Annotated in this window: 51 protein-coding genes and 2 tRNA genes (1 of these 53 running past the window's edge); 18 read left to right on the top strand and 35 right to left on the bottom strand. The window is 70.0% G+C overall.

What is annotated here, in order from left to right; all coding sequences use genetic code 11:
• The coding region (locus tag AB0K34_RS15605) for an NAD(P)/FAD-dependent oxidoreductase (protein ID WP_364549073.1) at positions 1 to 1,129 on the top strand (1,129 nt) is incomplete at its 5' end.
• Positions 1,130 to 1,403: 274 nt separating this feature from the next.
• Here the strand turns inward: AB0K34_RS15605 and AB0K34_RS15600 are convergent.
• Positions 1,404 to 1,476: transfer RNA gene (locus AB0K34_RS15600), tRNA-Arg, on the bottom strand.
• A 191-nt stretch (positions 1,477 to 1,667) separates the two neighbouring features.
• Between AB0K34_RS15600 and AB0K34_RS15595 the strand changes: the two genes are divergently transcribed.
• The 3 genes from AB0K34_RS15595 to AB0K34_RS15585 all read left to right on the top strand — a co-directional run bounded on the left by AB0K34_RS15595 (position 1,668) and on the right by AB0K34_RS15585 (position 4,976).
• Positions 1,668 to 2,099 carry a hypothetical protein gene (locus AB0K34_RS15595; RefSeq protein ID WP_138633226.1) on the top strand — a complete coding sequence of 144 codons (432 nt, stop codon included), beginning with the start codon at positions 1,668 to 1,670 and terminating at the stop codon, positions 2,097 to 2,099.
• Between the two features lie 142 nt (positions 2,100 to 2,241).
• A tRNA-Ser gene (locus tag AB0K34_RS15590) sits at positions 2,242 to 2,333 on the top strand.
• A gap of 555 nt (positions 2,334 to 2,888) precedes the next feature.
• Positions 2,889 to 4,976, top strand: coding sequence for a hypothetical protein (locus tag AB0K34_RS15585; RefSeq protein WP_364549070.1), 2,088 nt, complete (start codon positions 2,889 to 2,891; stop codon positions 4,974 to 4,976).
• A gap of 186 nt (positions 4,977 to 5,162) precedes the next feature.
• Here AB0K34_RS15585 and AB0K34_RS15580 read toward each other — a convergent pair whose 3' ends face one another.
• The gene (locus AB0K34_RS15580; RefSeq protein ID WP_138633229.1) at positions 5,163 to 5,702 is read right to left on the bottom strand and encodes a hypothetical protein; all 540 of its coding nucleotides are present in this window, start codon (positions 5,700 to 5,702) and stop codon (positions 5,163 to 5,165) included.
• A gap of 490 nt (positions 5,703 to 6,192) precedes the next feature.
• Between AB0K34_RS15580 and AB0K34_RS15575 the strand changes: the two genes are divergently transcribed.
• Together AB0K34_RS15575 and AB0K34_RS15570 are read left to right on the top strand one after the other, a co-directional pair.
• On the top strand, positions 6,193 to 7,173 hold the full coding sequence (locus tag AB0K34_RS15575) for a pyridoxal-phosphate dependent enzyme (protein ID WP_364549067.1): 981 nt from the start codon (positions 6,193 to 6,195) through the stop codon (positions 7,171 to 7,173).
• 124 nt (positions 7,174 to 7,297) lie between these two features.
• Positions 7,298 to 7,744, top strand: a complete 447-nt coding sequence (locus AB0K34_RS15570) for a hypothetical protein (protein WP_364549064.1) — start codon at positions 7,298 to 7,300, stop codon at positions 7,742 to 7,744.
• A gap of 152 nt (positions 7,745 to 7,896) precedes the next feature.
• Here AB0K34_RS15570 and AB0K34_RS15565 read toward each other — a convergent pair whose 3' ends face one another.
• Positions 7,897 to 9,354, bottom strand: coding sequence for a carotenoid oxygenase family protein (locus AB0K34_RS15565; protein WP_364549061.1), 1,458 nt, complete (start codon positions 9,352 to 9,354; stop codon positions 7,897 to 7,899).
• Between the two features lie 474 nt (positions 9,355 to 9,828).
• Between AB0K34_RS15565 and AB0K34_RS15560 the strand changes: the two genes are divergently transcribed.
• Positions 9,829 to 10,338 carry an Lrp/AsnC family transcriptional regulator gene (locus tag AB0K34_RS15560; RefSeq protein ID WP_138633241.1) on the top strand — a complete coding sequence of 170 codons (510 nt, stop codon included), beginning with the start codon at positions 9,829 to 9,831 and terminating at the stop codon, positions 10,336 to 10,338.
• On the opposite strand, the gene AB0K34_RS15555 is transcribed toward AB0K34_RS15560, so the two are convergent.
• From AB0K34_RS15555 to AB0K34_RS15535, 5 genes are all read right to left on the bottom strand, one after another.
• Positions 10,317 to 11,048 (bottom strand): gamma-glutamyl-gamma-aminobutyrate hydrolase family protein, encoded by a 732-nt coding sequence (locus AB0K34_RS15555; RefSeq protein ID WP_364549058.1) that lies wholly within the window; start codon positions 11,046 to 11,048, stop codon positions 10,317 to 10,319. The genes AB0K34_RS15560 and AB0K34_RS15555 overlap by 22 nt on opposite strands.
• Before the next feature lie 38 nt (positions 11,049 to 11,086).
• The gene (locus AB0K34_RS15550) at positions 11,087 to 12,559 is read right to left on the bottom strand and encodes an APC family permease (RefSeq protein ID WP_138633247.1); all 1,473 of its coding nucleotides are present in this window, start codon (positions 12,557 to 12,559) and stop codon (positions 11,087 to 11,089) included.
• Between the two features lie 25 nt (positions 12,560 to 12,584).
• The gene (locus AB0K34_RS15545) at positions 12,585 to 13,889 is read right to left on the bottom strand and encodes a DUF1116 domain-containing protein (protein ID WP_364549055.1); all 1,305 of its coding nucleotides are present in this window, start codon (positions 13,887 to 13,889) and stop codon (positions 12,585 to 12,587) included.
• Between the two features lie 10 nt (positions 13,890 to 13,899).
• Positions 13,900 to 15,243: a hypothetical protein gene (locus AB0K34_RS15540; protein ID WP_301173689.1), complete on the bottom strand. Its 1,344-nt coding sequence runs from the start codon at positions 15,241 to 15,243 to the stop codon at positions 13,900 to 13,902.
• 260 nt (positions 15,244 to 15,503) lie between these two features.
• On the bottom strand, positions 15,504 to 16,931 hold the full coding sequence (locus AB0K34_RS15535) for a non-reducing end alpha-L-arabinofuranosidase family hydrolase (protein WP_240807128.1): 1,428 nt from the start codon (positions 16,929 to 16,931) through the stop codon (positions 15,504 to 15,506).
• A 382-nt stretch (positions 16,932 to 17,313) separates the two neighbouring features.
• On the opposite strand from AB0K34_RS15535, the gene AB0K34_RS15530 reads away from it, so the two are divergent.
• Positions 17,314 to 18,732 (top strand): endo-1,4-beta-xylanase, encoded by a 1,419-nt coding sequence (locus tag AB0K34_RS15530; protein ID WP_301176410.1) that lies wholly within the window; start codon positions 17,314 to 17,316, stop codon positions 18,730 to 18,732.
• A gap of 16 nt (positions 18,733 to 18,748) precedes the next feature.
• Complete coding sequence (locus AB0K34_RS15525; RefSeq protein ID WP_364549051.1) at positions 18,749 to 20,122, top strand: RICIN domain-containing protein; 1,374 nt, start codon at positions 18,749 to 18,751, stop codon at positions 20,120 to 20,122.
• A 176-nt stretch (positions 20,123 to 20,298) separates the two neighbouring features.
• On the opposite strand, the gene AB0K34_RS15520 is transcribed toward AB0K34_RS15525, so the two are convergent.
• The 3 genes from AB0K34_RS15520 to AB0K34_RS15510 all read right to left on the bottom strand — a co-directional run bounded on the left by AB0K34_RS15520 (position 20,299) and on the right by AB0K34_RS15510 (position 22,401).
• Positions 20,299 to 20,706, bottom strand: coding sequence for a VOC family protein (locus AB0K34_RS15520; protein ID WP_138633264.1), 408 nt, complete (start codon positions 20,704 to 20,706; stop codon positions 20,299 to 20,301).
• Positions 20,707 to 20,975: 269 nt separating this feature from the next.
• Positions 20,976 to 21,899, bottom strand: a complete 924-nt coding sequence (locus AB0K34_RS15515) for an NADP-dependent oxidoreductase (protein WP_364549047.1) — start codon at positions 21,897 to 21,899, stop codon at positions 20,976 to 20,978.
• 106 nt (positions 21,900 to 22,005) lie between these two features.
• On the bottom strand, positions 22,006 to 22,401 hold the full coding sequence (locus AB0K34_RS15510; RefSeq protein WP_364549045.1) for a MerR family transcriptional regulator: 396 nt from the start codon (positions 22,399 to 22,401) through the stop codon (positions 22,006 to 22,008).
• 241 nt (positions 22,402 to 22,642) lie between these two features.
• On the opposite strand from AB0K34_RS15510, the gene AB0K34_RS15505 reads away from it, so the two are divergent.
• The 4 genes from AB0K34_RS15505 (at position 22,643) to AB0K34_RS15490 (ending at position 27,109) form a co-directional block, all read left to right on the top strand.
• Positions 22,643 to 23,326: a hypothetical protein gene (locus tag AB0K34_RS15505; RefSeq protein WP_205719070.1), complete on the top strand. Its 684-nt coding sequence runs from the start codon at positions 22,643 to 22,645 to the stop codon at positions 23,324 to 23,326.
• Positions 23,327 to 23,328: 2 nt separating this feature from the next.
• Positions 23,329 to 24,030, top strand: a complete 702-nt coding sequence (locus AB0K34_RS15500; protein ID WP_364549041.1) for a hypothetical protein — start codon at positions 23,329 to 23,331, stop codon at positions 24,028 to 24,030.
• Positions 24,031 to 24,156: 126 nt separating this feature from the next.
• On the top strand, positions 24,157 to 26,283 hold the full coding sequence (locus AB0K34_RS15495) for a hypothetical protein (protein ID WP_364549039.1): 2,127 nt from the start codon (positions 24,157 to 24,159) through the stop codon (positions 26,281 to 26,283).
• 403 nt (positions 26,284 to 26,686) lie between these two features.
• Positions 26,687 to 27,109: a VOC family protein gene (locus tag AB0K34_RS15490; RefSeq protein WP_138633362.1), complete on the top strand. Its 423-nt coding sequence runs from the start codon at positions 26,687 to 26,689 to the stop codon at positions 27,107 to 27,109.
• 17 nt (positions 27,110 to 27,126) lie between these two features.
• Here the strand turns inward: AB0K34_RS15490 and AB0K34_RS15485 are convergent, their stop codons facing one another.
• The 18 genes from AB0K34_RS15485 to AB0K34_RS15400 form a co-directional block, all read right to left on the bottom strand.
• Positions 27,127 to 28,050 carry a 2-dehydropantoate 2-reductase gene (locus AB0K34_RS15485; RefSeq protein WP_364549036.1) on the bottom strand — a complete coding sequence of 308 codons (924 nt, stop codon included), beginning with the start codon at positions 28,048 to 28,050 and terminating at the stop codon, positions 27,127 to 27,129.
• A 17-nt stretch (positions 28,051 to 28,067) separates the two neighbouring features.
• Positions 28,068 to 29,210, bottom strand: a complete 1,143-nt coding sequence (locus AB0K34_RS15480) for an enolase C-terminal domain-like protein (protein WP_138633279.1) — start codon at positions 29,208 to 29,210, stop codon at positions 28,068 to 28,070.
• Positions 29,211 to 29,316: 106 nt separating this feature from the next.
• Positions 29,317 to 30,873 (bottom strand): AMP-binding protein, encoded by a 1,557-nt coding sequence (locus AB0K34_RS15475; protein WP_364549033.1) that lies wholly within the window; start codon positions 30,871 to 30,873, stop codon positions 29,317 to 29,319.
• Positions 30,874 to 31,000: 127 nt separating this feature from the next.
• Positions 31,001 to 32,101 carry a phosphotransferase family protein gene (locus AB0K34_RS15470; RefSeq protein ID WP_138633285.1) on the bottom strand — a complete coding sequence of 367 codons (1,101 nt, stop codon included), beginning with the start codon at positions 32,099 to 32,101 and terminating at the stop codon, positions 31,001 to 31,003.
• Positions 32,102 to 32,129: 28 nt separating this feature from the next.
• Entirely contained in the window at positions 32,130 to 33,338 is a 1,209-nt protein-coding gene (locus AB0K34_RS15465; protein ID WP_364549029.1) for an acyl-CoA dehydrogenase family protein, read from the bottom strand.
• A 9-nt stretch (positions 33,339 to 33,347) separates the two neighbouring features.
• Entirely contained in the window at positions 33,348 to 33,872 is a 525-nt protein-coding gene (locus tag AB0K34_RS15460) for a VOC family protein (RefSeq protein WP_138633291.1), read from the bottom strand.
• A 93-nt stretch (positions 33,873 to 33,965) separates the two neighbouring features.
• Positions 33,966 to 34,799, bottom strand: a complete 834-nt coding sequence (locus tag AB0K34_RS15455) for an enoyl-CoA hydratase/isomerase family protein (protein ID WP_364549026.1) — start codon at positions 34,797 to 34,799, stop codon at positions 33,966 to 33,968.
• 11 nt (positions 34,800 to 34,810) lie between these two features.
• On the bottom strand, positions 34,811 to 35,584 hold the full coding sequence (locus AB0K34_RS15450; protein ID WP_364549023.1) for a glucose 1-dehydrogenase: 774 nt from the start codon (positions 35,582 to 35,584) through the stop codon (positions 34,811 to 34,813).
• A gap of 35 nt (positions 35,585 to 35,619) precedes the next feature.
• Positions 35,620 to 36,414, bottom strand: coding sequence for an ABC transporter ATP-binding protein (locus AB0K34_RS15445; protein WP_364549021.1), 795 nt, complete (start codon positions 36,412 to 36,414; stop codon positions 35,620 to 35,622).
• A complete protein-coding gene (locus AB0K34_RS15440; protein ID WP_364549018.1) occupies positions 36,411 to 37,211 on the bottom strand; it encodes an ABC transporter ATP-binding protein in 801 nt (266 codons plus the stop codon). Before AB0K34_RS15440 ends, AB0K34_RS15445 begins: the two co-directional genes overlap by 4 nt.
• Entirely contained in the window at positions 37,204 to 38,316 is a 1,113-nt protein-coding gene (locus tag AB0K34_RS15435) for a branched-chain amino acid ABC transporter permease (protein ID WP_364549015.1), read from the bottom strand. Before AB0K34_RS15435 ends, AB0K34_RS15440 begins: the two co-directional genes overlap by 8 nt.
• On the bottom strand, positions 38,316 to 39,191 hold the full coding sequence (locus tag AB0K34_RS15430) for a branched-chain amino acid ABC transporter permease (RefSeq protein WP_138633309.1): 876 nt from the start codon (positions 39,189 to 39,191) through the stop codon (positions 38,316 to 38,318). The genes AB0K34_RS15435 and AB0K34_RS15430 overlap by 1 nt, the downstream gene beginning before the upstream one ends.
• 18 nt (positions 39,192 to 39,209) lie before the next feature.
• On the bottom strand, positions 39,210 to 40,466 hold the full coding sequence (locus AB0K34_RS15425) for an ABC transporter substrate-binding protein (protein ID WP_364549012.1): 1,257 nt from the start codon (positions 40,464 to 40,466) through the stop codon (positions 39,210 to 39,212).
• 107 nt (positions 40,467 to 40,573) lie between these two features.
• The gene (locus AB0K34_RS15420; protein ID WP_364549009.1) at positions 40,574 to 41,107 is read right to left on the bottom strand and encodes a DoxX family protein; all 534 of its coding nucleotides are present in this window, start codon (positions 41,105 to 41,107) and stop codon (positions 40,574 to 40,576) included.
• Positions 41,104 to 42,225, bottom strand: coding sequence for an alpha/beta hydrolase (locus tag AB0K34_RS15415; protein ID WP_364549006.1), 1,122 nt, complete (start codon positions 42,223 to 42,225; stop codon positions 41,104 to 41,106). Before AB0K34_RS15415 ends, AB0K34_RS15420 begins: the two co-directional genes overlap by 4 nt.
• A gap of 88 nt (positions 42,226 to 42,313) precedes the next feature.
• Positions 42,314 to 42,913, bottom strand: a complete 600-nt coding sequence (gene leuD / locus AB0K34_RS15410) for a 3-isopropylmalate dehydratase small subunit (RefSeq protein WP_364549003.1) — start codon at positions 42,911 to 42,913, stop codon at positions 42,314 to 42,316.
• The gene (gene leuC, locus AB0K34_RS15405) at positions 42,913 to 44,316 is read right to left on the bottom strand and encodes a 3-isopropylmalate dehydratase large subunit (RefSeq protein ID WP_364549000.1); all 1,404 of its coding nucleotides are present in this window, start codon (positions 44,314 to 44,316) and stop codon (positions 42,913 to 42,915) included. The genes leuD and leuC overlap by 1 nt, the downstream gene beginning before the upstream one ends.
• A gap of 48 nt (positions 44,317 to 44,364) precedes the next feature.
• The gene (locus AB0K34_RS15400) at positions 44,365 to 44,991 is read right to left on the bottom strand and encodes a TetR/AcrR family transcriptional regulator (RefSeq protein ID WP_364548997.1); all 627 of its coding nucleotides are present in this window, start codon (positions 44,989 to 44,991) and stop codon (positions 44,365 to 44,367) included.
• A 158-nt stretch (positions 44,992 to 45,149) separates the two neighbouring features.
• Here AB0K34_RS15400 and AB0K34_RS15395 point away from each other — a divergent pair, with 158 nt between their 5' ends.
• Positions 45,150 to 45,860, top strand: coding sequence for a helix-turn-helix domain-containing protein (locus AB0K34_RS15395; RefSeq protein WP_301176389.1), 711 nt, complete (start codon positions 45,150 to 45,152; stop codon positions 45,858 to 45,860).
• On the opposite strand, the gene AB0K34_RS15390 is transcribed toward AB0K34_RS15395, so the two are convergent.
• The 4 genes from AB0K34_RS15390 to AB0K34_RS15375 all read right to left on the bottom strand — a co-directional run bounded on the left by AB0K34_RS15390 (position 45,842) and on the right by AB0K34_RS15375 (position 50,480).
• A complete protein-coding gene (locus tag AB0K34_RS15390; protein WP_138633333.1) occupies positions 45,842 to 46,420 on the bottom strand; it encodes a dihydrofolate reductase family protein in 579 nt (192 codons plus the stop codon). The genes AB0K34_RS15395 and AB0K34_RS15390 overlap by 19 nt on opposite strands.
• Before the next feature lie 175 nt (positions 46,421 to 46,595).
• Positions 46,596 to 47,723, bottom strand: a complete 1,128-nt coding sequence (locus AB0K34_RS15385; RefSeq protein WP_364548992.1) for an acyltransferase family protein — start codon at positions 47,721 to 47,723, stop codon at positions 46,596 to 46,598.
• Between the two features lie 475 nt (positions 47,724 to 48,198).
• The gene (locus tag AB0K34_RS15380; RefSeq protein ID WP_364548989.1) at positions 48,199 to 49,401 is read right to left on the bottom strand and encodes an MFS transporter; all 1,203 of its coding nucleotides are present in this window, start codon (positions 49,399 to 49,401) and stop codon (positions 48,199 to 48,201) included.
• Complete coding sequence (locus tag AB0K34_RS15375; RefSeq protein WP_364548986.1) at positions 49,401 to 50,480, bottom strand: NAD(P)/FAD-dependent oxidoreductase; 1,080 nt, start codon at positions 50,478 to 50,480, stop codon at positions 49,401 to 49,403. The genes AB0K34_RS15380 and AB0K34_RS15375 overlap by 1 nt, the downstream gene beginning before the upstream one ends.
• Here AB0K34_RS15375 and AB0K34_RS15370 point away from each other — a divergent pair.
• Complete coding sequence (locus tag AB0K34_RS15370; protein WP_364548983.1) at positions 50,464 to 51,042, top strand: XRE family transcriptional regulator; 579 nt, start codon at positions 50,464 to 50,466, stop codon at positions 51,040 to 51,042. The two genes, AB0K34_RS15375 and AB0K34_RS15370, sit on opposite strands and share 17 nt — an antisense overlap.
• 57 nt (positions 51,043 to 51,099) lie before the next feature.
• Here AB0K34_RS15370 and AB0K34_RS15365 read toward each other — a convergent pair whose 3' ends face one another.
• Entirely contained in the window at positions 51,100 to 51,495 is a 396-nt protein-coding gene (locus AB0K34_RS15365; RefSeq protein ID WP_364548981.1) for an ATP-binding protein, read from the bottom strand.
• A gap of 135 nt (positions 51,496 to 51,630) precedes the next feature.
• Here AB0K34_RS15365 and AB0K34_RS15360 point away from each other — a divergent pair, with 135 nt between their 5' ends.
• From AB0K34_RS15360 to AB0K34_RS15350, 3 genes are all read left to right on the top strand, one after another.
• Positions 51,631 to 52,449, top strand: coding sequence for a helix-turn-helix transcriptional regulator (locus tag AB0K34_RS15360; protein WP_364548978.1), 819 nt, complete (start codon positions 51,631 to 51,633; stop codon positions 52,447 to 52,449).
• Positions 52,440 to 52,697, top strand: coding sequence for a DUF397 domain-containing protein (locus tag AB0K34_RS15355; protein ID WP_364548975.1), 258 nt, complete (start codon positions 52,440 to 52,442; stop codon positions 52,695 to 52,697). Before AB0K34_RS15360 ends, AB0K34_RS15355 begins: the two co-directional genes overlap by 10 nt.
• 208 nt (positions 52,698 to 52,905) lie before the next feature.
• Entirely contained in the window at positions 52,906 to 53,166 is a 261-nt protein-coding gene (locus tag AB0K34_RS15350) for a DUF397 domain-containing protein (RefSeq protein ID WP_364548972.1), read from the top strand.
• 251 nt (positions 53,167 to 53,417) lie between these two features.
• Here the strand turns inward: AB0K34_RS15350 and AB0K34_RS15345 are convergent, their stop codons facing one another.
• A protein-coding gene (locus AB0K34_RS15345; RefSeq protein ID WP_364548969.1) for a PQQ-binding-like beta-propeller repeat protein crosses the window boundary here: on the bottom strand, positions 53,418 to 53,676 show its final stretch. Its footprint extends 2,078 nt past the window's final position; the window shows 259 of its 2,337 coding nt (coding positions 2,079-2,337); its start codon lies beyond the right edge, outside the window — the gene reads right to left on this strand; its stop codon occupies positions 53,418 to 53,420.

Here is a 53,676-nt window from a genome sequence, read left to right as displayed (position 1 = left end):
CGATGAGGAACGCGGCCGGCGCCTGCTGCGTGAGGCGGGACTGGACGCGTCCCGGCTGCCCGTGGTGATCCGCTACGACGGTAAGGCCCTCGTGGACCCGCAACTCCCCGACCTCGCGTCCGCGATCGGAGTCAACGTCACCAACGACCTGAAAGTCTGCGATGTCGCCATAGTCGGGGCCGGCGCGGCGGGCCTGACGGCGGCGGTGTACGCGGCGTCCGAGGGCCTCGACACCGTCCTGCTGGAACGGGCCTTTTCCGGCGGGCAGGCCGGGACCAGCCCCATGATCCGGAACTATCCGGGCTTCCCGCACGGCATCGCCGGCCGGCACCTGATGGAGCGGACCTGCGAGCAGGCATGGCTGATGGGCGCGCACATCGTCTTCGCCCAGCAGGCCGTCGGCCTCGAACACCGCGGCGACCACCAGGTGGTTCGCCTGGTGGACGGCTCCGAAGTCCGTGCTCGAGCCGTGCTGATCAGCACCGGCGTCGACTGGCGGCGGCTGAACGTCCCCAGCCTGGAGGACCTCGCCGGTGCCGGTGTCTTCTACGGCATGGCCGTGGGCGAGAGCCGCGCGATGCGGGACCAGGACGTCTTCATCGTGGGTGCCGGCAACTCCGCGGGCCAGGGCGCACTGCACCTCGCCCAGCACGCCCGCACGGTCACCCTGGTCGTCCGGGGCGACAGCCTGGCGAAGTCGGCGTCGGCCTACCTGCTGCGCGCCATCGAAACGACCCCGAACATCATCGTCCGCACCCACACCGAGGTGGTCGGCTGCGGCGGCGACGGCCGCCTGGAACGCCTGACCCTCGCCGACCGGGCGGCGGGCACCACCGAACAGGTCCCGGCGTCCGCGCTGTTCATCATGATCGGGGGCGAACCCCACACCCAGTGGCTCCCGGACACCCTCGCCACCGACGATCACGGCTACGTCCTCACGGGCCGCGAAATCCACGAGGAGGCCCCCGGCCTCTGGCCCTTCGACCGCGACCCCGTCCCCCTCGAGACGAGCCTCCCCGGCGTCTTCGCGGCGGGAGACGTCCGGAGGGGCTCGATCAAGCGGGTCGCCTCAGCGGTAGGCGAGGGCGCCACCGCCGTCCGCTCCATCCACGAGTACCTCTCCACCTGACCGAGTGCCGATCGGCTCGCCCCAGAAGTTCTTCGTGGGTCGTCGAGGTCGATCCGGGAGATGCGACCATCTCCGGCGACGACTCCCCTCATCGGTGTGCGCCCGCGCGGCAGCCCCACCAGCCGAGCCGGCGGAGATGTCCCATCTCTCATTCGCGGCTCGCATTTCCCGCCGACCTCGGCACGGGAGACGCACTCCGTCCGCGGCCCGGCAGGACGTCAGTCTGGTAGCACGAAGCCCCCTCGCGATGATCGCAAGGGGGCTTTGACCTGGGCGCACCCGAAGGGATTCGAACCCCTAACCTTCTGATCCGTAGTCAGATGCTCTATCCGTTGAGCTACGGGTGCCTGACGCATGCCAACTGTACCGGCTCCACGGACCTGTCCGCGAATCGGTTGGCGGATGGGAGGTCACGGATGTGTGACTTGAGTCACGGAACCCCTCGTGGCAGTGATACGCCAAAGGGGTGATCGAGGCGGGAGTGACCTGGATGTCCCCTGTTCCCGTCCGAAGCCCAACCCCCTGAAGGAGAAACCCCATGCGCATGTCCGCCACCAAGCTGGTCGGCGCCCTCGCCGTCGGTGGCCTGATGCTCGGCTCTACGGGATGTGGCGCCATCGACGCCATCGCCGGCGGAAAGAAGACCACCGCCTGCAAGAACATCGAGACGGAGCTGCGGAGCTTCTCCACCGGTGGCATGACCATGACCTCGCCGAGCGGCGCGTCCTCGACCGCCCAGAAGTTCTCGGACACGGCCGCCAAGGTCCGCTCTGAGGGCCAGAGCGCCGGCGGCGACGTCGAGACCGCCGCGACCGCGTTCGCGGGCGACCTCGACAAGACGGCCGAGATGCTGCGGAACCTGAGCTCCGGCAACACCTCGGCCATCGGCCGGCCCGACACCGCCGCCATGCAGCGCCACGGCAACGACCTGGCCGAGGCCTGCGGCTTCAACGGGTTCCGCCTGGGCTGACCCCCTCACAGACGCCTCGCTCCCGCGGCCCCGGGAGCGGCACGTCCACAGCCGTTACGCACTATGCTGCTGGAGCCACGGGACGCAGGCTTTGCCGGTTGGCTCGCCGAACCGGTAGCCTGTGCTGAGCCCGATGGCTCCTGGAGGATTCGCCTAGTCCGGTCTATGGCGCCGCACTGCTAATGCGGTTTGGGTTCACGCCCATCCGGGGTTCAAATCCCCGATCCTCCGCCACTCTGACCAGGGACTTCGTCCAAGATCTCGATCTGGACGAAGTCCCTGTCGCATTCCAGGATGTCCACTTTGTTGGCCCTGGATGGCACGTGGTGAGCACGAGATGTCGCGGCGGCGTCACCGAGTCCAGGTCAGGGGCTCCGAAATGGATCACCGGAACGACTACCTTGCGTGCTCGGCTCGGCTCCCGAGCCGGTTCGCCAGCGATTCCCACGTTAGGGGGACGAAGGGGGCGTCGGCTCGGCTGACACGTTGACGGCTGCGGCTGTTACCCTTGGCGCCTCCGGGAGAACCGAGCTGTGGGCGCCATGAGCGGATAGTGACCGCATCGTGCGCTGATCACTTTGATGTCGAACCTTGCCCGGCGGGCTCGAGAGTGCCGCGCCGTGGGCGATGGCTCCGCGCTACCCGGTCTAGTGGCCGGTCTTCTTGATGTGCGGCAGTTCGACGTACTCCACAGTGTTGTAGGTGAGTCACTTGGTTGTCGGTGCGGCTGCTTCGTGATCTTTGTCGGTGTGGGCGCCGTGTCGGTGTGGGCGGGGCATAGTGCCGTGTATGTTCAGCGGGCTTCACGACATCGGCTGGTCGTCGATGGATCATGCGTACGGCTCGGCCGAGGAGGTCCCGGGTCTGCTGCTGGCGCTGCGTTCTTCGGACGCGGAGGAGCGGCGGGAGGCTCTCAGCAGGTTCTACGGTGCGGTCCATCATCAGGGCACCGTTTACGAATGCACGACGGCGAGCCTTCCGTTCCTGTTCGAGTTGGCAGAGGACGTCACGACGCCTGACCGGGCCGACGTCGTTGAGTTGCTGGTCAGCATCGGATCGCATGCCCTCGATCGTTGCGATGGACGGTATGGCGGCTCGGAAGCTGAAGTTGAAGCGGTGGCGGCCATGCGCGGCCGTGCCGAGACGCTCATCGGGTTCGCCCATGATCCCGACGTCCGCGTGCGCCGGGCTGCGATCCCCGGGCTCGGGTTGTTCATCGACGACGTCGACCGCGGATTGACGGTGCTGCGCGGTCGGCTGTCGGCTGAGGCGAGCATCGTCGAGCAGTTGCTGATCGTCGAGGCGATGGCGACATTGGCATTGCGCTTGCCGGAGCACGCCGAGGCTCAGGCGATGGCGTGGTTCACCGAGTTGGCCGCCGACTCGGCGGTAGCACCTCAGACCAGGCTCGCGGCCGTGGTGCAGCGGGCTCGCTGCGCGCCTGAACGGATGGGTGCGGACGCTATCGCTACCGCGATCGGCCTGCTGCGCGAGTTGGACGGTGCCTCAGTGCCGGCCGAAGCATGGTGCGATCCGCCTGGCCCAGTGGGGTCAGCGGTCTCCGGAGACGGAGCACCACCGCAGGTTGTTGCCGCTTTTGAGGACCTCGAACGCCACGGTCAAATCCACTCACCTTGCACGGATCTGCTGCGCAGTTTCCATCGGACCTTGGCGGCGAAGGTTCCGCAGCGCACGGCACTTCTTGCTGAGCAACTGCGCAGTCTTGATCCCGGCTCCCGCCTGGACGGCATCCGGATGAGCGCCGAGGTCATGGAGTCCTGGCGCGGAGACCACACACGGCTCATCATGCTCGTCGCCGAACACCTCAGCTCAGCCGCCGAGCAAGTCTCCGCAGAGGCGGCGGCCACGTTGAACGCCTGCCATGCGATCGCCGAGCCGACCCGCGAGGCGCTGGCGGAGCACGTCGCCGCACAGTACGCCGCCCACGGGCCGGATGTCTGGTTCACGTCCCAGCCGCACCTGCGGAGAAGTCATCAAGAGGCCGTCCAGGCGCTGGCCCGTCTCGGTGATGTGCGAGCGGTGCCGAGCATCCTCAGAGCCCTGGACAGTGGAGACGACGCCTGGCGGGCAGTCCAGGTCGTTGGAGCACTCCCGCAAGCCGCCGATCAGCTGACACCCCGCCTGTGCGCCCACTTGAAGAGTCTCGACCTCACCCAGGCACTGTGGGAGATGAGCGCGCGCTCCGACCTGGCGGCCCTCGCTGCTCTTGCCGACAACAGCGCAGTCGGCGTGATCACCGCGACCCTGGCCACGGCAGTGCCTCATGAGCTGTGGTCAGTCGCGTGCTCCGCCTTGGACGCGTTGAGGGCTCTCGGTCCGTCAGCGGCCCCCGCCGTGGAAACGATCCGGTCCTTGATCACGGCCTCGGACGCCCATGTGCGTCCCGCCGCCGTTGCCGCTCTGTGGGCCATCGTCGGCGATCCGGACGAAGTCATGCGGCCGTTGCTCGACCTGCTCGACGACTCCATCCCGTTCCGGATCAGCGCGGCCGCCGACGTACTCGCTGAGATCGGCCCTCGTGCGGAGGAGGCACTGCCTCGCCTGCGGGGCCTGTTGAACCATGGCTACGAATGGGTCCAAGTCCCCTGCGCGGCCGCTCTTTGGGAAATCGGCGGCGACGCCGAGGCACCGGCCGTGCTGGACACGCTCCTCCAAGCCTGGGAACAGAACCCTTCGACCGCCAACCATGTCGTCGCATGCCTGGAACGCATGGGACCTGCCGCACGACCCGCCCTGCCCCAACTCCGCTCTGAGCTGCACCACACCCAGCGTCGCGGCAGATACAACAGCATCGACAACGACGAAAGGCTGCAAGAGACCAGCCGCACCCTCGTCGAACGCCTGACCACAAAGTAACGTCTCAGCCTGGGCCGGGGTTGTGCCCCCTCGGGTTCGTCGTGTGCGTCGGTTCCTTGCGGAAGAGTCGTCTCACGCCATTCATCCAGTGATACATCGAAGGCTTGCTGAGTGACCGGCGCAGCGAGCGTTCACCGGGCGGGTGAATGGCTCCGTCCTGCGTTGCCGACCGGGACGGGCCATTGGTCAGCCCGCAAGGAGTTTGAGTAGTTCGACCTGGTGAGCGCTGACCCTGAGCAGAGGGTTGCAGTCGCGGGGGTAGATCTCGGCTTCGTCCCACTGCCGCCGGAGCACACTAGATGCGACGCCTGTCTTGACTCCCCGGGCGTCCTGCTCATCCCGAAGGCGCTCGGCGTCGAACAGGTACACCGCCCGAAGGCACCAGGGGCGAGTACCAGCTCGTGAGGAACCTGCCGCTGATCGTGGACCGGTAAGCACCAGGTAGTAGTCGAGCGTTGCGGACGAACTGGTGTCCAGAATGCCTTCTTGTTTGAGGTACCACTTGACGTTGACCGTCCGGCCCTGCAGCGGGCCGACGCGAAAGCGACCATCGACGGCAGAGTTGGTGGCCGATTCCTCCAGCTCGATATCAAAAATCCGTGACGCGATCCACTCACCGAGATGCCCAGCCGTCATCGGCCGCTGGATGATCGCGGCAATCTCCTCATCGATGGCATTGCGGCCGGCCAGAAGCTCCGCAATCCGTTCAAGCTTGTCATCTCCCATGACACTTCCTTCCTATTGTGACGTCGAGGCTGACGGCCGAGGACGAACACGGCCTCAAGCTTCTCCTGAATCCAGGCGTAGTCCATAGCGGAACTCTAGACCGCGATCGGGGCGGTGCGCTCTAGCTTTTTCCATTATGCGCCGCTCGCTCGCTTGTCACCCAGGTTTCCGGGTGAGAGTTCGCTGCATCTCGATCGTCTGGCCCCTGGATGGTGTCTAGAGAGTGGCAACGATCATCTGCTGGCTAATCTTTGGTCACGCCATCAGGGAGCAGGTGGCTGGCCGGCTTTGCTGATGTTGTTGGGCGCTGTCTTAGCTGCGCGGCAATGCCTTTGATGGCTTCTGTTCTCCTGCCGGGAACCGTGCGGCTCTGTCGTGGAGTGGTTGTAGGCGTCGGTGGGCGGGGTCGCGGGATCGATTCGGTGGAGGATGGGTGGGTTCGTGGTGGTGGCTGTTGAGGTGACGTTTGTGTCGGGTACGTTGTTGCGTCGTGCTCAAGACGCGGCTCGATCTTGGCCGGATCCGCGCGGCTCGCCGTGTGATCGACCCGGTGTTCCTGGACACGCCGTTGTTCCGGTGCGAAGCCTTGGGGCGCGCGCTGGGCTGTGCGGTGAGCATCAAGCTGGAGACGGCGAACCCGGTCCGCAGTTTCAAGGGGCGGGGTACCGAGGTTGTCGCGGGTCGGCTGAGCGATCAGGGCCGGACGGCCGTGGTGTGCGCCAGTGCCGGCAATCTGGGCTGGGCGCTGGGCTGGTCGGGGCGCCGCCATGGCCTGGACGTGACGGTCGTGGCATCGCGGCGGGCGCCTGCCGCCAAGCTTGATCGGATTCGCGCTTCGGGTGCGACGCTGGAAGTGGTCGATGGCGACTTCGACCTGGCCCGGGAGCGGGCGGCGGGTATCGCGCGGCGGCGCGGCGTCCGGCTGGTCGAAGACAGTCTGGACGTCGAGACCTGTGAGGGTGCGGCGACCATCGGGCTCGAACTGGCGCAACAGGCGCCCTCCTCGGACGTCGTGCTGATCGCCCTGGGAGGCGGCGCCATGGCCACCGGGGTGGGCTACGTCTTGAAGGCTCTGGCGCCTGGAGCCGAAGTCATCTGTGTGCAGCCTCGTGGCGCACCTGCGATGACCCTCTCCTGGCGGGAGCGCCGGGTCATCACGACCGAGTCCACCGACACCATCGCCGACGGCGTTGCCGGTCGGCGCCCCATCCCCGCCGTGCTGGATGATCTTTTGGCGGTGGCCGATGATGCCGTCCTGGTCGAGGAGGCGTCCATCGTCGCGAGCATGCGGATGCTCTTGCAGCACGCGGGTCTGGTCGTCGAACCCTCAGCGGCCCTTGGCGTCGCCGCCGTTCTGGAGGACCCGGACCGCTTCGCCGGCCGTCGTGTGGTCACCATCATCTGCGGTAGCAACGTCGATCTGGACGACTACCAGCGGTGGGTTCGTGCCGATCCGCCGACCCGCGCTTAGACGATCTTCTGCACGGTCACCGCCCCACCACTCGACTGTCCCTCCGGCGATCATGACTGGTGTAGATGGGCTTTATCGTCCTGGGGTGGGCGGAGATTCGACCACGGCACCTATGTTGGCGGTCATGGGACGAGGCGACCCTGAACTGGCTGACCACCCTGCCAACTGGGTGCTGGTCGACTACCTGCGCGCGCAGGCTCGCCATCCTGGCACCCCACATGACCACACCTACAGCCTTGATGGATGGGTACTGCACACTCATCCTGAGCTGCTTGGACGGCTCGCACAAATCGCGCCGGACGACATCCCGGTCATTCCACTGTTCGGTGTTCCCGCACTCGCGTCCAACGGAATCGCCGCTGTCGTCGCTCTTGGAACCAGTTGGCTGATGGTCAGACTTCCGCGACTGCCGAACGACCTTGAAACCCTGGATCCTGTACTCCCGCTGGCTGATCATGGATGGCACGCGGTCTGCGCCTGGCAGAGTGAAATCCCCTCCGCAGAAGGCAGACGCCGCCTTACCCTCTTGGTGAACGACGCGCTCCAGTACGCACGCAATCTCAACCCCTAGCCATTGGATCGGTAGTTACTCTTCGAGATTCGTCGGGGGGCAATCCGCCGGGGGTGGTTTGTTCGCTGCCGCCCTACGCCGTCCAGTGAGTCCTTATGAAGTCCCGAAATTCTTCGCCAGTGTCCTGGGACTTGCCTTTGTTAGGGCGGTCGTTATTTGCGTTGATGCTGGAGGTTTTGGGGTGGGTGGTGTCCTTCCTGGGTGGGGAGCCATGCTCCGTGCAGGCCCAGCGGTACGCGTACGGGGATGCGGAGTCGTGCGAGTGGACCGTCGGACGGGTTGCTGCCCGGTAGGACGAGTAGCCAACTGGAGAGGTCGGTGCGGTTCGTGGCGAAGGTGAGCCAGTAGCCCTCGTCGGCGGCGGTGCGTCCGGGGACGGGGGCGAAGACCGGCTCGCCGACCGACAGGTCGCCCGCGTCCCAGGTCTCGACGGCTGTGTTGTCGTCGCCGACGTCGTACCAGCGCAGTGCGTCGTACTCGCCGGGCAGCAGTCCCGGCGTGCGTCCGCTGCCGGCGGCCGTGGCGATCCGTCGGTGCGGGCCTGTCAGGGCGCGATCGTCCACTCGGGGGAACTCCACTCGTGCGTCGTCGAGGAGATTGCGCTGTATGGAACCGGTGGCCGGGTCCATGACGGCGCGCGCGAGCCCGTGGGCGGCACCGTCGGAGGAGGCCGGGCGCGGGCCCAGGCCCGGGCTGGGCCACTGTACGTAGTCGAGGACGACCCGTCCGTCCGCTGTGTCATGGGCGTTCACGGTGTGCCAGACCCAGAAGGCCGAGTCGTGCGCCCAGCGCACCGGGCCGCCGTCACGCGGGATCAGGGCGATCCGCGTGCCGCGCTCGGGGCGCCAGTCCAGGAAGGAGCCGCCCCGCATGGCGGCCTCTAGATCGAGGAAGGCCGGCGCGAGGACGAGGACGAGATAGCGCCCGGTCAGAGCCATGTCGTGGATCATCACCGGCTCGTCCACGTCCGCCACTGGTGTCGGGGCACGGCTCACGTGGCCGTCCCGGTCGAGCATTGCCCAGGTGAGGTACGGCTGCTCCAGCGCGTAGCAGAAGACCGCCATCTCCCCGGTCCGCGGATCGATCTTCGGGTGGGCGGTGATCCCGGCCGGCAGGCCGCCGTCGAAGGTCTCCTTGCCGAGCGTCTCCAGGTCCGGCGCCATCCGGAACGGGCAGTCTGACTCGGCGAGGGCCAGGAGTCGTCCCCCGTGCCGGACGACGTTGATGTCCGGCAAGTCCTTGAGTGTGTGCGCCAGTTCGGGCCCGACCTTCTCGGGGCCAGGAGTGATCAGCGACTCGATCCCGCCCCATAGGGCGTGGCCTGCCTTCTCCTCCGCGCGCATGGCGGGCGTGCGCACGAAGCGGTTCCGGTACCTGGCCCGCCCCTCGCTCATCCACACGCCGTGCAGCATGCCGTCGCCGTCGATCGGGAAGAGGTAGGAACCGATCGGGGCGAAGCGTGGGTTCGGCCCGTTGCGCAGGTACACCCCGTCCAGTTCGGCGGGCAGTTCCCCCTCCACCTGCAGCCCGGCCTCGTCCACCTCCTCGGTCACCGGCGCGAACGTCCCAGTCAGATGCGCGACGCGCGCCGGATCGAACCCAGTGGCCATGGCAATCCCCCCAACAGCGGGCCTCCGGCCTCGGGTTCTTCCCGCCCGGAACTACATCAGTCCAGGTCAGGGACCTCGACCCGGCGAGAGGCCGTATGTCGGTTGCTGACCGAGGGCTCTGACACGCAGGGTGCAACCTCGTCGGTAGGACGAAAAGCGTCCTGGCAGCGCCGGCGGGCCTCGGTGTGCCGACGGCGCGGTTGTCGGGTGGGTGACCCGTCAGCGGGGTGGGCCCCCTTACTTTCCGGACGGCTTGATCGTCTGGGCGTCGACATCACTCGAAGGCGAAAAAGAAGGCAATGTAGCGACAAGATCAGCTGACGCGAAGGCCCCTGCCCTTCTCCCACCGACGAGGCGCCCCACTCTCGCGCCCATCGGAGACTTAATCGGCTCTTCGGCCCGCCCCTATGCACCTCGGCTCCGGGACGGTCGTTCATTGCGCGGGAACGGGCATTCTGGCGATATGCTGGGCGAATGGTGAACAAGGAGGGGCCCCAGAACGGTTCCAAGCCGGGGCAGGGAGTCCCTCCGCTGGCGGCGCTGGACACGACGGATCGTGAGATCCTCCGGATCCTCCAGAAAGACGGGCGTACGTCGAACTCCGCGATCGCCCGGCAATTGGGGATCACCGAGACGACCGTGCGTAAGCGGATCGCGGCGATGCGCGACCGCGACCTCATGGAGATCGTGGCGGTGCCCACGCCGCGGCTGGCCGGGTACAACATCTCGGCGATCATCGGGTTGTCGGTGAGCCTGCCGCATCTTCGCGAAGTGAGCCGGAAACTGGTCGAGGCGTCGGAGGTCCGCTATTGCGGGCTGTCCACGGGGCGTTTCGACGTGATGATCGAGGCGTTCTTCTACGACAAGGAGCACCTGCTGCGGTTCACCACCGACGTGCTCGGGGCGCTGCCGGGGATCACCGCCGTGGAGACGTCGCTCATCCTCAAGATCGAGAAGTTCTCCTACGAGTGGGAGCTCGGCTGAGCCGTTCCGGTCCGGCGCGCGGCGGCGCGGACGAGGCGCTCGAACAGGCCGGTCATCCCGCTCTCCTCCGCGTGGCCCTGCACTCCGCAGGTGAAGGTCCGGTCGCGGACCTCGATGCCCTCGACGATCCCGTCCGCGGTCCACGCCGTCTCCACGACTCCCCGGCCGAGGTCGCCGACCGACTGGTGGTGGTGGGTGGCGATGTCGGCGTGTTCCCCGAGCGCGGCGTGCAGTTCGCTGCCGGGCCGGATGGTGATCGGGTGCTTTCCGAAGCCTGACGGGTCCGGGAGGTGCGCGTCGGTGCCGACGATGTCGGGAATGTGCTGGACGAGGGTGCCGCCGAGCGCGACGTTCAGCAGTTGCATACCCCGGCAGATGCCGAGGATGGGCAGGTCGGCGGCCAGAGCCGCGCGGGCGAGCCGGATCTCCCACTCGTCCCGCAGCGGGTCCGCGGGGCGCGTGGACGGGTGCGGCCGGGCCCCGTACCGGCGGGGGTCGATGTCCCCTCCCCCCGCCAGCACCAGGCCGTCCAGCCTCTCGATCATGTCGGACGCGGCCCGCGGCTGGGGCGGGAGGACGACGGCGATCCCGCCGGCGGCCACCACCTGCTCGTGGTAGGCCACCGGCAGGACGATCGCTCGCCGCCGCCACACGTCCCATGCGGCGTCCGCCAGGTCGGCGCTGATGCCGATCAGGGGTTTGCCCGTCACCACTACCTCGCGGTCGGCGTTTCGCAGCGGCGGGGCATTCAGAAGACCTCGGTCCTGGTCAGCTGGGCGTACACCTCGGGCCTGCCCCGCTTGAGCTGCAGCGACCGCACGGTTCCGATGAGGAACGCCAGCGGGATGAAGCTGAGGAGGAGGTAGTTCACCCAGTCGGTCCGTCCGGACAGCAGGTCGAAGTTGCGCGCCACCAGCCACGACGCGACGCCGAGGCCGATGAGGCTGAGCAGTGGCGCCACCGCCGTGCTCCACACGCTGAGCCCGTGCGTGGTGTTCACCCGGTTGAAGTAGACCGCGATCGCCAGGGAGCACAGCGCCTGCAGGACGATCACGGCGAGCACCCCCGGCGCCACCATCAGCAGGAAGACCTGCAGGTAGGGGTCGGCTCCGGCGAGCATGAACGCGGTGACCGCCACCAGGCCGATGGTGCCCTGGACGGCGCTGGCCACGTACGGCGAGCGGTGCTCGGGGTGGACGCGGGCGAGCCGGCCGGGCAGCATCTTCTCGCGTCCGAGCGTGAACAGGTACCGCGAGGCGGTGTTGTGGAAGGCCAGCGTGGACGCGAACGCGCTGGTCACCAGCAGGATCTCCATCACGACCACCGCGCCGTGCCCGACGTACTTCTCGGTGGCGGCGAACACCAGCCCGACCGGGTCGGCGGTGGCGGCGTCCACGATCGACGCCTTGCCGTAGGCGACGTAGACGATCCAGGCCATGAACGTGTAGAAGAGGGCCAGGAATCCCACGGCCAGGTAGACGGCCCGGGGGACGGTCCGCTCGGGGTCGCGGGCCTCCTCCGAGTAGATCGCGGTCGACTCGAACCCGATGAACGCGCCGAACACGATGGCGAACATCGCGCCCGTGCCGCCGCCGGCGAAGATCGCCGACGGGGAGAAGGAGCTCACGTCGAGCCCGTCCGCGCCGCCCTGCCAGAGCACCGGCGCGGCGAGGACGAGCAGGATCGCGGCCTCCGACAGCAGGGCGATGCCCAGCACCTTCGCGCTGAGCGAGATCTGCCGGTGCCCCAGGTAGACCACGATCGCCAGCGCGGCGAAGGAGAAGACCGGCCACGGCACGTCGATCCCGAGGGCGTCCTTGACCGGCACCGCGGCGAAGGCCCCGACCGCGCCGAGCTGGCCGATCGCGATCACCGAGTACGCGGCCATCGCGAGCGTGGCGGCGCCGCCGCCGACCGGGCGGCCGAGGCCCTGCCCGATGTAGGAGTAGAAGGCGCCGGCGTTCTTGATGCGCAGCGCCATCCTGGTCAGGCCGACCGCGAACAGCAGGAGCACGATGCCGGCGACGAGCTGGGCGCCGGGCGCCCCGATCCCGCCGATCATGAAGGCCAGCGGGGCGAACCCGGCGACCACCAGGAGCGGCCCGGCCGCGGCCACGACGAAGAAGGCCAGTTCGAACGGTCCCATCCGGCCCTGGATATGGGGTGCGGCCGCCTTCGTCGCTCCGCCGCCGGCGGGGTTCGCCTGCTCCGAGTACGTCATGGCTCTCTCCAGCGGTGCATGGTGGTCAGGAAGCGGTCGGGGTCGGGTAGCGCTCGGCGTAGCCGGCGGCCGCGGCGGTGAACGCCTCGATGCGGGGCCGCAGGACGCCGGCTCCGATCTGGCCGCCGGCGCGTCCGGCGAGCCCGCCGTCGATCAGCGGGGTGACACCGGAGGCGACGACGGCGTGCAGGTCGATGCCGACCGGGGTCCCGCGGAAGTCGAACGCCGGGATCCGGTAGTCGGGGTGCTCGGACGACGCGATGGCGTACATCGCCTCGTTGTTGCCCAGCATGGCCTGGAAACTGCCGCCCTGGTAATCCATGAGCGACGGGGCGCACGCCTGGGCCATCCCGCCGAGGCCGACGGTCTCGGTGACGCAGCTCTCCCCGCCGATCCATTCGGCGTCGGCCTCGGTGAAGCCGTCGAAGAACCGGCCCTGCAGTTCGGGGTGGCCGCCGCGGAACCACTCCTCGCCGAGACCGCTGACGCGGACGGCGAACTCGCGGCAGTTGATCGCCATTCCGGTGAGCAGGCTGCTGTGCTCGACGCCGTGGGCGGCGTCCGCGGTGGCCTTGGCCGCGGCCATGCTGAGCCTGAGGAACGTGTAGTCGTTCGCCAGGAAGAAGTCCATGACCTCTTCCACCCGCGTCCGCCACTGGTCCGTGGCCGCCAGCGCGAACAGCCGCGGGGTCAGTTCCCGCTGCAGCAGCAGGGTGGCCGCGGTGTTGCGGCTGTGCAGCTCGTCGCCGAGCCGCAGCGCCCGGGCCATCATCGGCTTGAGCCGGATCGGGTGATCGGCGAGGCACTCGGCCAGCACCGGCGCCATGGTCGACTCCAGCCACCGGAGCCCGTCCGCGACCTCCTGGTCGTAGGACCCGTAGTTGAGGCGGTAGCGGCTCTTGCCCTCGTAGAAGTTGCAGAAGGCGCGGTTGCCGTGCGTCTCGTCCTCGACGATGAACACCGGCATCGAGGCGGTGTAGATGCCGGCGACCGAGCCGATGCAGTCGTGCTGCTGGGTGGAGCGCACCCGGATGTCGCCGCGGTCGAGCTTGGCCTCGGCGTCCTCGACGCCGTCCGCCAGGCCCTCGTAGACCGCGCCGTAGAGGATGGCGCGCCGCTGGCCGCCCGTGTACTGGTGCCATTCCAGCGGCGCCCCGGAGGTCAGGATCGTGGTGGGCGTCATCCCGGGCACGACGTCGCCGGCCGCGGCCACGCCCACGAGCACGGGCTCGGCGCCGACCATCCGCTCCAGGGCCTCGGCGTTGGCCCGCAGGCGGCGCTCTTCGCCATCGGCCTGCGGACGGCGCGTGTCGGCCGAGGTCTCGTTCACTGTGGACATCTCAAAGCCTCTGCAGGTAGTTCCGGGTCTCCCAGTCGGTGACCACTGATCCGTACTCGCGGCACTCCGCCCGCTTGTAGTCCAGGAACGTCCGGTGGAACTCCTTGCCCATGACCCGCTCGGCGAGGGCGTCGGCCTCGAACAGGTCCAGCGCCTGCTCCAGCGAGCGCGGCAGCGCGAGGTCTCCGTAGCCGGCGAGTTCCTCCGCGCTCATCCGGTAGGTGTCGCGGTTGAGGGGTTCGCCCGGGTCGAGCTTGTTGGCGACGCCGTCCAGCCCGGCGGCGAGGATCAGCCCGATGCCGAGGTGGTAGTTGACCGAGGCGTCCACGGTGCGGACCTCGAGGCAGTGCCGGTTGACCGGCATGCGGCACATGAGGGTCCGGTTGTTCTCGCCCCAGCTGCGGTAGACGGGGGCCCAGGAGATCTCGTCCATGAAGCCCTTGCTGGTGAACCGCTTGTAGGAGTTGACCGTCGGCGACGTCACCGCGCAGATCGCGCCCGCGTGGGCGAGCACGCCGGCCACGAAGTGGCGGGCGGTGTCGCTGTAGCCGCCGCCGGACGCGGCCTCGAACACGTTCCGGCCGGTCTCCCCGTCCGCCAGGCTGATGTTCACGTGGGACGCGGAGCCGAAGTCGTCCTGGAACGGCTTGGCCATGAACGTCGCGATGCAGCCGAGTTCGCGGGCGACGTGCTTGGCCATCAGCCGGAAGATCACCATGCGGTCGGCCATGGTGAGCGCGTCGGTGTAGTCGAAGTTGAACTCGTACTGGCCGTCGCCGCCCTCGTGGTCGAAGGAGTAGACGCCGTAGCCGAGCTGGTTCATGTACTCGACCATCGGCCCGAGGAAGGGCGCGGCGAGGACGGTGGTCTCCAGGTCGTAGCCGCGCGTCGGCGCGTCCAGCCGGTCCTGCGGCACCAGCGGCTCCCAGCCCTGGGCCGTCTCGCGGACGACGTAGAACTCCGGCTCGATCCCGACGTTCACGGTGAAGCCCATCTCCGCGGCCTCGTCGACCTGGCGGAGCAGGAAGTTGCGCGCCTCCTGCGGGTAGAGCTCGCCGTCGAGGTGCAGGCTGGTCGGCACCACCGCGAACTCCGGGTTCCAGGGCAGGACGACAAGCCGGTCAAGGTCGGGGATGCCCGCGCACTCGTCCTCGTGGGGGCCGAGGTCGCCCATGCCCTCCAGCGCTCCCACGGTGTACAGCTCCGAGCCCTTCGCCATGGACGGCAGCGACTCCACCGGGACGCACTTGCTCTTCGGCACGCCGTGGATGTCGACATAGAAGCCGAAGACGTACTTGACGCCCTGCTCGATCAGCTGGTCTCGGAGGACCTCCGCCTGTGACACAGAACACTCCTCTGCTTGATTTCGACCCATCGTGCGGGCACAAGGATCGAATGTCAACACTTTGGAGGCGTCTCAGTGCTTGATCTCGATCTGCGAGGCGGCGATCGGGGCGCGCCTGGGGAGAGAGGGGACGTGGCGTCTCGGGGCAGCGCCGCCTCACCGAGGGAAGGCCCGGCCGGGCATGAAAAAGTGGCGGGCCCGGCCTGTTGCCGAGCCCGCCACGCGGGGTCCGCGCCAGAGCCGGACCCGTGTCTCCGTTGCTAGCGCTGCAGCGTCAGCAGACCCGGCCGGTAGGGCAGGAGTCCGTAGTCGCCGCCGGAGTTGGGGCTGCGCCCCTGGTAGAGCAGTTGCAGGTTGCAGGGGTCGACGGTGAAGGTCTGGTCGGCGCTGGTGCGGATCAGTTCACCGTGGCTGATGTCGTTGGTCCAGGTGGCGCCGCTGTTGGCCTTGCCGGCGAAGGGGTTGCCCTCGGTCGCGGCCTGCGGCGTCCACGAACCGTTCAGGCTGGTGGACGTGAAGGAGCGGAAGTAGCGCCCCTGGGAGCCGATCGCCTCGACGAGCATGAGGTAGCGGTTCTGGTCCTTGAGCTTGTAGACCTGAACGGCCTCGAACAGGTTGTTGGTCGAATCGCTCATGATCACTGTCGAGGTCGAGCCGAAACTGCCGGGGAAGTTCCCGATCGGCATGCTGGCCCGGTAGATCTTGCCGTTGTCACCGGCGAAGAAAAGGTACATGTTCGTGCCGTCACCGATGACCGTCTGGTCGATGGGCCCCGTTCCGGAACCCGAGATGCTTCCGGAGAAGAGCACCTGCGGCGATGACCAGCCATTCGGGTTGGTCGGGTCGCTGGACGTCCGGTAGGAGAAGGCGGTGCTGCCCCACTGGTAGGCGAGCACCCAGATGTTCTTCGGCGCGAAGTAGAAGAGCGTCGGGGCGACGGTGGCGTTCGACATGGTGTTCTGGCTGGCCGATGCCATATCCGACCAGTTGCTGAACAGGCCGAAGTTCATCGACCCCCATCTCGTCCCCGTGTCGTGCGTCGTCGCGTAGACGAGATGCCTGCCGTTGTAGGGGGCGACGGTGAAGTCCTTGAGCGAGACCCATCCCGCCTTGGGCTGCGCAAGCGGGCCCGTGGACGTCCAGCGGTAGGACGATGGGAGGTCGCACCCGGGAGCGGGGTCGCCGCCGCCGACCTCGACGAGCTGCCACTGCTGGTTGTTCCCGCCCCAGTCGTCGTACTGGACGATGTTCGCGCCGTCGGCGGTGGAGCCGCCCTGCACTTCGAGGGCCTTGTTGCTGTGGCGCGAGACGAACCTGACGTAGCCTCCCGGGCTGTCCTCCAGCCGCCACTGCTGGTTGGTGCCGTTCAGGTCGGACCATTGGACGATCGAGCCGCCGTTGGCGGTGGAGAAGTTGTAGACGTCCAGCACCTTGCCGGAGTGGCGGGATTTGATGCGGTAGTAGCCGCCGCCGGAGTCGACGAACTGCCACTGCTGCTGGTTCTGGTCGTTCCTGGTCCACTGGGTGATGCGGGCGCCGTCGTTGGTCGCCAGGTTGTAGACGTCCAGGGCCTTGCCGCTGTTGCGGTTGACCAGGACGTACCACTTGTTCACGTCCACTGTCGCGGCCTGAGCCGGCTCTGCGTTCGTCACGGACAGGAGCACCGACAGCAGGAGCGATGCCAGCACGGCCGCACCGGTCCTCAACATGAGCTTCTTCCCTTCAGGCGAATGTTAGCGCTAACATTTCCAGGCCGGGCGGAACCTTCTTTCCATCGGGGGATCGGGAGGTGGTGGTGGCCCGGAGTAAATACGAGGCAACGCGGCATCGTCAAGACTCCGGGCACTTCGAAAACTTTCGAGTGCAGATCTCCTGCTAGAACGCGTGCACAAAGCGGCAGCCGGATGCCCGCGATGAAAATTCTTTGAAACTGTTGACGGGATCTGGGAGGGCTCTCACACTGAGTCCGCGACGCCCCGGTGGTGTGTGCGCTCCCATACCGGAGCGCGGCGTCTGTCGCACGGCCCTGTCCGTGCTTCCGCCCATCGTTCGTTCATGGAGGAAACAGACGTGCGTACGAACGCCACGCCCAGGCCCCGGATCCGCAAGCGGGCCGCCCTCGCGGCCGCCTTCGGGGCGCTCAGCATGACCGCCGCTCTGGTCGCCCCGCCCCCCGCCTCCGCCGCGGAGAGCACGCTGGGCGCCGCGGCGGCGCAGAGCGGCCGCTACTTCGGCACCGCCATCGCCTCGGGCAGGCTCAACGACTCGGTGTACACCACGATCGCGAACCGCGAATTCAACATGGTGACCGCCGAGAACGAGATGAAGATCGACGCCACCGAACCCCAGCGGGGCCAGTTCAACTTCACCGCCGGCGACCGCGTCTACAACTGGGCCGTCCAGAACGGCAAGAAGGTGCGCGGCCACACCCTGGCCTGGCACTCCCAGCAGCCCGGCTGGATGCAGAACCTCAGCGGCAGCACCCTGCGCCAGGCGATGATCGACCACATCAACGGCGTCATGGCCCACTACAAGGGCAAGATCGTCCAGTGGGACGTCGTGAACGAGGCGTTCGCCGACGGCAGTTCGGGCGGCCGCCGCGACTCCAACCTGCAGCGCACCGGCAACGACTGGATCGAGGTCGCCTTCCGCACCGCGCGCGCCGCCGACCCGTCCGCCAAGCTCTGCTACAACGACTACAACATCGAGAACTGGACCTGGGCCAAGACCCAGGGCGTCTACGCGATGGTCCGCGACTTCAAGCAGCGCGGCGTGCCCATCGACTGCGTCGGATTCCAGTCCCACTTCAACAGCGGCAGCCCCTACAACAGCAACTTCCGCACCACCCTGCAGAGCTTCGCCGCCCTCGGCGTCGACGTCGCCATCACCGAACTCGACATCCAGGGCGCCTCGGCCACGACCTACGCCAACGTGACCAACGACTGCCTGGCCGTCTCGCGGTGCCTCGGTATCACCGTCTGGGGCGTGCGCGACACCGACTCCTGGCGCTCGGACCAGACACCGCTTCTGTTCGACGGCAACGGCAACAAGAAGGCCGCCTACACCGCCGTCCTCAACGCCCTCAACGGCGGCACCTCCGAGCCCCCCACCCCCGGCGCCGGGACGATCCAGGGCGTCGGCTCGGGCCGCTGCCTGGACGTGCCCAACGCCAGCACCACCGACGGCACCCAGGTCCAGCTGTGGGACTGCCACGGCGGCACCAACCAGCAGTGGACCTACACCGACGCGAGCGAGCTCAGGGTCTACGGCAACAAGTGCCTGGACGCCGCCGGCACCGGTAACGGCGCCAAGGTCCAGATCTACAGCTGCTGGGGCGGCGACAACCAGAAGTGGCGCCTGAACTCCGACGGATCCATCGTCGGCGTCCAGTCCGGCCTCTGCCTGGACGCCGCCGGCAGCGGCAACGGCGCCCCGATCCAGCTCTACACCTGCTGGAACGGCAGCAACCAGCGCTGGACCCGCGCCTGAACCGGGGTGTGAATCGATGAAGAGCTACGGCGCGGCTCCGCCCGCCCCTCCTCCGCCAAGGCGTCGCCTGCGGTCCCGGCTCGCCGCCGCACTGGCGACGGCCCTCGCGATGGGCACGCTCGTCGCGGTGAACCCGACGCCTGCGGACGCGGCGACGGTGGACACCAACGCCTGGTACGTCATGGTCAATCGCAACAGCGGCAAGGCACTGGACGTGTACGGCGCGTCCACCGGCGACGGCGCACGCGTCACGCAATGGACGCGCAATGACGGAGCCAATCAGCAGTGGCAGTTCGTGGACTCCGGCGGCGGCTTCTACCGGCTGAAGGCCAGGCATTCGGGCAAGGTGCTCGACGTGGCCGGCGCCTCCACGGCCGACGGCGCCGGAATCCAGCAGTGGGCCGACCACAACGGGACCAATCAGCAGTTCCGCTTGGCCGACTCCGACGCGGGCCACGTCCGGCTGATCAGCCGCAGCAGCGGCAAGGCCGTGGAGGTGCAGGGCGGCTCCACGGCCGACGGCGCCAACGTCGTCCAGTACACCGACTGGGGCGGCGCGAATCAGCAGTGGGAAATGGTCAAACTGTCGTCCGATGGCGGCGGCGGGTGCGGGAGTGCTCCGACGCTCACCAGCGGTACGTACACGATCCAGAGCAGCGGTAAGAGCCGCAGCTTCATCCTCCGGGTCCCGTCCAACTACGACAACGACCACCCCTACCGGCTGATCTTCGCCTTCCACTGGCGGGGCGGCACCGCCAACGACGTCGCGTCGGGCGGGACGAGCGGGAGCGCCTGGTCCTACTACGGCCAGCAGGAACAATCGAACGACAGCGCGATCCTCGTCGCCCCTCAGGGCCTCGGCAACGGCTGGGCCAATTCGGGCGGTGAGGACGTCACCTTCGTCGACGACATGATCCGGCGAATCGAGGGCGGCCTCTGCGTCAACACGGCGCAGCGCTTCGCCACGGGCTTCAGTTGGGGCGGCGGCATGAGCTACGCCCTCGCATGCGCCCGGCCGAACGTCTTCCGGGCCGTCGCGGTCCTCTCGGGCGCACAGATCAGCGGGTGCGACGGCGGCACGCAGCCCATCGCCTATTTCGGAATCCACGGCATCGGCGACTCCGTCCTCAACATCGCGCAGGGACGGTCGCTGCGGGACAAGTTCGTCGCCAACAACGGCTGCACTCCCCAGAGCCCGCGCGAGCCGGCCCCGGGCAGCCGGACGCACATCACCACCGCCTACTCGGGCTGCCGCGCCGGGTATCCCGTCCAATGGGCCGCGTTCGACGGAGACCACATACCGGGCCCGGTCGACGGCTCCCCCAACGAGAGCGGCGTCGCCACCTGGACCAAGGGAGAGATCTGGAGGTTCTTCGCACAGTTCCAGTGACAGGAGCGCACGACGGAGTGGAGCCGGGGTCGTCCTGGTTCCACTCCGTCGTGACCGTTCAAAGCCGGCCCGCACGCCCGCAGAACTCCGTTGCCGTTCGTCTCCAGAACTGTGGTGACGCAGGCCAACGCCTCGCCGGGCGGTCGTCCCTCATCGCTTCGGGCCGCCGTGGTCGGTCAGGACTGCCGCGGGGTGATGTTCACCATCCAGGTGATCCCGAACCGGTCCACGAGCGAGCCGGCCTCGTCACCCCACGACTGCTTCTCCAAGGGCAAGGTCACGGTGCCGCCGGCGGACAGCTCCTCGAAGTAGCCGCGTAGTCCGGCGTCATCGCCGCCGAGGAAGACCGCGACATTGTTGCCCGGGGTGTGGGGCATCTCCTCCCGGACGTCCCACCCCATCAGCGTGAAGCCGTCCGGGGTGCGGAGCGTGGAGTGCATGATCCTGTCGGCGGGCGCGTCGGGTGAGCCGAAGTCGGCGTACGTGCCCATCTCCAGTTCGCCGCCCAAGACGTCCCGGTAGAACTCCATCGCCTGCCGTGCGCTCCCGTTGAAAGCAAGGCAAGGGTTGAGCAGAGAACCCATCTGACGCTCCTTCATGCGAGTGACTTGCGGACAGCCAGGGCCGCGACAGCAGGCACCGCGACGGTCGTCCGAACCTGACAGCACTCGACCGCCGAGATCCGGCCCCGTGGAGCCTGCTTGCGCGCGTAGACCCGTATGGAGTGGCGGCTCAGGATTTCTGAGCCGTCACTGCGTCAAGCCTTTCGATGAATCACGACATCCTTTGTCACGTATTCCGCAGAATCGTCGATGCCCGCCGACTGGCCGGTCCGGCCGGGGACGCAGGCTGCTCAGGACACCTTGATCACGACCTTGCCGCAGGCGTGGCCGTTCTCGACGGTGGCCAGGGCGGCCGGGGCGTCGGAAAGCGGATGGATCGCGCTGATCACGGGTGCGAGGGCTCCGTCGAGGGCCAGCCGGGCGGACCGCTCCAGGTTCTCGCGGTCGAGGCGGCGCTCGACGAACCGCCCGCCGAGATCGCGCACGGACGCGTCGCCCACGGCGATGACGTCGCCGGGACGCCGGGCCAGGGGCGCGACCGTCCGCAGCGGCGCGCCTCCGACCAGGTCGACGATCCCGTCGAAGCCGTCCGGGGCCCGCTCCCGTGCCGCGGCGGCGACGTCCCCGGCGGCGTAGTCGATGAACCGCACCCCGAGGGCCTCGGCGCGGTCGCGCTTCGCGGCGCTCCCGGTGCCGGTCACGCGGAGTCCGCGTGCGGCGGCCAGGCCGGCGACGGCGAGGCCGACGCCGCCCCCGACCCCGTTGACCAGGATCGCGGCACCGGGAGGGAGGTCGAGCTGGTCGAGCACGTCCACCGCGGTCGTCCCGGCCACCGGCAGTGTCGCCGCCACGGTCGCCGACAGGCCCGCCGGGATGCGCGCGGTGTTCGGCGCGGACAGAACCGTCGTCTCGGCGTAGGTGCCGCCACCGGTGAGCGCGAAGCCGAAGACCGCGTCACCGACCTCGAGGCCGTCGACGTCCGCGCCCCGGGCGAGGACGGTTCCCGCCGCCTCCATGCCCAGCACGCGGGGAAACGGACGTCCTCCACCGAGCCCGGGGACCGGACCCGAGCGGAGAAGGTGGTCGAGGGGGTTCACGCCGGCGACGTCGACCCGGATCAGCACCTCATCGCGCTCGGGGACGGGGTCGGGACGCTCGAAGAACTCCTGCACCTCGGGCCCGCCGTGCCCGCCGAATCCCCACGCCTGCCCCATGCTCCGTCGCCTCCCGTGTGACCGGCCCGGTGGTTCCGGGCTCCGCGGCCATCGTCAGCCCTCACATCGATGTCAGGGGCAACCGGTTGAGACGCGGGTCACGGGATCAGGCCGGTCGGGCCACCGGTTCCCGGGCGCGGGCCAGCTCCGCCCGATGCCTGCCGTTCGCCGTGATCAGCTCGTCGAGCGCGTCCCGGGTCTCGATCAGCCGCGCGATGTCGGCGTCGATCCGGTCGCGCTCGCGCGTCATCGCCGCGAACGCCAGCTCGACGACGTCCTGGTCGCCGGGGGTCTCCACGCACGGGAGCACGGTCGTGATCACCCGGCTGGACAGGCCCGCGCCGAACAGTCGCCGGATGAGGGCCACGCGCTCGACCTCGGCATCGGAGTAGTGGCGCTGCCCGGCTTCGGAGCGCGAGCTGGCCAGCAGGCCCTGCTCTTCGTAGTAGCGCAGCGAGCGCGGACTTACGCCGGTACGCCTGGACAGTTCACCGATCCGCATTCCTGCGAGCCTACGCGCGCGGCGAAGCGAATCATCTGGGGAGCGGCCGTCCGCGTCCAGGATGCGCCGCGGGCGCGGGGTACGGGTCGCCCGTCGTCGCCCGGCCATGTGAGGTCGTGGTGCCCTCCCAGGGCTGCATGGGGAGGGGCGACCAAAGGGTGGCCAAGGAGCGACCTTTGAGCCGGTGATGGTCGTCTTTGGACGGCTGTCGGCGCGGACGCGGCTTCCTAGGTTCGAGATCATGAACGTGGAAGCCCCCGTCCCGCCTCCGCTCCCGCGCCGGATCGCGCTGGTGGCGGCGCTGCTACTGCTGTCGCCGATCTGCGCCGAGTACCTCATCGGCTACGACCAGATCATCGGGCGTCCGCTGGAGTTGCTCGGCGGGCTGCTCATCCTCGCCCCGCTGTACGGGACCGTCGCGGTGCTGATCCGTGAGGCCGTGCGCCGTACCGGCCGGGGCTGGCCGACGATCGTGCTGCTGAGCGCCGCGTTCGGGCTCGTCCAGGCGGGGCTGATCGACCAGAGCCTGTTCAACCCGGACTTCGTGGACGAGCCATCCTGGGACCGCGACCGGCTGCCGACCCACCTCCCGGAGCTGGGCCTCAGTGCCAAGTACCTGCTGGTCTTCGTCGCGGGCCATGTGATCTGCGCCGTGCTGCTGGGCGTCGCCGCCTTCGCCCTTCCCCGGCGTTCTGATCCCGTGCCGGGACGGGTTCCGCCGCCGTGGCTGGTGGGTTGCGGCGCCGTGGTGCTGTGGGGCGTCCACCAGTTGGCCCCCGCGTCCTGGACGGGGGTGGCGGTGGCGGCGCTCGCCCTCGCTCTCGCGGCCGTATGCCTGCTGCTGGGTGTGCTGCTCCTTCTGGGTCTCGTCGACCATCGGTTGCGCCGCTCGAAGGAGACCGTCGCGCAGGCAGGGAGGTCCTGAACATGCGATCGCATCCGGATGCCTCAACAACGCTGGCGCGGTCGGTCTGGGCGCAGGGGGCGCTGTACGCGGCGGCGGCGGTGCTGCTGGCCGGCGTCGGCTGGCTGCTCGATCCGCTCGCGAACTGGCTGGTGGGCCTGAAGTGGGCACCGATGCGGGGCCCCGCCGAACTGCTGATCTCCGTTCCCGAGCCGTGGCTCACCGTGGTCCTGATCGGCGTGGGAGCGCTCGCGGGGACGGCCCTGATCTTCTTCGACTCCCTGGAGCAGGTGTCGGTCACCGTGTCCGGCGAGTGGGTGGTCCTGAAGCGGGCGGGCCACACGCAGAAGATCGCTCGCGAACAGGTCGGGCACGTCTTCCGGGAGAAGGACCGGCTGGTGCTGCTCGGCCTCAGGGGCGAGGAGATCGCCCGGGAGAAGTGCGACCTCAACGCCCGGCGCCTGGCCACGGCCTTCACCGAGCACGGCTACACCTGGGTGGACGCCGACCCGTACGAGGACGAGTTCCGGATCTGGTTCCCCAAGACCCCCGAATTGCCCGACCTGGCGAACGCACTGCTTGCGGCCCGCGCGGAGGCCCTGGAATCCTCGGACTCCGGCGACTCCGTCAAGGAACTGCGCCGCGAGCTGGCCCGGATCGGCATCGTCGTCCGCGACAAGGGCAAGCGGCAGTACTGGCGCGGCCCCGGCTCCGTCTCGCGATGACGCGACGGCGGTCGAGCAGGCGGGGGCGGCGGGAAGGCGTTCGATCTTCCTGGCCCGACATGTGATCCTTGTTCCGCGAAGGTGCCGTCCGGTGCGGGCTCCGGCGGCGGTCTGGACGGGACGGTGATGAACGGGAAACGCCTGCTCGACCGGGCCTCGGAGAAATACGGCCCCGCCAGGCTCGGGCACTTCGCCATGACCCAGCTTCTGCTGGGCGTCGGACTGCTGATGGTCTGGCCCTTCGTCTTCGGCGGCATCGTGGACGAGGCCACGGCCACCAGGCACGCCGCGAAAGGCGAAGGGGTTCCGGGCACGTTCACGGCCCACTCGGAGGTGTGCGGAAAAGGCGGATGCAACTGGTACGGCCCGTACACGACCGGCGACTTCTTTCAGCTGACCCTGGAGAGAGTCGAGCTGAGGGGGGACGGCGGCCGTTCCATCCAGGTCGGGGACTCGGTTCCCGCTCTCTACGTCGGCTCGGGGGACTTCGTCCACATGCGGGGCGGGTCGCCGGAGTGGGGGGAGCCGCTCGGCGCCGGCGTTCTCGGTGTCTTCACCGGCGGTCTCGGGACATTGCTGATCTGCATGGTTCTGTGGGGCGTCTACTGGACACGGGCCGCCCCCGCGTCGCGCAGACGAGCGGCCAGGGAACGCGAGGGCTCCGCACTGCGCCGCCTCGCCGACCGGGACCGGTGGGTCTGGTCGGCGCGACCCGGCTCGTCCGCGATCGAGGTGAAGATCGCCAGGTCCGGGGGTCGGACCCTGGCCGGTGCGGTCGGCATGCTCTCGCTGGCGGCGTCGCTCCTGGCGTTCGGTCTGCTCTGGGACGAGTTCAACAAGGAGATCACCCTCGCCGAGCTGGTCGCGGCCTCGTGGGCGCCGGTCTTCGCGATCGTCGTCGCGGGCGTCGCCGTCCAGACGCTCAGGCTCGTGCTGGCACGGCCCCGGATGTGGGCGACCGACGATGAGCTGGTCATCTGGGACGCGCTGCTGCTGTGGAAGGTGCTGCGAATCCCGCGCGCCGAGATCGCGTCGATCCACTACGGCGACGGCCCGCGGCGGCGGGACGAGGAGCACTCGGCCCAGTTGACGCCGTTCCGGGAAGAGCTCAATCTCGTCCTGCGGATGCGGGAGGGCGTCTCCCTTCCCGCGCGCCGGCTGCGGTGGGGGAACTGGTTCTGGGTCCTGCTGACCCTGAGGGATCTGGATCCGCAGACGAGGATGCCTCAGCGGGGTTTTCTCTTCCGCCAGTTGTGTCTTCGGGTGAAGGATCCGCGCAGGGTGGCCGCCGACCTCGACCGTTGGCTGGCGGAGGACGGGACGCTCCCGCCGCAGGCCGTGCCGGTCGATCACCCCCATGACGGCACGGTCCGGACGCACCGTGGCGTCGGCGCGGCGCGCGTCAAGATCAAGGGACGGCTTCCTCAGCCGGTGCTGGCCGAGTTCGCCCACGAGGGCCCGGGGACGCTGCGGGCCTGGCTTCGACGCACCGAGTTCGGCCGGGGGACGCCGGTCATGGTGTCCGGCCCCGGAGGCTCGCCGGCCACGACCGTCCTGGACGACCGGCTGGTGTCCGACAAGGAGCTCACGAAGAGGTACCTGCACGTCGAGGCCGACGGCCCCTGGACCGTCACGATCAGCGGACCGGAACGCGCACGCGGCTTCACCCGCTCGGCCACGGGCACCGGGCCCGAAGTGCTCAGCTACCAGGGGCCGGCCGGAATCGCCGTCGTGACATGCCCCGGCGGACAACCCCACCGGGTCTACCTGCACGGGCCGGACCTCGCCGTCCTGCATCGCTGCGATCCAGTCGTGTCCGCCGACGCGCCCAGCCCGGCGCCGGGCGACGAGTCCCCGCCGAGCCGGAGCACGTTCGCCGTTCCGGCACATGCCGTCCTCCAGGTGAGAACCGCCGAGGCGGACTGGCGCATCGACGTAACACCCCTTGAACAGGCCGACGTGGACGACATCACCGTGCCGCCCACCGGGCACGTCCGGCCGTTCGAGCACTCCCTAACGGGTGCCCGGCCTGCGGTCGTGCGCTACCTGGGCCCGCCGGGGCCCGTGCTGTTCCGCAGCGGAGACGGCTTCGGCCTCCTGCTACTCGACGCCGCGCTGACCCCCGTTCGGACACTCGCCCTCCCGGAGGGCGACACGGAAATCCGCCTCCGGTCCCACTCGCTCCTCCAGGTCACCGGTGGCCACGGCACCTGGTCCCTGCAAGAGGCGCACACCCGCTCCTCACCTCACTGACCGAGCGCATACGCACCGTCGGCCGTGTCACGCGCCGACCTGCGCCAGATGCTCGTCCACGCGAACGGCGAGCAATTGCCCGAGCCGCTTGTGTTCCGGGTACGGCTCAACCAGTCCTACGACGGGCACGCCCCCACGACCTGGCGAGTTGAGATTTCCCGAGCATTCACACGCGGGTGATACCGAGGTGACGGACACGGCGCTCTCCGGGATTCGTGCCGAACGCCCCGGGATCAGGATGTTTCCGCGCCCGCCCGTCCAGAACAATGACGCCTGACAAACGGTCGCCGACCGCACGCGGAGCGTTCAAGATGATCCGCGGCATCGCCGACCTCGGCGGCCGGTCCCGAAGGAGACCTTCATGAACGACACCGACCACCCGCAGCGCGGGACGATCCAGCGGATGGACAACATCGCCATCGTCGTCGACGACCTCCCGGCCGCCAAGGCGTTCTTCGCCGAACTCGGGCTGGAACTGGAGGGCGAGGCGACGGTCGAGGGCAGCGCGGTGGACCGCCTCGTCGGGCTTGAGGGAGTCCGATCGGACATCGCGATGATGCGCACCCCGGACGGCCACGGGCGGCTGGAGCTGACCAAGTACCACTCGCCGCCGAGCCGGGACGGCGACCCGCACGCTCCGGCGAACACGCTGGGCGCACACCGCATCATGTTCGCCGTCGACGACATCGACGACATCATCGACCGCCTGCGGCCGCACGGAGCCGAACTCCTCGGCGAGCTGGTGCAGTACGAGAACAGCTACCGGCTCTGCTACCTCCGCGGCCCGGCGGGCATCCTCATCGCTCTCGCCGAGCAGACCAACTGACCGGTCAGCGGCATCGATCAGGTCTCTGACCAGGTGGTTTCGCGTTCGCGCACCAGGGCGGTCAGCGTCGCGTTGACGGGGGCCTCCCGTCCGATCTTGGCGGCCTCGCGGGGGACGGCGCCGTTGATGAACATGATCTCGCTGACGCGCCGGGCCTCGTGGTCGAGCAGCGCGGAGGGCTTGGCCGCCGGCATCTGGGCGCCGAAGTCGCGGACCAGCGCGACGGGGTCGGTCACGGAGACGGCGACGCCGCGGGCGCGGGCGACGTCCCATGCCTCGGTGGCCGCCGCACGGCTGACCGGGCCGATGTGCTCGTGGTCCATGACCTCGCCGACCGTCAGCCCGGTCAGCGCGCACGGGGCGCTGTAGGCGACGTTGCAGATGAGCTTCTCCCACTGCATCGCGGCTATGTCGGTCACGGCCCGGGCGTCGAATCCGGCCTGGCGCCAGGCGGCGGCGACGCGCTCGATCTCGGCGTGGTCGAGGTCGCCGTGGCCGCCGAAGCGGAGCGCGCGCATCGCGTTGTGGTGGACCTCGCCGGGGCGTTTCACGGACGCGCCGAAGCCGCTCGCCACTCCGACGGCGAGCCGGTCGCCGCCGAGGTGGGCGGCGACCACGTCCGCCGAGCCGAAGCCGTTCTGGATCGTCAGGACGACGGTCTCGGGCGCGAGGAGCGGCCGCGCCTGGAGCGCGGCGGTTTCGACGTCCGCGGCCTTGACGGCGAGGACGACGAGGTCCACCGGCTGCCGGGGCGGGGTCGTGTGCGCCCGCACCGGGACCCGGGTCTCCCCGTCCGGTCCGGAGACCAGCAGCCCGTGCTCGGCGATGGCCGCCATGTGCTCGGCCCATCGGTCGACGACGAGGACGTCGTGGCCCGCCGACGCGAGCCGTCCGGCGTACACCGATCCCATCGCGCCGCATCCGACGACGGCGATCCTCATGGCCCCTCCTTCCGCGATCATGCGACGAGCCGGGCGATCTGCTCGGTGAGGCCGGGCTTCGCCTCGAGTCCGAAGCCGGGGTCGTCAGCGGGATGGATCCGGCCGTCCGCGAGCCGGCAGCCGGGGCCGTAGCCGCCGAACGGCTGGAAGACGCCCGGGTAGGCCTCGCAGCCGCCGAGGCCGAGACCGGTCACGATGTGCAGGTTGATCAGGTGCCCGCCGTGCGGGTACGCCGACCGGCGGTCGATCCCGTGCTCCTCCATCAGCTCGATCATCTGGACGTACTCGGTCAGCCCGTAGCTCAGGCCCGCGTCCATCTGGAACACGTCGAGGCCGGCGCGGACGCCGCCGTAGAGCAGCAGGTTCCGCACGTCCTGGACGGAGAACAGGTTCTCGCCGGTGGCGACGGCTCCCGGATAGACCTCCGCGAGCCGCCGGTGCAGGTCGAAGGCGAGCGGGTCCCCGGCCTCCTCGTACCAGCGGAGCCGGTGGCCGGCGAGCGCCTCGGCGTACGCGAGCGCCTGCGTCCAGCCGAAGCGCCCGTTCGCGTCGACGGCGACCGCGCCGCCGCCGCCCATCACCTCGACCGCCGCCTCGACGCGGCGCAGGTCCTCGTCGAGCGGCAGGCCGCCGATCTTGATCTTCACCGCCGGGTACCCGTCGTCGCGGTAGCCGCTCAGCTCGGTCCTCAGGTGCCGGACGTCGTCGCCGGGACGGTAGTAGCCGCCCGCGGCGTAGACCGGGGCGCCGTCCCAGCCGGGGGCGCGTCCGTACGCTTTGGCGATCACCACGTGCGCCGGTTCGGCGGCGTGCTTGGCGAGCAGGTCCCAGCAGGCGAGTTCGAGGGCGGCGGCCGCGGCGGCGCGGTCGCCGTGGCCGCCGGGCTTCTCGTCCTTCATGGCGCGCTTCAGCACGCGGCCCGGGTCCAGGAGTCCCGTGTCGGGCGCGAGCAGCGAATCCGGGTCGGCGCTCAGCAGGCGCGGGATCATGCGTTCGCGCAGGATGCCGCTCTGCGCGAAGCGTCCGATGGAGTTGAACGCCACGCCGGCGAGCGGGCGTCCGTTCCGGCGCACATCGCTGATCAGCGCGACCAGGGAGACGGTGTGGTCGGCGAAGCTGACCACGGAATTGGTCACGTTCCCCTGAAGGGGGATGGACATTTCTCGAATGTCGACGATACGCACACGCTCTCCTTCTCTTGCACGACGGCCGGCGACAGCGCGCGCACGGGCCCGGCCGGTACAGGGGCCGCGGCGCCGTGCGCGCTCACGGGTTCGCGGGAACGCTCCCCGCGACCGGCTCACGGAGGCTGCGCTTGAGCACCTTGCCGCTGGGCGTGCGAGGCAGCGCGTCGACCAGGTCGACCCGGGTCGGGCATTTGTAGTGTGCGAGCCTTTCCCGGCAGAAGGCGATCACTTCCGGCTCGGTGAGCCGGGCGCCGTCCCTGGCGACGATCGTCGCGACGACCGTCTCGCCCCAGCGCGGATGGGGGACGCCGACGACGGCGGCCTCCGCCACTCCCGGGTGTTCGGCGAGGACGTTCTCGACCTCCACCGGATAGACGTTCTCTCCCCCGGTGATGATCATGTCGGTGATGCGGTCGGTCAGGAACAGGTAGCCGTCCTCGTCCAGATGGCCCGCGTCGCCGGTGCGGAACCAGCCGCCCGCGCGGAAGACCCGGGCGGTGTCGGCCTCGTTGCCGAGGTAGCCGCGGGTGAGCAGGGCGCTGCGCGTCCACACCTCGCCGGTCGCCCCGGCGGGCAGTTCCTTCTCGGTCGCGGGATCGCGGATCTGGATCTCCACTCCTTCGGCGGCGCGTCCGGCGGAGGCCAGCCGCGCGCCTCCCGCACGGTGGTCGTCCGGGCTGAGGAACGTGATCGGCCCGCACGCCTCGGTCATCCCGTAGCTCTGCACGAGGTCGCAGCCGAGCGCCGCCCGCGCCTCCTCGATCACCGCGGGCGGCATCGGGGACCCGCCGTAGATGAGGGTCTTCAGGCTGCTCAGGTCGGCGTCCGCCACCGCCGGGCTCTGCACCAGGGTCTGGACGACCGCCGGGACGCTCAGCATGTGCGTGGCGCGGACGTCCGCCAGCACGCGCAGGACGCCCTCGGGCGAGGCGTCGGTGAGGAAGACCGACCGCGCTCCCCGGCCCAGGCAGTAGAAGAGCCACCCCGTCCCCGAGACGTGGAACAGCGGCGCGGGGACGCTCACGACCGATCCCGGGCCGACCTCCCACGGCGCGGGCGTCGCCAGGTTCGCGGTGATGTTGGCGTTGGTCAGCTGCACCGCCTTCGGCTGGCCCGAGGTCCCGGAGGTGTAGATGAGGAGGGTCGTGTCGCCGGGGTCCGCCGGATGCCGGTCGGCGGTCGTGGGACGCCCGTCGAGCCAGGCGTCGTAGCCGGAGGCGAGCCGCAGGTCGCCTCCCAGCACCACGACGTTCTCCCCGGCGTGCGCGACGTCCTCCTCCGCCAGGCCCAGCGCCCGCAGGTAGGCGGTGTCGGCGACGACGGCCCCCGGCCTGGCGTGGTCGAGGACGCGCGCGAGTTCGGCCGGCGCGAGCCGCCAGTTCAGCGGGACGGCGGGGATGCCGCGCCTGTTCGCGCCCGTCATCAGCTCGGCCCAGACGGCGGCGTCGCGGCCCAGGTACGCGACCGGGCCGCCGGTGTCCGCCAGCGCGTTCGCGACCTGGGCGGAGCGGTGCGCGAGCTCGGCGAAGGTGAGCTGCCTGCCGCCGGCGTTGCCGGTGGCGGGCCGGTCCGGCGCCTCCCGGGCCCAATGGTCGACCATGTCGGCCATCGCGCCGGTGAATCCGCGGTCGTCCATGATGAATGCGCCTCCCACCGAACTTCGGACCGGTTCCGTCCCGATGCCGCCGGCGGGGCGCATCCGGGGGCCGGGACAGCGGTCACCCGTACCTATCATTAACCTGACGTCACTTTCAATAAGGTGTTCAGCGGGCGTCGAGCCGCCGCAGCCCCCGCTCGGCGATCGCGCGGACCTCGTCGTCGAGGTCGCCGAACTCCTGGCCGGCCATCGCGCCCGCCCGCTGCCGGGCGGCGACGCCCTGGGTGATGACCGCGCACTTGAAGTGCGCCAGCGCCTCGTAGAAGGGCAGGTCGGCCATCTCCACGCCGGTCCGGCGGCAGTAGCGGGCGGCGATCTCGGCGCGGCTCGGGAAGCCGGGCAGCGCGGTGACGGCCGGGGTCAGCCGCAGGCCCGGCTCGCCGGGCTCCTGCCAGTAGAAGAGCAGCAGGGCGAGATCGGTCAGCGGATCGCCGAGCGTGGACATCTCCCAGTCGAGCAGGGCCCGCATCCGGCCCGGGTCGTGCGGGTCCATCACGCAGTTGTCGAGCTTGAAGTCCCCGTGGACGATCGAGGCCCCCCGCGACGCGGGCACGGCCTCCGCGACGCGGCGCCCCAGCTCCTCGACCGGGGCCACGGCCGCGGTGCGCGACCGCCGCCACTGGTCGGTCCAGCGGCGCACCTGCCGGTCGAGGAAGCCGTCCGGCCTGCCGAAGCCGTCCAGCCCGACCGACCGCGGGTCGATCCGGTGCAGGGCGGCCAGGACGTCGACGAGCGCGAACGCCAGCTCCGCCCGCTGCCCGGGGCCGTCGGCGTAGCCGTCGGGCATGCGGTCCCGGATGACATGGCCCTGGACGCGCTCCATGACGTAGAACGGCGAGCCGATGACGGCGCCGTCGTCGTCGAGGACGACGCGCGCCACCGGCACGGGGGACGAGGCGAGCGCCCGCTGCACCCGCGCCTCGCGGGCCATGTCGTGGGCGCTCGGCAGCAGTTCCCCGGACGGCGGCCGGCGCATCACCAGTTCCCCGGCGGGGCTGGTGAGCAGGAACGTCAGGTTCGACTTCCCGCCGGCCAGCAGGGTCGCGGTCAGCTCGGTCCAGGCCGCGTCGCCGGTCGCCCGGGCCAGGGCCGCGCCGAGCCTGTCCGGCCGGACGAGCTCGTCCAGCCCTGCCTGCGCCACCGACCCTGCCTGCGCCACCGCCCCTGCCTGCGCCGCCGGCTCGGTCGCCCGTTCGCTCGTCACCATGCGCCCTCGTCTCCTTCCTCGGCCGCGCTCATGCTCCGAAGTCCCAGCCGTTCCCGTTCCGGAACTCGCGGAGCAGCCGCCGCGCCACGTTGACCACGTGCACCTCGTCCGGGCCGTCGTAGATGCGGCCCGACCTGGCGGCCCGGTACATCCGGCTCAGCGGGGTGTCGTCGGTCAGGCCGGCCGCCCCGTGCACCTGGACGGCCCGGTCGATGACGTCGTGCAGCATCCGCGCCCCGACGACCTTGATCGCGCCGATCTCGACGCGTGCGCCGTGCCCGCGGTCGATCTTGCTGGCCGCGTCCAGGGTGAGCAGCCGGCAGGACTGGATCTGCGCCCAGCTCTCGAAGACGTGCCGCTGCATCAGCTGCGTCTCGCCCAGCGGCGCTCCCTTGAGCATGCGGCCGTTGAGGCGGTCGCACATCAGCTCGAACGCCCGCTGCGCCTGGCCCAGCCAGCGCATGCAGTGGAAGATGCGTCCCGGTCCGAGCCGCTCCTGGGCGATGGCGAAGCCCGCGCCGCGCTCGCCGAGCAGGTAGCCGGCGGGCACCCGCACGTCGGTCAGGGTCAGCTCGTAGTGCCCGCTCGAGATCCCGAGCACGGGAGTCTCCCGGACGATCCGGAACCCCGGCGTGCCGGTCGGCACGACGATCAGCGAGAACGCGCGGTGCAGCGGCGCGTCCGGCTCGGTGCGGCACAGCACCGTGGTGAAGGCCGCGTCACCGGCGCCCGTGATGAACCACTTCCGGCCGTTGAGCACCCATTCGCCGTCCACGAGCTCGGCCGACGTGGTGAGCCCGGTCGGGTCCGAGGACGCCACGTCCGGCTCGGTCATGGCGAAGCTCGGCCCCACCTCGCCCCGCACCAGCGGGTCGAGGAAGCGGTCGCGGCACTCGCCCGCCGCGTGCCGGGACAGCATGAGCGAGTCCTGGAGCGTCCAGGTGCCGAGGGCGTACTGGCCGAAGTCCGAGCGCCCCTGCACTTCGTTCACGTAGACGTAGTCGAGGAACGGCATCCCGCCGCCGCCGATGTCCGCGGGATGCCCGAGCGCCCACAGCCCTTCCTTCTTGGCCTGGGCCTGCAGCTCCGCGAGCAGCTCGCGGGACTCGGGGCTCCGCGCGCCGAGCGCGTGCTCGACGGGTTCGACGCGCTCGGTGAGGAACCGGTGCACCGCCCGGCGGAGCGGCACCACGTGCTCGGGCACCGAGAACGCGCTGGTGAGAGTCGATGGATTCATCTGCGGCGGCTACTCGCGCGTGGACAGCATCGACTTGTTCCGGCTGTGGTCGACGTCGTCGAGCGTCGCGGTCAGCAGCCGGTGCGCCTCCGCCGGATCGGCCTCGAAGCCGGGGGTGTCGACGCAGAGCTCGATCATGATCCCGTTGGGGTCGATGTAGTACAGCGAGCGCAGGTAGTCGTGGTCGACCTCCATGTAGGGCTTGACCTCGGCGGCGTCCATCCGGGCACGCACCTCGGCGACCTTCTCGGCGGTGACGTTGAACGCGATGTGGTTCACCCACCGGGGCAGGTTGTTGCCGATGGAGATCTCCGAGCTCCAGCCCTCGCGCTCCCCCGCCCCGTGCAGGTCGAAGAACGCGATGCAGCTGCCGTCGCCCGTGTCGTGGAACGTGTGGCGGAAGAACCCGCCGCTCGGTCCCGCCGCCACCTCGGTGTGGACGAGCGGGAACCCCATCAGCTCCTCGTAGAAGCGCGTGGTCGCCTCAAGGTCGCGGCAGGCATAGGCGACGTGGTGGATTCCTGGGGCCGGCATTGCGTGCACCTCCGAATAGAGCGGGATAAATCTGTCGTTAGTTTCAGTTTTGGACCGCCGGAACGTCCCCGGCGAAGCGCGGAGCGCCGCGGGTCAGCGGCGCATGAACACCGGCGGGCGGCGTTCGGTGAACGCGCGCACACCCTCGTGGAAGTCGTCCGTTCCGTGCAGCAGCGCCTGGTCGCTCGCCTCTTGGCGCAGCACCGCGTCCAGCCCTTGGGGGCCGGCGGCCAGCATGGCCTTGGTGAACGCCACGGCCGCCTGGGGTTGTTCGGCCAGCACGCGGGCTATCTCCATGGCGCGTTCCAGCGCCACCCCTGGCCGCGACCGGTAGTCGGCGAGGCCGACATCGACCGCCTCTGCCCCGCGCACCGGCTCGTCTAGCAGCAGCATCCGCCGGGCCATGCCGTAGCCCACCCGGTGCGGCAGGGACCAGAGCAGACCCAGATCCGCCATGAGCCCCAGGCGCGGGAAGGCGCACCGGAACGTCGCGTCCTCGGCGGCGACCACCAGATCGCAGGCCAGCGCCAGGGACAGCCCGGCACCGACCGCATGCCCCTCTACCGCGGCGACCACCGGCTTCCGGCCCGCCGCCAGCGTGCGGACCGTGCGGTGAAGCGCGACAAGGTTGTCATGGGTCGAGGCGACGGTCGCGTTGTGCAGGACGGCGATGTCCACACCGGCGCAGAACGTCCCCTCGGAGCCGGTAAGGACGAAGGCCCGGACGCCCGGGTCGTCCAGCGCCTCCTCCAGCCGTCCCTGCAAGACGGCCATGGACTCCATGGTGAAGGCGTTCCGCTTGCCAGGCCGGTTGAGCCGGAAGACGCGCACCGCCCCCACGTCCTCGACGCTCACCTCACCGGACGGACGGCCGGTCCCGGACGCCGGAGAAGCCGCCGACGGCGTGCCCTCACGGGGTGCTGACATGGTCACCTCTCCTAGACCGCCGTCCATCCGCCGTCGACGGACAGCGTGCTGCCGGTGACGTAGGTGGAGGCGTCCGAAGCCAGGTACACGAGCGCCCCGTCCAGTTCGTCAGCACGCCCTCCGCGGCCCATCGGGATGGTGCGGCGGATGTAGGCGCGGCCCTGGTCGGTGGAGAACAGCTCCTGGCTCATCTCCGACTCGAAGTAGCCCGGCGCGATCGCGTTCACGCGCACCCCCTCGCGCGCCCACTGCGAGGCCAGTTCCCGCGTGAGGTTGACGGCTCCGGCCTTGCTGGCGCAGTACCCCGCGTGCGGGATGCGCTTGGACCCGACCAGGCCCAGCGCGGAGGCGATGTTGACGATGCTCCCCCCGCCCTGCTCGATCATCGCGAGCCCGGCGTACCGGGCGCAGGTGTAGAGGCCGACCAGGTTGACCTCCAGCAGGCGGCGGAAGTCGTCCGTGGTCTCCTCGGCCACGGTCTTCACATGGGTCGCGCCGGCGTTGTTCACCAGCACGTCGAGCCGTCCCGCCCACGCCCGCGCCCGGTCGACGAGCTCGCGTACCTCGGCCTCGACGGTCACGTCCGCCGTCACCGGCAGGACGCGGTCCTCGCCCAGTTCCCGCGCCAGCTCCTCCAGGTCGCGGGTGCGGCGCGCGGCCGCCGCGACCCGGGCCCCGCGCCCGGCCAGGCACCGGACGAAGCGCCTGCCCAGACCGGACGAGGCACCGGTGACGATCACGCCGCGCCCGGTGAGGTCGAACAGATCGGACTGTGGCTCGGCCACGGAATGCTCCTGACGGCTGGAGGGGTCTTCGGACGTCACGCGGGATCGGCCTCGGCGCTGCCGAGGTAGGCGGCGAGGACCGCGGGGTCGCGGCCGATCTCCTCGGGGGTGCCGACGGCGACGAGGCGGCCGAAGTCGAGGACGGCGATCCGGTCGCAGATGTCCATCACCACGCCCATGTTGTGCTCGATCAGCACCACCGTGAGCCCGAGCCGTTCGTGGGCGTCGAGGATGGCGTCGACCATGGACTCGACCTCGTCGTGCGTCATCCCGGCGACGGGCTCGTCCAGCAGCAGCACGTCGGGCTCGGCGGCGAGGGCCCGGCACAGCTCGACCTGGCGCTGCGTCCCGCCGGGCAGTTCGCCCATCCGCGTGTCCCGCAGCTCGCCCAGGCCGAACATCTCCAGGGTCTGCTCCGCCTTGGCCCTGCTCTCGCGCTCCTCGCGCGCGGCCCAGCCGTACCAGAGCATGCCGCGCAGGATGCCGGCGCGCTGCCGGGCGATGCAGCCGAGCAGCACGCTGTCGAGGACGGTCATGGTGGGGAAGGACTCGACGTTCTGGAACGTCCGCCCGATGCCGAGCGCGTTGACCCGGTCGGGCCGGGAACCGAGGATGTCCCGGCCGCGGTGGCGGATCCTGCCCTCCTGCGGGCGGTAGACCCCGGACACGCAGTTGAACAGCGAGGACTTGCCCGCGCCGTTGGGCCCGATGATGCCGAACGTCTCCCCCTCGCGGATCTCCAGCGAGACGCCGTCGAGGGACCTGACACCGCTGAAGTTCAGGGTGACGTCCTGGAGTTCGAGTACCACGGGGTGCTCGGTGGTGGTCATCGGCTCGCCCTCTCCGCGGTCCGCCGGGCACGCCGCCCGCTCATGTCCTGCCCGCCCATGTAGTAGCGCGCGACCCGCTCGTCGCCGGCCAGTTCGGCGGCCGGGCCGCCGCACACGATCCGGCCGCCCTCCAGGACGTAGCCGTACTCGGCGACCTGGAAGGCCAACAGGGCGTTCTGCTCGACCAGCAGGACGGTGGTGCCCTTCGCGTTGATGGCCAGGACGACGTCGCGGATCTCCTCGACGATCCGCGGCGCCAGCCCGAGGCTCGGCTCGTCCAGGACCAGCAGCCGGGGCTGGGTCATCAGCGCCCGGCCGATCGCGAGCATCTGCTGCTCGCCGCCGGACAGGAAGCCCGCCCGCTGCCCGAGCCGCCGCCGCAGCACCGGGAACAGGTCGAGGATCTCCTCGAACGCCGGCTCCCGGCGGGCGTCGTCGCGGCGCAGGGTGTGCGCGCCGGCCAGCAGGTTCTCCCGCACCGTGAGGTTGGGGAAGACCTGCCGCCCTTCGAGCACCTGCGCCACGCCGCGCCGCACGACGGCGGAGGCGTCCGCGCCGGTGATGACGTCGTCGTCCAGCGTGACCCGCCCGTGGTGGACCGCGCCCTCGTGGTGCTTGAGGAGCCCGGAGACCGCGCGCAGCAGCGACGTCTTGCCGGCGCCGTTCGGCCCGACCAGCGTCACGATCCGGCCGGCGGGCACCTTCAGGGAGACCTCCTCCAGGACGACGCCTCCCGTCCGGTAGCCCACGGTGAGGTCGTCGACGGCGAGGCTCGCCGCCGCGTTCTTCTCAGCCATCTGACCGTCCCTTCCGGTTCTTCCGGCCGGCCGCGTCCAGCACCCGTTCGGAGATGCCGGCGAGCCCGCGCGGCTCGAAGACCAGCACCGCCACCACGGTGAGCCCGTAGAGGAAGTTCGCGAGCACGTCGACGGAGACGCCGCCGCCCGCCGAGGGGGTCGTGCTGATCCCCGGGACGACGCGGGCGAGGAGCGTCACCACCTGCGGGATGGCGGTCACGAAGACCGCGCCCGCGATGGCGCCGCGCAGCGACCCGACGCCGCCGATGATGATCATCGCGAGCAGCTCGACCGACAGCATCAGGTCCCACTGGTCGGGGACCGCGTACGTCTGGTAGGCGACGAGGAGCGCGCCGGCGATGCCCGCGTACGCGGCGGCGACGGCGAACGCCGCGCTCTTCATCCGGGCGACCGGGACGCCGACGACGGCGGCGGTCAGGTCCCGGTCGCGGATCGCGGCGAAGCCCCGCCCCGGCCGGGTGCGGCTCAGGTTGCGGGCCGCCACCGCGGCCACCGCGAGCACCGCGCAGGCCAGGTAGAAGAACTGCTGGTCGCCGGTCAGCATGAACCGGCCGATGATCACGTCGTCCAGCAGGTCGTGGCCGAACAGGACGGCCGACTGCGAGGGCCGGCCCTTGCTCCCGCCGGTGAGCGTCTCCCAGACGTCCCACAGGTACTCGGCGACGAAGAGGACGGCGAGCGTGACCACCGCGAGGTAGAGCCCGCGCAGCCGGGCCGCGAACGGGACGACGAGCAGCCCGACCGCCGCGCTGACCAGGGCCGCGGCCGGGAGCCACACCCAGATGGGCAGGCCCTGGTCGGCGCCCAGCCAGATGGCGGTGTAGCCGCCGACCGCGACGAAGGCGGAGTGGCCGAGCGAGACCTGCCCGGCCATCCCGGTCAGGACGTGCAGGCCGAGGGCGGCGATCGCGTAGATGACCGAGAAGACGGCGATCGCCTGCCACTGCGGCGTGGTGAACAGCGGGACGGCCAGCAGCGCGGCGACCGCCGCGGCGCGCGGGGCGCGGGAGGTCCACGGGCGGGGCCGGCCGCCCGGCGCCGAGGAGGCGCCGGTGCCGGGGCGGGTGGAGACGGTGGAGGTCATCAGATGCGCTCCGCCTCGTGGTGCCCGAACAGTCCGGAGGGCCGCAGCGTGAGCACCAGCAGCATCGCCACGTACGGGAGGACGACGTGCACGCCGCCGTACTCCGCCAGGTAGCCGGAGCCGAGCACCAGCAGCAGCCCCACGCTCATCCCGCCGACGACCGCGCCGGCCAGCGAGTTGAACCCGCCGATCACCAGCGCCGGCAGCGCGCCGAGCGCCGTGTCGACCATGTCCGGCGAGACCCGGCGCGGGAAGGCGCCGAGGAAGACCCCGCCGGCGACCGCCAGCACCCCGGCGATGCCCCAGGAGACGGTCTGGACCCAGCGCATGTTGATGCCCTGCGCCAGGGCCGCCTCATGGTGGTCCGCGGCGGCCCGCAGGGCGAGGCCGTAGCGGGTCCGCTGGAAGAACGTCCACAGCAGCGCCAGGAGCAGCAGGGAGACGGTGATGATCCACACGCCCGTCCAGGAGAGGGCGACGCCGCCGACGCGCAGCACTCCGCGCCCCATCGGCCCCTCGGTCGAGCCCTTCGGGTTGACGCCCCACGACATCGCGACGACCGCCTGCCCCATCACGGACAGGCCGAGCGTCGCCATGATCACGACGTAGAGGGAGCGTCCCGCCAGGCGGCGCAGGATGACCTTCTCGCACACGATCGCGAGCGCCGCCATGCACACCAGGGCGACCAGGACGCCCCAGCCGAACCCGTGGGGGGCGAGCGCGGCGACGATGTAGGCGCTGATCATCACGAACACCGGGTGCGCGAAGTTGAACACGCCGGAGCTCTTGAACACCATGACGAAGCCCAGGCCGATCAGCGCGTAGATGCACCCGAGGGTCATCCCCTGGAAGGCCAGCTGCAGGAAGTTGTTCATGATCGCCTCGCCGGCCCGTCAGCCCTTGGCGCCGTCGGCCAGCCGCCACTTGGCGGCCAGGTCCGTCGCGCCGAAGCCGGTGACCGGCACCGGGATCCCGGTCTTCAGGTCGATCTTGTTGACCCGGGTCTGCCGCGAGGGGATCCGGCTGTCGGGGCCGGACGTGCCGTACTCGAGGTCGGGGCTGAGCCCGTCCGTCGTGACGCTGAGCCCGGTCATGGCCGCGACCACGCCCTTCTGGGTGAGGTCCTTCTTCTCGCAGGCCTTCTCCAGCGCCGCGACCGCGACGGACGCGTCGATCCATCCGGCGATGACGAGCTGGTCGGGCTTGGTGCCGGGCGCCACCTTCTCGACGTTCTTCTTCACCTCGGCCATCGCGGGCACGTTCTCGGTGTAGAGGACGCTGCTGGTCACGACGTGCAGCTTGTCGAGCAGCTTGCCGAGCTGGGGCGCCAGCGCGCTCTCGTAGCCCGAGTCGACGGTCAGCCAGTGGGGCGAGAAGTCCAGCTGGGACGCCTGGCTGAGGATGGGGCCGGTCTTGGAGGCGATGCCGTGGATCCACACGGTCTCCGCGCCCGCCTTCTTCATCTTCAGGATCTGGGCGGTGAAGTCCTCCGCCTTCACGTCGTAGCCCGCCTCGGCGACCACCTCGACGTCCGGGTCGTTGGCGGCGACGTAGCGCACCGCCTTCCGGCCCTCCTGGCCGAACGCGTCGTCCTGGTAGATGACGCCGACCTTGAGCTTGCCGCCGGGCCCGGCCTGCTCCCGCTTCGCCCAGTCCAGCCCGTTGATCACGTACATGGGGAACGGGGTGGTGAACAGGTAGACGTTCTCCAGCTTGATCACCTCGGCCGCGCTCGTCGCGGCGAGGGTGGCGATGTCGTCGCGGGCGATCTGCTGGCTCAGCCCGTAGATGCTCGTCGCGCCGAGCAGCTGCCCGATCATGACGATGTCCTTGACGTTGGCGCGGTACACCTGCACCGCCACGGCCGGGTCGTACTTGGTGTCGGCGCGGACCGAGACGAGCTTGCGCCCGCACACGCCGCCGGCCGCGTTGGCCTTGGCCAGGCGCGCGTCGAAGCCGGCGGCCCCCGCGATCGCCCCCGCGGCGACGGGGCCGGTGTAGCCGTTGAAGAGACCGATCTTGATCTCGTCGGCGGTGACTCCGGCGTCGACCTTCACGCCGTCCTTGCTCGTGGACGCGGCCGGGGTGGCGCAGGCGCCGGCCAGCGCGGCGGTGGCCACCAGGGAGATGCAGGCGAGTCGTGTTCTCAAGGCGCTACCTCATGATTCGCTGAAGGCTGGCGGGGGATGTGACACTGACCTCAGATTTAGCCAAGCATTTACGAAGCTAACGTCAGTGTCAATACTTCAGGAGCGAATTACTGCTGCTCAGCGGAGCGGACGGCCGCCGACCGCAGCCGCGCACGGCGGCGCACGAGGGTCGCGGCGACCCCGGCGAGGACCACGGCGAGAAGAAGCGCCGACTCGCGGAGGCCCGCGAGGTCGTCGATGCCGAGAAGATGGTCGATCGAGACGCGTCCGGTCCCGGTGAAGAGCAGGGCGAGGCCGGCGGTCGCGAAGACCGCGGGCAGTTCCACGCCCTTCCTGCTCTCCCACAGGCCGTTCGGGACGTGCAGCGAGCAGGCCACCAGCATCACGCCGACGACCGTCGCGGCGGCGGCCGGGCCCGCGAACCCGGCGACCAGGGCCAGCCCTCCGGCGATCTCGAGGCTTCCGGCGAGGGCCGCCATGGGACGTCCCGGACGGAAGCCGCCCCGCTCGAAGGCCAGCGCGGTCGCGGCCAGCCCCGGCCCGCCCAGCCGGCCGAACTTCTGCAGCCCGTGCCCGGCGAGGTACAGCCCGAAGACGACGCGCAGCGCGAGCAGGCCGATGTCGGCCGACGCGCCGGTCATGCCAGGCGCGCCTTCGTCCAGTCCGCGACCAGGTCCGCCAGTTCGGCGCGGGCCGCATCGCCCCCGTCCCGGCGGAAGTAGTGGTCGGCCGCGATGACGTGGGACTCCTTGTCCGCGGAGCCGAGCGCCTCCAGGATCGCGTCCGCGTCGCTGGGGAAGACGCCCGTGTCCATGTCCGCGTTCACCACGAGCGCGGGCTCCTTGATGCGGGCAAGGTGCGGCGTCGCGCGGGTCTGCGAGTCCTCAAGGCTCCAGAGGGAGAGCCAGGTGCGCAGCGTGCAGGTGCTCGCGATGCCGAAGACCGACGCGTTGGCGCGCGCGGGCTCCCCGGCGTAGCAGGAGTTGGGCTCGCGCCGCGTCGGCTCGATCGTGGGGTCCACCATGCGCGGATCCGCCCAGGTGCGGTGGACGTTGAACAGGCGATCGTGGAACCCGGCCGCCTTGAGCCGGCGCATCTCGTCCTTCACCCAGCGGGTGATGCGGTGGTTGCGCCGCGTCTGGGCCTCGCGGTACCGGGCGAGGAACTCCGCCGAGTAGGGCGCCGGGTTCCCCTCGTCGAAGAGGCTGAGCGCGGGATCGGTCGAGACCGGGTCCGACTCGTCGACGACCGACGGGTCCATCCACGCCGTGAGCACCTCGGGGCGGCCCAGGTGCGCGGCGGTCGAGATGTACGCGTCGGCCACCGGAAGCTCCTCGACGCCGCGCGCGGGCCGCATGCCCGGGAGCGGCGCGACGTTGGGCTCCCTGGCCTGCGACTGGTAGGCGGCCATCAGCGACCCCCCGCCCGAGTTCCCCAGCAGGACGACCCGCTCGACCCCCGCCTCCTCGCGCAGCCACCGGACGCCGCTGCCGATGTCGACGAGGGCGTGGTCGAGCAGGAAGTGGCTCTCGGCGCCCCGGAAGCGCGTGTTCCAGCCCAGGAACCCCAGGCCGCGCTCGGCGACGAAGTCGGCGAGGTAGTGCTCGGAGAAGTCGACGGAGTAGTGCGTCGCGATCAGCGCGATCTTCGGGGACCGGCCCGACGGGCGGTGGTACACCCCCTGGCACGGGTGTCCCCCGGCACCGGCCCGCTGGGCCGTGGGGGAGTCGAGCCCGACGAAAAGACGCTCCACCGGCATGGCGACACTCCCAAAAGTAAACCTGACGTCGGATTTGGACCTTAGCCCGCGGCCGAGGACGATGTCCATACGCGGAGCGGCACCGATATCAGGCGCGGCCCGTCGGCAACCAGGGAGAACGCGAGCGCTCGTAGGCGGTGATGGCCTCGTTCCGGCCCAGGGTCAGGTCGATCTCGTCCAGGCCGTTCACGAGCCGGTGATGGGCGGAGTCGTCCAGCTGGAAGGGGATGCCGCGGACCCCGGCGGCCGGGCAGTCGATGGATCGTTCCACGACGTCGATGACGATCTCCGTGGCGGGGTCGGCGGTCGCGGCGGCGAGCAGGGCCGCGGCGATCTCGGGCGCCACCTGCACCGGGACCAGCCCGCTGCTCGGCAGGTTGCCGCGGAAGATGTCGGCGAAGCCCGGCGCGACGATCGCCCGGAAACCGTAGTCGCGGAGCGCCCACGGCGCGTGCTCGCGGGAAGAGCCGCAGCCGAAGTTCGGGCCGCTGACCAGGATCGTCCCCCCGTGGTACTCCGGGCGGTTCAGCACGAAGTCCGGATCGCGGCGCCACTTCTCGAACAGGCCGTCCGCGTAGCCGGTGCGCTCGACCCGCTTCATCCAGCGGGCCGGGATGATCTGGTCGGTGTCCACGTCGCCCCGGTCCAGCGGGACGGCGCGGCCGGTGACGACCGTGACGGGCTCCATCAGTGCTCCCGGAGATCGGCGGCGCTCGCCAGGTGCCCGAGGACCGCCGAGGCGGCGGCGGACTCGGGCGACACCAGGTGCGTGCGCGCGCCCGGCCCCTGGCGTCCCTCGAAGTTGCGGTTGGACGTGGACGCGCTGCGCCCGCCCGGCTCGACGGCGTCGCCGTTCATCCCGACGCACATCGAGCAGCCGGAGGAGCGCCATTCGAACCCGGCGGCGCGGAAGACCTCGTCCAGGCCCTCCTCCTCGGCCAGCCCCTTGACCCGCGTCGAGCCGGGGACGACCAGCGCCCGGACGCCGGGCGCGATCCTGCGGCCGCGGAGTACGTCGGCGGCGGCGCGCAGGTCGGCGAGCCGGCCGTTGGTGCACGACCCGATGAAGACCGTGGAGATCCCGATGTCGCGGATGGCCGTCCCGGGTGCGAGGTCCATGTAGGCCAGTGCCCGTTCGGCGGCGGCGCGCTCGGCGGGGTCGGCGAAGGACTCCGGCGCGGGCACGGCCCCGTCGATGCCGGTGGTCTGCGCCGGGTTGGTGCCCCAGCTCGCCTGCGGCCCGATCGAGGCCGCGTCGATGACGGCCTCCCGGTCGAAGACCGCGCCGTCGTCGGTGCGGAGGGTGCGCCAGTCGTCCAGCGCGCGCTCCCAGAGCCGTCCGCGCGGTGAGCGCTCGCGGTGCTCCAGGTAGGCGAAGGTGGTCTCGTCGGGGGCGATCATCCCGCTGCGCGCCCCGGCCTCGATGGCCATGTTGCACACGGTCATGCGCCCCTCCATCGGCAGCGCCGCGATCGCCTCGCCCCGGTACTCGATGAGCGTCCCGGCGCCGCCGGCGGTGCCGATCCGGGCGATGATCGCGAGGGTCAGGTCCTTGGCGGTGGTGCCGGGACGCGGCATGCCGCGCACCGTGACGGCCATGGTGCGCGGCCGCGGCGCCCAGAGCGTCTGGGTGGCCAGGACGTGCTCGACCTGGCTCGTCCCGATGCCGAACGCGATCGCGCCGAACGCGCCGAGGGTGGCGGTGTGGCTGTCGCCGCAGACGATCGTCATGCCCGGCTGGGTCAGGCCGAGTTCGGGGCCGATGACGTGCACGATGCCCTGCCCCGGCGACCCGAGCGGGTGGAGCTCGATGCCGGCCTGCCGGCAGTTGTCGCGCTGGATCCGCAGCTGCCGGGCGCTCAGGCCGTCCAGCAGGGACAGCCCCTCGGCCGAGGTGGGGACGTTGTGGTCGGCGGTCGCCACGGCGAGGTCGGGGCGGCGGACGGCGCGTCCGGCCGTGCGCAGCCCCTCGAACGCCTGCGGCGAGGTCAGTTCGTGCAGGAGATGGAGGTCGATGTAGAGGAGGTCGGAATCGCCCCGCTCGATGACATGACGGTCCCAGATCTTTCCGGCGAGCGTCGTCGGCGCCATCTTCGCGCTCCTTGCTCGGGCCGCCGCGCCCGGCGGGGCGGCCGCGGTTCAGTCGTCGTCGGCCCGCCAGTAGATCGCCCGGTACCAGATCTCGCCGAGCGTGCGCACGGCGGCCTCGTCGTCGATGTCGGCGCCCTCGCCGGCCCCGGCGAGCAGGTCGTAGCAGAACTGGTTGAGCATCGCGACGATGGCCCTGGCCGTGAGCTCGGGGTCGGCGCCGGGGCAGTACCCCTCGCGCTGGGCGCGCCGGACCCCGTCGGCGATGCTCTGCACGGCGTCGTCGCACAGCTCCCGCCAGTGCCCGGCGAACTCCTCGTTGATCATGGCGAGCTGGAAGACGCCCACCATCTCGGCGAGCCGCTCGCGGTAGGTCTCCCAGTGGGCGCGCGCCGACTCCATGACGCGCTCGCGGTGCGGGACCCCGTGCTTGTAGGCGACGACGGCGCGGGCCTTGGCCTCCTCGCGGAAGCCGCCCGCCCAGTGGGCGAGCAGGTCCTCCTTGGAGTCGTAGTAGTTGTAGAAGGAGGCGGGCGAGCGCCCGGCCTCCTGCGCTATGTCGGCGACCGTCATCAACAGGAAGCCTTTACGGGCGATGATCCGACGGGCGGCCGCCTCGATGGCCGCGAGCGTCTTGCGCCCGCGCTGTGTCGGACGGGGGGTCTGTGCCTTCTCCACACCTGAACCTAACATCGGCTTTTGCTCGCTGGACCGCACCGCGCCGCGCACCGGAACGCGGTGGAGGCTCGGCCGCACGGGGCAGATATGAACCTGATGTTAGCATCAACAAAGTGCCCGTCCCGCGCGGGTCCGCGGTGCGGCGTATCCTTCCGGCCGTGGAGCTGCGCTTCGGGACGCGCGAGTCCGATTCGCCCTGGATCGACGCCGTCTGGACCTGCACGAGCGAGCAGGTCACGGAGATGACGTCCGTCGCCGGGGTGCGCTGGGGCCTGGTGTTCTGGGAGCAGGACGGCCGCGCGCACACGACCGTCACCGGGCCCGAGACCCGGACCAGCACGGCGCCGGTGCCGGAGGGCGCGACCTTCACGGGCATCGATTTCGCGGTCGGCACCTCGCTGCGGGCCATGCCCACGCCGGCGCTGGTGGACACGGGCGTCGTGCTCCCCGACACCACGCGCCGGACGTTCCGGCTGGACGGCGCACGCTGGGAGACGCCCGGGCCCGACGACGCCGAGGCCCTGGTCGACCGTCTCGTCCGGTCCGGGATCGTGGTCGCCGACCCGCTCGTCACCGAGGTGCTCCGGGGGCACCGCCCGGACGTCTCGGGGCGCACGGTCGAACGCCGGTTCCGCGCCGCGACCGGGCTGACGCGCGGCGCCGTCCGGCAGATCGAGCGGGCCCGCACGGCGGCCGGGCTGCTGGCGGCCGGCGACCCGGCGGCCGCCGTCGTCGCCAAGCTCGACTACTTCGACGAGCCGCACCTGGCCCGGGCGCTGCGCACCTACGTCGGACGCACCGCCGGGCAGCTGCGCGAGGGCGGCGGAGGCGCGATCGGCCTCGCCCTGGATCAGCGCGCGACGTCGTAGACCAGCTTCAGGATCCCGTTCCGGTAGGTCTCCGACTCCCGGAGCTTCAGCATCTGCTTGTCGCGGTCGGCGCGCGCGAACACGCTCTTCCCGGCACCGAGCAGCACGGGGAAGACCAGCAGGTTGTACTGGTCGATCAGGTCCGCGTCCGCCAGCCGCCGGGCCAGTTCCGCGCTCCCGTGGATGAAGATCGCGCCGCCGTCGGACTCCTTGAGCGCGGCGACGTCCTCGGTCGAGCGCAGGATCGTCGTCGGCCCCCACCCGTCGACGAGGGCGTCGTCGCCCAGCGTGGTCGACACCACGTACTTGGGCAGTTCCTTGTAGTCGGCGTGGTCCGCCGAGCCGGGCCAGACCGGCGCGAACGCCTCGTAGCTGCGGCGGCCGAACATCAGCGCCGTCGTGTCGGCGAGTTCCTCGCCCTTCAGCGACCAGGCTTCCGGGACGAACTCGAGGTCCTTGAACACCCAGCCGCCGCTGCGGTGCCCCTCCCCCGGACCACCGCCGGGCGAGTCCACGACCCCGTCGAGCGACATGAAACCGGTGTAGACCAGCTTGCGCATAGCGTTTTCTCCTCATGTTCCGAGCCTGCTGCCGAGTTTCACACTAGGCCGCGGACATGAACCCGTCTTGGACGGAAACGACACCGGCTCGGCGCGGTGGATAGTAGGGGCCGGGCGACCCTGGGTCCGGGGCTCCGCCCTGCGCCGCGCTCTCGTGCCACATCGAGAACGGCAACTATGATGCCTTGACGTTCTCCTTCGATCTGCCAGGTATTCCAGTACGGCAGGCTCGGACATCGGGCCTCGGGTTTCCAAGGCCGGCTTTCACGGTGTCCTCGGCGGCGAGGGCACTGGGGCGGAAGAGCCATCGGGCCTTTGGTTCGATCAGCCAACCGGTGGCCCTGACGACCGGTGAGGTGCACAGGAGCGTGGCCACCACGGCGGCCGCGACCGCGCTGATCAGGACGCCGGGGAGTGTCTGCGCGAAGACGTTGCCGGCCACCCCGGCGTGAACAAGGGCCATGGTGGCGAACCCGTGCAGCAGGTAGGCGTACATGGTCCTTCTGCCGAACACGGTGAACCAGGTGTACCGGGCGGGGACGACCGTCAGCACGGCAGCGGCCAGAACGACGGCGAGGAGCAGTACGCCCAACTGGATGAGTACTCCTGGGAAGAGCCCGACGTTCAGCCATGCGTAGCCCCTGTCCCAGTAGGTCCAGTACTCGGGGACGTAGCGACCTCCGGTGTAGTAGAAGATGGCGGCACCCACGAGTACGAGCGCACCGACGGCGGGCATTCCAGGTTTCTTCAGCATTTTGAGATGCTTGCGCTGCAACTGGACGCCCAGGACGAAGAAGGGGAGCAAGGCGAACAGGCGACGCAGTGTGAGTTCATGGGGCATCGCGTGGGTGTAGGAGATGATGCTGAGCGCCACGGCGATCGGCAAGGGCCACCGCACCTTGCGCCAGAACGGCACCGTCAGTCGCCAAATGATGACGGACATCAAGAACCACATCAGGTAGGTCGGCAGCAGGAACTGCAGGCTGAAAGCGGCCTGGCCGGTGTACCACGCGAAGACGGAGTAAAGCGTCTCAAAAGTCAGGTACGGAAGGGCGAGGTGGGTGACCAGCCCGTACACCTTGTCGTCGCTGAAGGTGAAGTTGCGCGCCAGGTGGCCCATGATGACGATCAGCAGCGGCATCCTGAAGGTCTGCAGCAGCAGCACCGCGGGCTTCGTCGCCTCCGTGAGCGGGAACAGGGTAACGGTATGCCCGACGACGACCAGGACGACTGCTAGAAATCTGGCGTTGTCAAAGAACGGATCTCGAACCTTGCGGTTCTCGACGGTCTCACCAGCTTCCACGAACAGTCAGCCTCTTTCATCCTGGTCGGCGTGAACGGCCAGGGCGATTCCGGGGACATGGCTTCGCCCGCCGCCCGAGCCCGGGGTGCTGGATACGCGTGTTCGCGCGCTTCCCAAGATCGTGCGGATAGGGCGCGGATGCGATCGCTCTGCTTGCGGGGGTTCGTATTTGCGCTTTTACAGGACGTCACGATCATGGCGCCGTCCACGGCCTGGCATCTCACCGGCCGTATCGAAATCTCGATGGCAGCCGGGTCGCGCAGGATACCCGAAGTGAAGCAGCAGTCAGTTCGTGGAGGACCCGCCGTCCGGCGAACAGCGCCGAGCCGGCCTCGCCGAGGATTCGCTGTTCCCGGTCGGAAGAGGGGCGGGCAGCATTTTGCCGGTACGGCTGTCAGCCGGCGCAGCCTAGAGGTCGGGCGCGATGCAACATCACTTGGCCTGAGGGCTCTCATTCTGCGGCCGCGCCGACTGATCAGCGGCGTGCGGCACCTCGGGCGGCACGGTCGGTGAGGATGAGCGGGAGCGCGAGTGCGGCCAGGGCGGCTCCGATCACGGAGACCCAGGTGAGGGACGTGCCCTGGGCCAGCGCGGCCGCCGCGAGGACGGGCGTGCAGCTGATCCCGAACTGGAAGGCCGACACGGTCGTGGCCCCGGCGAGCGTCGGCGCGTCGCCCGCGATGGCGAAGACGCGGGCGTAGATCGCGGGGTTCAGCACGAAGGCGGCGATCCCGAGCAGGAAGACGGTGGGGATCACCGCCCAGGCTTCGTGGATCGCGACGGCCATGACGACGGAGAGGGCCGCGATCGCGGCGGCGCCGCCGAGGAGGGCGGCATGCGGACGTGCGTCGGAGACGCGTCCACCGATGGACAGGCCGACGAAGGCGCCGATTCCGAAGAGGGCGAGGATCGCGGGGATCCAGAGCGCGGGCACACCGGTGACGTCGGTGAGCATGGCCGACAGGTAGTTGAATGTGATCATGTAGGCCGCGGTGGTCAGGATCGTGATCCCGTAGACGCCCCAGAGCCGCCGTTGCCGGATGGCGGACAGCTCCCGCGACACGCTCGGCCGCGCCGCCGGACGGGGGCCCGCGTCCGCTGCGGGGATCCCGGCGTGGCAGGCGGCGATCCCGGCGAGGGTCAGGGCGACGACGGCCCAGAACCCGCCTCGCCACTGCGTGAACTGGCTGAGCAGGGTGCCCGCCGGACCTCCGGCGACCATGGCCATGCTGAGGCCGCTGACGACGACTCCCGAGGCGCGGGCGTTGCGGTCCGGGGTGACCAGGCTGATCGCGGTGACGGAAGCGATGGCGAAGAAGCCCGCGTAGGCGACCCCCGAGACGACTCGGCTCAGCAGCAGGACGTCGTAGTTCCCCAGCAGCCCGGCGGCGACGCTGACCGCGAACACGCCTTGGGTGGCCATCAGCGCGGTGCGCCGGGGCCAGCGCAGGCTGAGCACGGCGAACGGCGGCCCTCCGATGACGACACCGAGCGCGAACGCGGTGATCAGGAAGCCCGCCGAGGAGAGCGGGACTTCGAGGTCGGCGGCCACGTCCGGCAGCACGCCCGCCAGCAGGAACTCCGCGCTGCCCATCGCGAACAGGCTGAAACCCAGCAGGTAGACGCCGAGGGGGAGCCGCGCGGAGCTTCGGGACGTCTCGGCGAGGTCGGCGGCCATCAGGTCGCGTCCCCCTTGGCTGCGGCTTCGGACAGCTCGCGGTCGAGCAGCCAGCCGGTCATGGCGATGCCCGCCGCACAGCCCGCACCGGCCGCCATGACCACCTGGGCGCGCGGGTTGACCACGTTCCCGGCGGCCCACACCCCTTCGACGGACGTGGCGCCGGCGGCATCGACCGAGACCAGCCCGCTGACCGGGTCCTTCGCCGCGTTCAACGCGGTCAGGATGGCGTCGTGCGGAACCGGGCGGGTCCCGGCGACGATGGCTTCGCAGGGCACCGTCTCGCCGTCGTCCAGTTCGACCACCGCTTCATCGCCGGTGGTCGTAACCCGGGTGACGTGGGTTTCGACGAGGCGTACGCCGTAGGCGGTCAGGCGCTGACGTTCGGCGGTGTCGACCACGGCACCGTTGACGCAGAACGTCACCGACGAGCTGTAGCGGCGCATGAGGGCCGCCAAATGCGCGGATTGCGGAGCCATCGAGCTGCCGATGACGGCGATGGTGCGTCCCCGCACCTCGTAGCCGTGGCAATGAGGGCAGTGATGCACCACGGACGCCCACCCAGCGGCCAGGCCGGGCACGTCGGGCAGCTCATCGGCCAGGCCCGTGGCGACGAGAACCGACCGGGCGCCCAGGGCGCGCCGGTCATCGAGCCGCAGCTCGAACACGCCGTCCTCGGCGCGGCGCACGTCGGTCACCTTCGCTCGCGTCAGGGTCCCGCCGTACCGGGTGAATTCGTCCCGGCCGGTCGCGAGGAACTCCTTCGGCGGCATGCCGTCCCGCGACAGGTACCCGTGCATGTGCGCGGCCGGGCCGTTCCGTGGCTCGCCGCCGTCCACGATCAGCGTCGCGAACTGGGCCCGCGCCAGGACGATCCCGGCCGACAGACCGGCGGCCCCGCCACCGACGATGACGCTGTCCCACACCGTCTCCGCGAGCGATTCGTCCGGACGGTCTGCTGTTGTGTCCATGTGGACCACCTCCACTGACAGCGTCGGGAGGTAGGCCCGAAAACGACAACTAACGTTGCTGTTTCCGGGACACATTGGTTGACTGCGGCGTATGGACGACCAGCCCACCGTCGGCAGCGTGATCGCGCAGATCGCGCCCAGGCTGCGGCGCGCCCGCGACAAGAAGGGCGTCAGCCTCGCCGACCTCGCGCGGACCACGGGCATCTCGACCAGCACCCTGTCCCGGCTCGAATCCGGCCAGCGCAAGCCGAGCCTCGAACTGCTGCTGCCGATCACCGCGGCACTGGGCATCCCGCTGGACGAGATCGTCGCCGCGCCCCGGATCGTCGACCCGCGGGTCCCCCAGCAGCCCACCAAGAAGGACGGGCGGGTGCTGATCCCGCTGTCCCGGCACCAGGGCGAACCGCGCGCCTACAAGCTGATCATCCCGGCGCACGACGAACAGATCCACCTGCGCACCCACGCCGGGCACGAATGGCTGTACGTCCTGCGCGGACGCCTGCGCGTGCGCCTGGGCGACCACGACTTCGTCATGGGCGCCGGTGAAGCGGCCGAGTTCGACTGCCAGATCCCGCACTGGTTCGGCGCCGCCGGCAGCGGCAACGTCGAAGTGCTCAGCCTCTTCGGCAAAAGCGGCGAACGCATCCACCTGCGCACCGGTCACCGCTGACACCGGGCGGATGGGGGGCGGAGGGGCGGACGGGAGGGAACGCCCCTCCGCTGGTCTTCAGGTGCGGTCGATGACCGCGAAGACGACCTTGCCGACGTTGCCGGCCAGGGCGCGGATGCCCCAGCAGCGGGCGTACTGATCGACGATGAACAGGCCCCGGCCCGTCTCGCTCGTCGTGTCGGCCGCCAGCATGTGCGGGAGGCCGCAGGCGGCGTCCTGGACCTCCATCCACAGCGCGTCATCCTCCGTCCGGCTCAACCGCAGGACCACGTCCTCGTCCGTCTCGGACGCCGCGTGCTGAAGCGCGTTGGTGACCAACTCGCTGGCCACCAGACACGGCACGAAGTCGTCCATCCCGTACCCGCCGGTGACCAGCCGCACGAACTGCCGGACCTCCGCGACGACCTTGGGGTCCCGCTTCACCACCATCTCGTTCTGGGCTGCCTCGCCCATGAGCATCTCCTCACCATGTGTGATGTAAGCAACACAGTGAGGCACTTTTCAGCTACGGTGTGGTTGCCGCCAGAAGGTGGCAGACAAAGGAAGATCACTCCCCGTTAAGGCACGTTCCACCGAGAGGCAGGAGCCATGCCCCCGCGACGTCCCCGGCGTCCCAGCGAATCACCAGCCCTCATCGCCTTCGGACGTCAGATGCGCCGACTGCGTGAAGCCAAGGGAATCAAGCAGGAGACCATCGCCCACCTGACGCAGGTCAGCGGTCCGCAAGTTAGCAAGATCGAGAACGGCAAGAAGCGCGCCACCCGCGCCTTCGTGGAGTTCGTGGACGAGTACCTGGAAGCCAACGGCGCACTCATCAACCTCTGGGAGGACCTGAACAAGGACGGCCACCCCGTCCCGATCTGGTTCGACTGGCCCCAGATCGAAGCCGACGCCGCAATGCTGATCACCTATCAGCATTCGGTCATACCTGGCCTGGTTCAGACTCCTGCCTACGCGCTGGCGATCCTGCACGGCAACCAGGAGGCCGCGGACGCTCGGATCAGTCGCCAGAAGATCCTCAAGGACCCAAGAGAAGACGGCTCCTCTCCACCGATCTACGTGATCCTGCTCGACGAGCAGGCGCTTTACCGACAGGTCGGCACGCCCGAGACAATGAGGGAGCAACTGGAGCACCTGGTAGAGATGGGCATGTTGCCCAACATCACGGTTCAAGTAGTGTTGGGAAGTGGCGAACATGACGGCAACATGGGCGCGTTCGTGGTCGCGACGATGGAGGATCGAAGCGAAGTCGCGTACATCGAGACAGCCGTCCGTCCCCTCACGACGGACGACCCCGCAGACATGTCCGTCGTCGCGCGGACCCTGGTCGACCTACGTTCACGGACACTGACAAAAGAAATGTCACGTGAATTCATAAGAAAGGCGGTCCAAGAAAAATGGACCTGAAGAACGCCGAATGGCGCAAGGCCAGCTCCAGCGGCTCCAACGGCGGCAACTGCATCGAGCTGGCTGGGCTCTCCTGGCGCAAGAGCACACATAGCGGCTCCAACGGCGGCGACTGTGTCGAACTGGCGGACGTCGCCTGTGCGTCGGTGGTGGCGGTGCGGGACAGCAAGGACCCGGACGGCCCCGTCCTCCTACTGACCCGCGCAGCCCTCCGCACAGCCCTCCAATCCACCACCACCCCCCACTGACCACCCGGCGCCACCACCCCGCCGGCCCCCTTGAGTAGCGGCGAGTCGTCCCGTCCCCCGACCCGGACGGCCCGCCGCACCCAGCCGTTCCCACGGCTGCCGCCCCCGCAGATCTAACGGAACTTTCACGCATCCTGGTTGAACTCCGGAGCAGAGCGCTGCCGGCAGACATGTCGCGAGACTTCATCAGGAAGGTGACCGAAGAACGATGGACCTGAACAAGGCCAAGTGGCGTAAGGCCAAGCAAAGCCTGAGCAACGGCGGTGAATGCGTCGAACTGGCAAGCGTTCCCGACACTCACTGGCGCAAGAGCACCTACACCGGCTCCAACGGCGGCAATTGCGTCGAGTTGGCCGCCGTCACCGGCGCGATCGCCGTCCGCGACAGTAAAGACCCGGACGGCCCCGTCCTCCTACTGGCCCGCGCAGCCCTCCGCACAGCCCTCCAATCCACCACCGACACCCACTAACCACCCCGGCGCCACCACCCCGCTGGCTCCCTTGAGTAGCGGCGAGTCGTCCGTCCCGTCCCCCCGACCCGGACGGGCCCGCTGCACCCACCCCTCTCACAGGCGAATCCGAGCCGGCGAGTGCGCACCACGTCCGGGTCAGGTTCGGTATTGGTGCTCCGCACCCATGCGTCACTCCAGCGCATCAGCCACGGTCGCCACTCCAAGAAGGGCGTCCTGACGAGCGCCTCGGACATTCCCGGACCGCGGGTTCAGGGCCCGCCGCCGGTGGCGGCGTCGATCGCTTCGAGTTTGTCCTCGTTGAGGACGTAGAGGACGCCGGATGCGACGACGATGCCGCTTCTGACGTCCGAGTCCCGGGTCCAGCGCTGGTGCCCTGTTCGCGCGTCGAAGGCGATGAGCGTGTTGTCGTCTGGCCGGAAGGAGCGGTCCTTGTGGGAGGCGACATAGACCGTGTGCCCCTCGACCCCGGCGAAACCCGCTCCCGAGTCGAGGCGCTTGTGCCATAGG

This window comes from Actinomadura sp. NPDC049382 (genome assembly GCF_040677125.1).
GTDB classification, from domain to species: Bacteria; Actinomycetota; Actinomycetes; order Streptosporangiales; family Streptosporangiaceae; genus Spirillospora; species Spirillospora geliboluensis.
Note: the sequence above shows the minus strand (reverse complement) of the source record. Positions and strands in the feature narration are given on the sequence as shown.

Bases quoted from the DNA above. Each gene is read 5' to 3' on its own strand.
- AB0K34_RS15595 (WP_138633226.1), top strand. From the start codon at position 1,668: ATGCGCATGTCCGCCACCAAGCTGGTCGGCGCCCTCGCCGTCGGTGGC.
- AB0K34_RS15585 (WP_364549070.1), top strand. From the start codon at position 2,889: ATGTTCAGCGGGCTTCACGACATCGGCTGGTCGTCGATGGATCATGCG.
- AB0K34_RS15580 (WP_138633229.1), bottom strand. From the start codon at position 5,702: ATGGGAGATGACAAGCTTGAACGGATTGCGGAGCTTCTGGCCGGCCGC.
- AB0K34_RS15570 (WP_364549064.1), top strand. From the start codon at position 7,298: ATGGGACGAGGCGACCCTGAACTGGCTGACCACCCTGCCAACTGGGTG.
- AB0K34_RS15565 (WP_364549061.1), bottom strand. From the start codon at position 9,354: ATGGCCACTGGGTTCGATCCGGCGCGCGTCGCGCATCTGACTGGGACG.
- AB0K34_RS15560 (WP_138633241.1), top strand. From the start codon at position 9,829: ATGGTGAACAAGGAGGGGCCCCAGAACGGTTCCAAGCCGGGGCAGGGA.
- AB0K34_RS15550 (WP_138633247.1), bottom strand. From the start codon at position 12,559: ATGACGTACTCGGAGCAGGCGAACCCCGCCGGCGGCGGAGCGACGAAG.
- AB0K34_RS15525 (WP_364549051.1), top strand. From the start codon at position 18,749: ATGAAGAGCTACGGCGCGGCTCCGCCCGCCCCTCCTCCGCCAAGGCGT.
- AB0K34_RS15520 (WP_138633264.1), bottom strand. From the start codon at position 20,706: ATGGGTTCTCTGCTCAACCCTTGCCTTGCTTTCAACGGGAGCGCACGG.
- AB0K34_RS15515 (WP_364549047.1), bottom strand. From the start codon at position 21,899: ATGGGGCAGGCGTGGGGATTCGGCGGGCACGGCGGGCCCGAGGTGCAG.
- AB0K34_RS15510 (WP_364549045.1), bottom strand. From the start codon at position 22,401: ATGCGGATCGGTGAACTGTCCAGGCGTACCGGCGTAAGTCCGCGCTCG.
- AB0K34_RS15505 (WP_205719070.1), top strand. From the start codon at position 22,643: ATGAACGTGGAAGCCCCCGTCCCGCCTCCGCTCCCGCGCCGGATCGCG.
- AB0K34_RS15500 (WP_364549041.1), top strand. From the start codon at position 23,329: ATGCGATCGCATCCGGATGCCTCAACAACGCTGGCGCGGTCGGTCTGG.
- AB0K34_RS15495 (WP_364549039.1), top strand. From the start codon at position 24,157: ATGAACGGGAAACGCCTGCTCGACCGGGCCTCGGAGAAATACGGCCCC.
- AB0K34_RS15490 (WP_138633362.1), top strand. From the start codon at position 26,687: ATGGACAACATCGCCATCGTCGTCGACGACCTCCCGGCCGCCAAGGCG.
- AB0K34_RS15485 (WP_364549036.1), bottom strand. From the start codon at position 28,050: ATGAGGATCGCCGTCGTCGGATGCGGCGCGATGGGATCGGTGTACGCC.
- AB0K34_RS15480 (WP_138633279.1), bottom strand. From the start codon at position 29,210: ATGTCCATCCCCCTTCAGGGGAACGTGACCAATTCCGTGGTCAGCTTC.
- AB0K34_RS15475 (WP_364549033.1), bottom strand. From the start codon at position 30,873: ATGGACGACCGCGGATTCACCGGCGCGATGGCCGACATGGTCGACCAT.
- AB0K34_RS15470 (WP_138633285.1), bottom strand. From the start codon at position 32,101: ATGGTGACGAGCGAACGGGCGACCGAGCCGGCGGCGCAGGCAGGGGCG.
- AB0K34_RS15465 (WP_364549029.1), bottom strand. From the start codon at position 33,338: ATGAATCCATCGACTCTCACCAGCGCGTTCTCGGTGCCCGAGCACGTG.
- AB0K34_RS15460 (WP_138633291.1), bottom strand. From the start codon at position 33,872: ATGCCGGCCCCAGGAATCCACCACGTCGCCTATGCCTGCCGCGACCTT.
- AB0K34_RS15455 (WP_364549026.1), bottom strand. From the start codon at position 34,799: ATGTCAGCACCCCGTGAGGGCACGCCGTCGGCGGCTTCTCCGGCGTCC.
- AB0K34_RS15445 (WP_364549021.1), bottom strand. From the start codon at position 36,414: ATGACCACCACCGAGCACCCCGTGGTACTCGAACTCCAGGACGTCACC.
- AB0K34_RS15440 (WP_364549018.1), bottom strand. From the start codon at position 37,211: ATGGCTGAGAAGAACGCGGCGGCGAGCCTCGCCGTCGACGACCTCACC.
- AB0K34_RS15435 (WP_364549015.1), bottom strand. From the start codon at position 38,316: ATGACCTCCACCGTCTCCACCCGCCCCGGCACCGGCGCCTCCTCGGCG.
- AB0K34_RS15430 (WP_138633309.1), bottom strand. From the start codon at position 39,191: ATGAACAACTTCCTGCAGCTGGCCTTCCAGGGGATGACCCTCGGGTGC.
- AB0K34_RS15420 (WP_364549009.1), bottom strand. From the start codon at position 41,107: ATGACCGGCGCGTCGGCCGACATCGGCCTGCTCGCGCTGCGCGTCGTC.
- AB0K34_RS15415 (WP_364549006.1), bottom strand. From the start codon at position 42,225: ATGCCGGTGGAGCGTCTTTTCGTCGGGCTCGACTCCCCCACGGCCCAG.
- leuD (WP_364549003.1), bottom strand. From the start codon at position 42,913: ATGGAGCCCGTCACGGTCGTCACCGGCCGCGCCGTCCCGCTGGACCGG.
- leuC (WP_364549000.1), bottom strand. From the start codon at position 44,316: ATGGCGCCGACGACGCTCGCCGGAAAGATCTGGGACCGTCATGTCATC.
- AB0K34_RS15390 (WP_138633333.1), bottom strand. From the start codon at position 46,420: ATGCGCAAGCTGGTCTACACCGGTTTCATGTCGCTCGACGGGGTCGTG.
- AB0K34_RS15380 (WP_364548989.1), bottom strand. From the start codon at position 49,401: ATGGCCGCCGACCTCGCCGAGACGTCCCGAAGCTCCGCGCGGCTCCCC.
- AB0K34_RS15370 (WP_364548983.1), top strand. From the start codon at position 50,464: ATGGACGACCAGCCCACCGTCGGCAGCGTGATCGCGCAGATCGCGCCC.
- AB0K34_RS15365 (WP_364548981.1), bottom strand. From the start codon at position 51,495: ATGGGCGAGGCAGCCCAGAACGAGATGGTGGTGAAGCGGGACCCCAAG.
- AB0K34_RS15360 (WP_364548978.1), top strand. From the start codon at position 51,631: ATGCCCCCGCGACGTCCCCGGCGTCCCAGCGAATCACCAGCCCTCATC.
- AB0K34_RS15355 (WP_364548975.1), top strand. From the start codon at position 52,440: ATGGACCTGAAGAACGCCGAATGGCGCAAGGCCAGCTCCAGCGGCTCC.
- AB0K34_RS15350 (WP_364548972.1), top strand. From the start codon at position 52,906: ATGGACCTGAACAAGGCCAAGTGGCGTAAGGCCAAGCAAAGCCTGAGC.